Here is a 56,968-nt window from a genome sequence, read left to right as displayed (position 1 = left end):
TGGGCGCAGCGGGCACCGACACCGCCATTGAAACAGCCGACGTCGCGCTGATGGATGACGACCTTCGCAAGATCCCGCAGTTCATCCGCTTGAGCAGGCAGGCCGCTGCCATCCTCAAGCAGAACATCGTCGCCGCCTTGCTGATCAAGGCTGTGTTCCTGGTGGTCGCTATTGCAGGATCGGCTACCTTGTGGATGGCCGTGTTCGCGGACATGGGCGCGAGCCTGCTCGTGGTGTTCAACGGACTGCGGCTGCTCAAGAGCCGGGAGAAACGCGGCTAGGCATGGCGGCCGTGCGATGCCGGCTCGCCTTGTACCCGGCAGCCGCCCCCCATGGGGGAGGGGCCATTCTTGCGACCGTTATCCTGATCTTATGGTTTTACGACATAGTTGGCTGGTTGAAGGGTGCGCTCCACCAATTCGATCAGGATGTGAATCACCTTGATGTGGAGTTCCTGCACCCGGTCGGCATAGCGTCCCGCACTCGTGCAGATGCAGACATCGGAACTTTCCGCGAGCGCCGCGCCGGGACGCCCGGTCAAGCCAATCACCTTCATGCCCTTCGCACGGGCGGCTTGCGCGGCGAGGATCACGGACCGGCTGCTGCCGCTCGTGCTGATCGCAAACAGGACGTCGCCGGCGGCGCCATTGCCCTCGACGAAGCGAGCGAACACCTGCTCGTAACCATAGTCGTTGGCGACGCAGCTGATGTAGCTTGGGTCGCTGATGGCTACCGCTGCCATGGCAGGGCGGTCCTCGCGGAACCGCCCCGACAGCTCTTCCGCCAAGTGCATGGCATCGCACATAGAGCCGCCGTTACCGCACGAGATAACGCGGTGCCCGCTTCCCAATGCGTCGACGAGCAGGTTTGCACCGGCCTGGATATTGCCCAGCTGGGCATCGTCGCTGATGAGGCGATCAAGTGCATCGCGCGCTTCAACAAGATTGTTCCTGATATGGTCGATCATCGCTTTTCTCCCTCATGTTCATCGTGACCGGCATGGTCGTGGGATGCAGCCGGGCCGAAGCTGTGTTCCTCGACAGCCTGCTCGCACGGCGTTGTCTCGATCTGAATGGTGCAGTGGTGGATATCGTACTTGCTCGCGATGAGCTGGCGTATGCTGGTCAGGAGCGCTTGCGCGTCAGTGACGTCTTCACGTTGCACGACGTGTGCCGTCAAACTGGCCTTGCCGCTTGTGATCGACCAGACGTGCAGGTCGTGCACGCTGTCCACGCCCGGTATGCGCGTGATCGCGTCCTTGACTTCAGCAATGCCGAGACCCTCGGGGACGCCTTCGAGCAGCACGTTCATGCTTGCCTTGAGCAGCGTCCAGGTGCGGGGAAGCACCCATAAGCCGATGGCAACGGCGATCGCCGAGTCGACCCAACTCCAACCGGTATAGCGGATGACGAGGGCGCCGATGATGACGCCGATCGAACCGAGCATGTCGCTCCATACCTCGAGGTATGCGCCCTTGACGTTCAGGCTGCTGTCCTTGCCGCTCGATAGCAGCTTCATGCTGATGAGATTGACGACCAGGCCAAAGGCAGCAACCAGGAGCATCGTTCCTGACTGGATTTCCGGCGGGTTGTTCAGACGCTGGTACGCCTCATACAGGATGTAGATGGCCACCAGGAACAGCAGTATGGCATTGAAAGCCGCGGCCAGGATCTCGAAGCGGTAGTATCCGAAGGTTCGTTCGCTGTCGGCCGGCCGCTTGCCGATGCGGATCGCCGCAAGCGAGATCGCCAGCGCCGCGGTGTCGGTGAACATGTGCGCCGCATCCGAAATCAGCGCAAGACTGTTAGTGAGAATACCTCCGATGATTTCGGCTACAAGAAAAGTCGTCGTGAGAATGAGCGCTATCCAGAGCGGACGCTCATTCTGACCCGGCTGCGCTGCATGAGAATGTCCTGAACCCATCGTGCTCCCCTCACGTTGTGATGATCGTGTTGCTGCCTTCTCCTACTTTTTCTTGCCATTTTCCTTTGCACGCTTCCGAGGTTTCGGCCCGGGGCGCTTGTAACGGTCTCTGTACTTCAGCCAGCCGAGAAAAACCATAATCACCCCGACCAATGCAAGGCCGATAATGCCGAAAACTTCAAAGAGGTTTTCGTGCAATGGCTCTGGTGCCTGTTGTGGCAGTCTCATGTCACCTCCATTCGATGTTGTCCTTCACTTGCTTGCTTCCAGCCATTCAATCCAGCGTCTGGCCGAGATTGATCACGGTGCGCACACACAGGACCAGTACAGCTGCAAGTCCGGCGAGCGCGTCCAACCTTCCTGCAGCGATGCCCAAATCGCAAAAAGCGACGCCGAGCGCGAGTGCGGTCGGTACCGCGGAAAGAATTGCATCGACTCTGCTGGGGGCCTCGCCGGCGCTAGCCCGCCCACATGCCAATCCAGCCGTCGTGGCAATGGCGACCGATCCAGGCAGGGCAAACGCAGCAACGGCCACGGCATCGAAAGATTCTCCGTGAAAGATGCCATGCGTCCCCAGCGCGATCACGACCAAGACCATGACAACGCAACACATGCATAGAGCGATCTGCAGGACCGAGAACGCGACCTCGGTTTTGGGTCTCGTTTGCATCGTCAGCTTTTCGATCGATAACAGCCGGAACGCAATCGTTGCGGCGTGATGCGTAGCGGCTGCCACCAGGATAACGCTTTCAACAATGATTCCTCCCGCCGCGCAACTGGCGAAGGCCGCTCCATGCGCAGCGAGGTCCAGCCTGACAAGCCGGCGCCCGACCGGGAAACGCCGACCCGGATTGTCTCGACCCATATCGTCCTCTCTGAGTTGGGCCGCAAACGGCAGCTGCGGCCCATACGCTTACTGGACGACCACTTTCGCCGGCTTTACCGGTTCGTCATCAGGATCCTTGCGATGCGCGAGCCGATAGAGCAGGGGAAGAACGAGCAGCGTCAGTGCGGTCGAGGACAGGATCCCGCCGATGACGACGGTTGCCAGCGGCCGCTGGACTTCGGCGCCCGTCCCGGTCGCTATCGCCATTGGCACGAAGCCCAGCGATGCGACCAGGGCAGTCATCAGGACCGGCCGCAGTCGTGTGAGCGCGCCATGCGTGATTGCCGTGTCCAGGTCCATTCCCTCTTCACGCAAGGTCCGGATATAGGAAATCATCACGAGGCCGTTCAGGACGGCCACGCCGGACAAGGCGATGAATCCCACTGCCGCGGAAATCGACAGCGGAATTCCCCGCAGGGCCAGGGCGATGACGCCGCCGGTGAGCGCGAACGGGATGCCGGTAAAGACGAGCAAGCCATCCTTCACGTTGCCGAACATCGCGAATAGCAAGGTGAACACGATGAAGAGGGCAAGCGGCACGACGATCTGCAGGCGCTGGGTCGCCGACTCTAGCTGCTGGAAGGTGCCGCCCCAGCTGGTCCAATACCCCGGTGGGACCTTGACCTTGCCTGCGATGGCAGCCTGCGCTTCAGGAACGAAGGTGCCGATATCCCGGCCTCGCACGTTCGCACTCACGACGATGCGCCGCTTGCCGTTCTCCCGGCTGATCTGGTTGGGCCCTGGCGTGAAGTTCAAGGTGGCGACTTCGGCGAGGGGAATGTAGGTCGTTGCGCTACCTTCCTTGGCTGGCAGGGGAATTGGCAGCTGCCGCAATGCGTCCAGGTCGGTGCGCATCGCTTCGGGCAGGCGAACCACGATGTCAAAGCGGCGGTCACCCTCGAACATGGTGCCGGCTTCGCGCCCACCAGTGGCGATTGCCAGTGCTTCCTGCACGTCGCCGATGTTCAGGCCGTACCTGGCCGTCTTTTCGCGGTCGATATCGACGGTCAGCATCGGCAGGCCGCCGGTCTGCTCCACCTTGACCTCAGCCGCACCAGGCACCCGTTGGAGGACCTCGGCAATTTCCTTGCCAGTGGTTTCCAGCACGGCCATGTCGTCACCGAAGACCTTCACGGCGACGTCGCTGCGTACACCCGAAATGAGCTCGTTGAACCGCAGCTGAATCGGCTGCGAAAGTTCATATGCATTGCCGGCATACTTTTCCGCTTCCTCCTCGATCGCCTCGATCAGCTCGGCACGGGTCTTCCTTGGTGCCGGCCACGCGGACTCGGGCTTGAGCATGATGTAACCGTCCGAGATGTTGGGTGGCATCGGATCCGAAGCAATCTCGGCGGTACCGGTGCGGGCGAATACGCGATCGATCTCCGGGAACTTCGCCTTCAGGCCGGCCTCGAGCTTCTGCTGCATCTCCACCGACTGGCTCAGGCTCGTGGCAGGGATGCGAATCGCCTGCAGCGCGAGGTCGCCTTCGTTCAGGTTCGGGATAAATTCGCTGCCCAGCCGTGTGGCCAGCAGTCCCGACAGGAGCACCAGCACGACGGCGCTGGTAATCACTAAGGCGCCGTTACGGAGGACCTTTTCGAGGGCCGGTGCATAGGCTCGCTTGGCCGCAACCATGATGCGGTTTTCCTTTTCCGTGACGCGCTTGCCGATGAACAGGGCGACGGCTGCGGGAATGAAGGTGATCGACAGGATCATCGCCCCGAGCAGCGCGACGACAACGGCAAAAGCCATGGGATGGAACATCTTGCCTTCGACGCCTGAAAGAGCAAAGATCGGCAGGTACACCACCATGATGATGAGCTGGCCGAACAGCAGAGGGCGACGCGCTTCTTTTGCAGCCGCGAACACCTCGTGGAAGCGTTCGGTAAGGGTCAACTGGCGCCGGTGGTGTTCCTGCGCGTGCGCGAGGCGCCGTACGCAGTTCTCGACAATGACGACCGCGCCGTCGATGATGATGCCGAAGTCGAGCGCACCAAGACTCATCAGGTTCGCGCTAACCCGGTAAGTCACCATCCCGGTAAAGGTGAAGAGCATCGAGAGCGGGATGACCAGGGCCGTAATAATTGCAGCGCGGATATTGCCGAGGAAGAGGAACAGGATCACGATCACGAGAACCGCGCCCTCGAGCAGGTTCTTCTTGACCGTATTGATCGCCTTGTCCACCAGTGTCGTGCGGTCGTACACGGGAATCGCCACTACGCCCTTCGGCAGCGAACGGTTCACCTCGACCATCTTGCTGGCCACTGCCTGGGAGACGGCCCGGCTGTTTTCGCCGATGAGCATGAAGACCGTTCCCAGCACGACTTCGCGGCCGTTCTCCGTTGCCGCCCCGGTACGCAGCTCGCGTCCGACGTCGACCGTCGCGACGTCACGCACGCGGATGGGAACGCCGTCGACGTTGCTGAGGATGGTGTTGCGGATGTCGTCCAGTGTGCGCACCTGGCCGGGCGCCCGGACGAGGAACTGCTCGCCGCGGCGCTCGATGTATCCCATGCCGACGTTGCTGTTGTTGCGGTCAATCGCATTGACGACGTCCGACAAGGACAGCCTATAGGAACTGAGTTTTGCCGGATCCGGGGCAATCAGGTATTCCTTTGCGAAGCCGCCGATCGAATTGATCTCGGTGACCCCGGGAACCTGGCGCAGCTGCGGCTTGATGATCCAGTCCTGGATCTCGCGCAGGTCGGTGGGCGTGTAGGGCGTGCCGTCAGGCTTTTTGGCCCCTGGCTCGCTTTCGACCGTCCATAGGTAGATTTCACCCAGGCCCGTCGAGATCGGCCCCATCATGGGCGTCACGCCGGGAGGCAGGTTTTCCCTGGCTTCCTGGATCCTCTGGTTGACGAGCTGGCGTGCGAAATAGATGTCGGTGCTGTCCTTGAAGATGACGGTCACCTGCGACAGGCCATAGCGCGACAGCGAGCGGGTCTCTTCGAGTCCAGGCAGGCCGGCCATCACGGTCTCGATGGGAAAGGTGACACGCTGTTCGACTTCGAGCGGCGAATAGCCGGCCGCCGAGGTGTTGATCTGCACCTGGACGTTGGTGATGTCGGGTACCGCGTCGATGGGCAGCTTCTGGTAGTTGTAGATGCCGACGGCGGCCATCGCAATGACGGCCAGCATGACTAGCCATCGGTGTTCGATGGCAAAGCGAATGATGCGTTCAAACATGTCCGGATCCTCGCTCAGTGTTCATGCTCGGCACTGCCCTTGCCCTGCTGGGCCTTCACGACGAAGCTACCGGTCGTGACATAGGGTGCGCCCGAGGCCAGGCCGGAGACGATCTCCGTCAGCTTTCCGTCGCTGACGCCGGTGGTCACCGGCTGGGCCTGGAACCCCTTGGCGGTTTTGACGAACACGACGTTCTTGCCTTCCAGTGTCTGCAGGGCGTCGGAAGCAACGGCAACCGCAGCGTCCTTCTGCCCACTGACCACGGAAACGTTGACGAACAGGCCGGGGCGCCATGCGAGTCCCGGATTGTCGATCACGACCCGTGCGCTTGCGGTCCGGGTCTCTTCGCCGAGAAGGTTGCCCACGTAACTGACCTTGCCTGCTACGGACGGGCCACCGGCTGCCGACCTGACTGTGACCGCTTGGCCGACGCGGACCGAGGCCAGGTCTTTCGGCGCGACCGCGATGTTCACCCACACGGTCGACAGATCCGAGACGAGGAAGACGTTCGCGTCCTCCTTCACTGCTTCACCCTGGGCGAGGTGTTTTTCGACGACGACACCGGTAAACGGAGCTCGCAGGACAAAGCGGTTGACCGCGCCGGCCGATACGTCCGCGCCGAGTGCGGTCAGTTTCGAGCGAGCCGCCTGCGACTCGATCTCGGCTTCGCGATAGGCCTGTTGGGCCTGGAGGTAATCCTGCTCAGCGGAGACCTTTTGTTCCCACAGCTTCTTTTCGCGCTCGTAGGTGATGCGCGCCAGCTCGAGCCTCTTGCCGGCAGCGAGCGCGGCACTGCGCAGGTCCGCCAGTTCGGCGCTGGCGATGACGGCCAGGGGTTGTCCCTTTTTCACATCCTGGCCAAGCGAGGCGGCAACCGATTCGATCACGCCCGCAACGCGCGGCACGACGTGTGCCGTCCGGTCTTCGTTGAAGCGCACCTCGCCGGGGAGGACAAGTTCGGTGCGAATGGCTGCCGGACCGGCCGTTGCAGTGGCGATGCCGGCGGTCTGGATCTGCTGCGGGCTCATTTCGATGAGGCCGGGCTCTTCGGCATGACCTTCTTCCTTCTCGTCGCCGTGTTCGGCCTTCGTCTCGGCGGTTTCCTCCGCGTGCTCGCCGCCTTCCGGTGCCGGAGTGCTATCGCTTTTCCAGAACACGATCAGCAGGGCCAGTACGATGCCGACTGCGATCACAGCCGCGATGGAAAGCGCCGATTTTTTGTCGATATTGAACTTCATGGGGTAATCCTGTTGGTATTGGTGGCGCCGGTGCCAGCGTCGGCAAATCGGCCAAGCTCCGCGCTGAATCGGTAGCTGTCGTAGAGTGCCTGTACGTACTGCGCGCGGCTTTGCAGCAGAGTGCGCTGGGCATCGAGAACATCCAGGAAGTTGAACTTGCCAGCCTCGAAACCGATGACGGCGGCATCGAAAACACGTTGCGCTTCCGGCAGAATTTCCTGCCGCATGGTGCGCACTTGGTCCCTCGCCAGCTGGGCGCGCTGATAGGTACTGGTCAAGGTCTGGTCGAGCCTCAGCTGCTGCGCATCGCTTTCGGCGCGCGCCTTGTCCGCACGGGCGAGCGAAGCTTGCAGATTGCCCTGGTTCCGGTTGAACAAGGGGAGCGGGAGCGAGACGCCGAGCACGGTTTGCGTTCGCCCCATCTCCTCATCCTTCTGGCGGCCGACGACAAGGGTGACGTCGGGCATGCGCTGCGCGCGGTCGACCGACACCTGCGCCTCTTCGCGCTCGACCTGCAGGCGTGCGCGCTGCAGCTGCGGCGAGCCCGCCAGGCGTGTTCGCAAGTCTTCAAGGGAAGGAACAGCCGCGAGCTCGTCTACTGGCTCGACCAGGGCCAGAGTTCCCGGCTGTGCCTGGCCCCAATACGCCGTCAGCAAGCCGCGCGCGATAAGCAGTTCGCCGTCGGCCTGGGAAAGGTCGAGGCGTGCAGTCGACTCGGCTACCTTTGCACGCGACAGTTCGACAGGCGAGACACGCCCGGCGGCAACACGCTTCTCAGCCGCCGCCCTTGCTTTTGACGCAATGTCGAGCGAGGTTTGCGCAAGGCGTACCTGTTCCTGGGCGCCCAGCGCGTTGAAATAGGCGGCAGTGACGTCAGCGCGTAGTTCGGCCCGAGCCACGCTTGCGGCCGCAAGTGCAAGCCGGCTGTCGCGCTCGGCGAGCTCCACGCGGGCGCGCCGCTTGCCGCCAAGCTCGACCAGCTGGCTCAGCTCGAAGGTACGGGTTCTCGTACCGCGCTGCGTTCCCTCGGTCGTGTAGGAGATTGTGGGATTTGGCAGTAATCCCGCCTGGCGGCGCCCGGCGCCGGCGATGACGATGTCCAGGGCGCTGGCGCGCAGGCTCGGGTTGGCGGCCATGGCCATGTCGACCGCCTTTTCGAGGGTCAATAGCGTGCCGGCGGCGGGTACGGTGGGAACAGCGGCCGCGCGCCCGACTGGCGGATCGCCAGCCAGTTGTGCGGCCGCAGGGAGCGCCCATGCCAATAGCACGAGCGACCCAACAACAATACGTTTGGGGTGCATGAATAAACTCCGAAAACAATAGGCGAAGGATATTCAGCGACGATCCGCATCAGGAGTGCCGTGACGACACTCCTGAGAGACATTAAGACTGACTAGTTACGAGTCGCCGCCGAATCAGACGACGGCAACCCATTGGGGCCGCTCGGGCGGGGCCACATCGATAGAGGAGAGGCGAAGCAGGGGGGAGATGGGTGCAATGCGCAGAGGTTCGGAAACCGCGGCCATGACAGGCAGCGCCTCGAACGTCAGGGGCGTGTGGGTACAGGAAGTGCAGTGCGAATGCAGCGTCCCTGTTTTCGACTTGGATGGCTGGTCGAGCGAACTGAAAGCCTCTTGAGCAGGCTCGTCGTGCGACGCATGGTGGCCAAGATGCTGTGCAGCGCGGCCGGTTTCGTGCTCGCAATACTCTGCCACGACGCTCCAGCTAAGCTGAAGCATCATGATTGTAAGCACAAGGTAAATAAACCGGCGGGTCATAGGAAAAGTATAGCATGGCCTCATGCAATGGACTGCGCTCTTGTCATTCTTCAGTCCTGCCGCCTTTGTCGAATCTCGGACCCTGTACGTGTTTTCTCTTCAATATGGTCCATAGGCGTTCCGATGTCGATTGCAATGTGTTCAAAGGCCTTGTCGCCAATGAGGGTTGTCACGTGCGACTTGATCGACATGACTTTGTCTGGAAACGCTTTCTGCGAGACGATGACGTGGGTTGTCAGTACGTGCTTCTCGCCGTCGATCGACCAACTGTGGGTATCGTGTACATCGATGACCTCGGGAATAGCCCTCACCGCAGTTTCGAAGGCAGGAAGGTCAAAGGTGGACGGAGTCCGCTGCAGAAAAACTTCGAAGAACTTCCGGAGATTGCGGAAAACGTTCCACAACACGAAGAGCGAAATACAGATCGATAGGGCCGGGTCGATCCAGGGGAGGTCCCAGACTGCCATCACCGCTGCGCCGATCAGCACCGCAATCCAGCCGAGGGTGTCCTCCAGCAGGTGCCAACTGACGACTTTCTCGGTCAGCGACTCCCCCTTGCGAACACGCAGAACCGCTGCGCCATTGAAGATGACGCCAACCACCGCCAGAACGATCATACCCGTCGCGTTGACTTCCTCCGGATCGAGAAGGCGCTGCGCTGCGTTCCACAGGATAAAGCCGATGCCGGCAATCAATACGATAGCGGTGATCAGGCCGCCAAGCAGTGAGTATCGAGCGTAGCCGTAGGTGTCTTTCGGGGTGCTGCCGTGCTTTGAAAGACGATCGAAGTACCAGGCGAGTCCGAGCGAGATCGAGTCACCGAGGTCATGCACGGCATCGCTGAGAATGGCCACGCTATTCGTCCACAGTCCGCCGGCGAATTCGATCAGCGTAAACGTAAAGTTCAGTAGAAATGCAACCTTGAGGTTGCCGCTGCCGTTGTGGACGTTGTGGCGGTGCTGGTCTCCCATCCATCATTCCTCATCGGTAAATGCCAGTCGAATGGCTTATCAGACTCTTTAAAGTACTGTTGAGCATCCTACAGTTATGCGAATAAAAACGACGCCCGTAAGAGGAGGCTAGTCAAACTGTCTGCGATCGGCGGCCTCCTGCCAAGCGCCCGAAGATCGGAAGGTTGGTGTTCGCGGCCTTTTCGAATCGTAATGCGAAGCACGCCTTCATGGACGTCCGGCGCCTTGAAGCTAGGTCACTTCGTTCTGACGCTTACCTATACGCCGCTCTTGTAGTAGCCGCCAGGCGGCAGGGATCACAAACAGCGAAAGTAGCGGTGCGGTGACCATTCCGCCAATCATCGGTGCATCGATGCGCTGCAAGATTTTGGAGCCGGCCGCGCTTCCGAGATATTCGAACTGCCCCGACCAGCCGATGGCATAAGCTGGCGGCAGCGAGACGTTGTCGCGGACACGCTCCGGCATCGCACGAACCGCAGTGAGCAGGCCAACACCGCGGGCATCGACGTATACCCAACCTGACAGGCGCGCTTCCTCGCTTCGGATCGTTAGGGAACTGTCCATCACGACGACCGTCGTCACGTCGCCAAGACGAATCTGCGGGCCCAGCGGTGACGATCGGCAGCTAGCGCAGGACCTGGAATGAGTCGCGGTGGTCCTGCGGGTAGCGCAAGCTGATCGGGAAGCGCCGGCGCCCGTCGACGACTTCGCGCGCGTTGTCGCCACCGATCGCCGGACACCACTGTCTGGATGTCGGCCACGCTCATCCCATAGCGCGAAGCGCGCAGCCGGTCTATGCTGGCGCCGATATGAATTGGGTCGTGGGTTCGAAGGTCGCAAGTAGCAGCAATTCGACGGGATCACCCGCATAACGGCAGAGTCAACTTCGGGATCCGCGCCGCAGATCCCGAAAAAGGTACTTTAGTGGGCGTGAGTGCCTACGGAAGTTCCTTGACCACTGGTCGGCTGCATCATCCTGCGGCACTCGTCCGCACAGCGGCGGCAGGCGGCGGCGCAATCTTGGCAATGCTGGATCTGGTGGCTTGCGCATTCCTGGGCGCAGGCGTCGCAAATGTCGGCGCACAGCTGGCATAGCTGATGAGCATGCTCGGTTGCGCGGCTCATCAGCTGCGCGGCAAGACGGCAGATTGCCGCGCACTCGTCATCGAGCATAATGCAGCGCGCCATCATCCTGGGATCCGTCTCCCGCAGGCACGCCGCGGCGCAGGTATCGCACGCCTCGGCGCATTCGTAACACGCCTTGATACACGACTGGAATTGACTTTGCACCATGATATTCTCCTTGAATGTACTCAGGGTTATGGGAGCCTCTTTGGGAACCCCGTCACGCTCTGCTGGCGAGTCAATCAGGTCAGGACGACAGCTCGTTGTGCCATTTCTCGGTTCTATTTACGCCACTTTCCAAAAGCGTTTGAACAAAACCCAAAACTGACACGTGACGCGTCTTCCTGAAGATGTAGTGCGCAAGATCATATTCAATCAACCTCAGCGCAATGGCATGTCGGAGGCTAGGAATGCCTTGGCCTGCCACCGCACTGAACAGCTCGGATACGAGCATGAACGCTCGCGTCCGCCTTATTTGACGGATGAGATGACGTAGTCCGACCCTTGCTGGGTGAACTCCACCTCAACTTTTTTGCCGACTACCAGCTTGTCAAGCAATGACTTGTCCTTAACGCCGAAGCTCATCGTCATTGGTGGCCACTTAAGCGTTTTCACCTGGTCATGTGCAAGCGTCACTTTGTCGTTTGCTCGATCGACCCCCTTCACTACAGCTGAGGTTTTGTGTACCACTCCATTCTTGGATGCACCTTGGGCTTTGCTATCGGCCGCTTTCTCCTTCATCATGTCCTTGCATGCCGACATATTCATACCCTTCATGTCCTTCATGTCCTTCATATCCATACAGGCTTGTTTCATGCCCATCCCCTTCATATCGGCAGCTTGACCGAAGGCCGCGCCGGAACTGGCCAATGCAGCGAGAAGGGACAGGGGGGCAAAACGTTTCATGAGATTTCTCCTCAAAGTGGGTAAAGTAATTTTCGTCCGTGAGCAGACGACATCCCAAATATCTTCTTCATGATCGTCTCCTTTAATGATTGAGTAATCCACGGAGACCTGGTCGACTCGTGCTATCCCGTCGTTGTAACTCATGTATTTTCATAGATGGCCTCCTTGGCTCCGGATTGACGGACGTTCTCTTGTTGTACCTCCCGACGGCGCATCAACATGTAGACCACTGGCACCACAAACATCGACAGCAATGGCGCGGACAACATCCCACCGACCATTGGCGCTGCAATACGCTGCATGATTTCCGAACCCGTGCCATGGGCGATCATGATCGGCACTAAACCGGCAATGATGACCGCGACGGTCATTGCCTTTGGCCTCACACGTTGAACCGCGCCCTCGCGAATAGCGTCTAACAGATCAGCTTCCGACGCCTTTCCTGCCGCCAGGCGGGCTTCCCAGGCATGTTTCAGGTAGAGCAGCATGATCACCCCGAATTCTGCCGCAACGCCTGCAAGTGCAATGAAGCCCACCGCGCTGGCGACCGAAATGTGGTGCCCAAGTATCCAGAGCAACCAGATACCGCCGGCCAGTGCGAACGGCAAGGTCGCCATGATGAGGATGGCCTCGTCAAAGCGCTTAAATGTCATGTAGAGAAGGATGAAGATTACCAATAGCGTTGCCGGCACCACGAACTTGAGCTTCGCACTGGCGCGTTCCAGGTATTCGAACTGACCTGACCAGGAAATCGAATACCCCGGTTGCAGCTTGACCTCCTTCGCGACAACCTGCTGCATGTCGCGCACCACCGAATTCATGTCGCGTCCTCGAATGTCGACGTACACCCAACCGGACAGGCGCGCGTTTTCACTCCTGAGCATGGGTGGGCCGTCATTGATGCGGATCTCTGCCACATCACCCAGGCGAATCTGTGCCCCGCGCGGCGTCAGGACGGGCAATTGCCGCAGGTTTTCGATGGAATCCCGGACCTCGCGCGGATAGCGGACGTTGATCGGGAAGCGCTGCAGGCCTTCCACGGTCTCACCAATGTTGTCACCGCCAATTGCCGCCGAGACGACGCTCTGCACATCGGCGATATTCAGGCCGTACCGGGCTGCCTGGTCGCGGCTGATGTTGACGTCGATATAGCGTCCTCCATTGAGACGTTCAGCCAATGCCGATGACACGCCCGGAACCTTCTTGACGATCCTTTCGATTTCACTGGCAACGCGATCGATTTCCTGCAGGCTGCTACCGGCCACCTTGACGCCGACCGGACTCTTTATGCCCGTAGCCAGCATGTCGATGCGGTTCCGGATCGGCGGTACCCAGATATTGGAAAGTCCAGGCACCTTGACTACGCTGTCCAGTTCCTCCACCAGCTTGTCCGTGGTCATTCCTGAGCGCCATTGATCCCTGGGCTTGAATTGAATCGTGGTCTCGAACATCTCCAGGGGCGCAGGGTCGGTTGCCGTCTCGGCCCGCCCTGCTTTGCCAAACACGCTTTGCACTTCGGGTACGGTTTTGATCAAGCGGTCAGTCTGCTGGAGCAGCTGCGACACTTTGCCTGCCGACAGTCCTGGCAGCGCCGAAGGCATGTACAGGAGGTCGCCTTCATCAAGAGGCGGCATGAATTCCCCGCCGAGCCGCGTCATCGGCCACACGGTCACAAGGGCAATCGCAGCGGCCGCGATCAGCGTCGCCTTGGGGAAGCGCAGCACCCCATCGAGCAAGGGGCGGTACACGGCAATCAAGAAGCGATTCAGTGGGTTCTTGTGCTCCTCGGGAATGCGTCCGCGGATCAGGTAGCCCATCAGTACCGGGATCAAGGTCACAGCCAGCCCTGCCGCCGCTGCCATTGAGTAGGTCTTCGTGAACGCAAGCGGCGAGAACAGGCGGCCTTCTTGCGCCTCCAGCGTGAACACTGGAATAAACGACAGCACGATGATCAACAGCGAGAAGAACAGCGCCGGCCCGACTTCGGCCGCTGCATCTCCAATGACCCGCCAGCGATCTTCTCCTTCCAGCTTCGTCCCCGGATGAGCGTGGTTCCACACTTCGATATGCTTGTGCGCGTTCTCGATCATGACCACGGCGGCGTCCACCATCGCGCCCACCGCAATCGCGATACCGCCGAGCGACATGATGTTCGCGTTTACCCCCTGGTAGTGCATGACGATGAAGGCGATTAAGATACCGATCGGCAGTGTGACAATCGCAACTAGCGCCGAGCGCAAATGGAACAGGAAGATTGCGCACACAATTGCAACGACGACGAATTCCTCGACCAGCTTGTCGCGCAGATTGTCTACCGCCCGTCTGATCAGGTGCGATCGGTCGTAGGTCGGAACGATCTCAACTCCAGGGGGCAGACTTGGCTTGAGAGCCGCCAGTTTCGCTTTCACCGCATCGATAGTCTCCAGCGCATTTTTCCCTGAGCGCATGACGATGACGCCACCTGCAACCTCGCCTTCGCCGTTGAGCTCGGAGATGCCGCGTCGCATTTCCGGACCCAGCTGGATTCGCGCGACGTCACCCAGCAGGACGGGAACACCGGCCTCCGAAGTCATCAGGGGAATCTTGCGGAAGTCGTCGAGCGACTGCAGGTAACCGCTCGCACGTACCATGTATTCGGCTTCGCCCAGCTCGAGCACTGAACCGCCGGCCTCCTGGTTGGCCTTCTGCACCGCGTCGATGACCATGCCATGCGCAATGTTGTAGCCGCGAAGCTTCGCGGGATCGAGTACGATCTGATATTGCCGCACCATGCCGCCCAGGCTTGCGACTTCCGACACATTGGCGACCGTCTTGAGCTCGTACTTGAGGAACCAGTCCTGAAACGCGCGCAATTGCGACAGGTCCATCCTGCCACTGCGGTCGACGAGTGCGTATTCGTAGACCCAACCAACTCCCGTAGCGTCGGGGCCGAGCGAGGTCTTCGCCTGCGGCGGCAAGCGCGACTGCACCTGATTCAAGTATTCCAGTACACGCGAGCGCGCCCAATACGGGTCGGTGCCGTCCTCGAACAGGATGTAGACGAAGGAATCGCCAAAGAAGGAATAGCCGCGTACCGTTTTCGCGCCCGGCACCGACAGCATTGTCGTAGTGAGCGGATAGGTGACCTGGTTCTCGACTAGTTGAGGCGCCTGGCCCGGGTAGGATGTGCGGATGATCACCTGCACGTCGGATAAATCAGGCAGGGCGTCGAGCGGAGTACGCTGCAACGCGTAGATGCCCCACGCCGTGATCCCCACTGTTGCCAGAAGTACCAGGAAGCGATTCAGGATCGACCAGCGAATGAGTTTGGCGATCATTTCTTTGCGTCTCCCATAGCGGCAGGAGTGTGGGCGCCATGCTTGATAGCGGCGGCGCCCATGTCACCCATGCCCTGCATCGACGGTCCAGCAGGGGAAATGCTGGTGATCTGGAACGAGCCGTCCTTGGTTTGCTGGAACTCGAAGTTCACCGTATCGCCGATTGCCAGATTTTTCGGTGCGCCCGCCACCGGCACCTTGAATCCCATCGTCATTGCCGGCCATTGCATGCTTGGGATCGGATCGTGCGAAAGCGTAATTTCATCCTTGTCGATATCCTCGACTTTGCCTTGAGCGCGATGCGTCGTCGGGCCAGCGGTTTGCTGATTGCCTTCGGTTGGCACGGGGCCGCTTAGCCGGTTCGTGGTACCTCTCAGGCTGGCTTCCGAATCGATCAGGAACTGACCCGAGACAATGATTTTTTGCCCAAGGTCGAGACCTTTGAGAATTTGAGTCTGGCCATTGCTCTCGCGGCCGGTTTGGACGTCGACAGGGCTGAATTTGCCCTGACCTTGAGCGACCATCACAACACTGCGTGTACCTGTCTGGATCACCGCTTCCGTCGGGACCATCAAGGTTTCCGCGCTGGCTGCCGGCGTGAAGCTTACGGTCGCGAACATACCCGGCACCAGGCGTTGCTGTGGATTGGCGAGTTCGACACGCGCCGTCAATGTGCGTGTAGTCGCTTCAACTTCAGGCAAGATTGCGCTGACCTTGCCATGTAAGACAGTGCCTGGCAGCGCGGGGGTACGGGCTTCGACTCTGGTGCCAGGACGTACTTCAGCCGCCGCCGCTTCGGGCACCTCGGCGTTGACCCAGATTGTACTGAGCCCATTGATTCGGAACATCGGAGCGCCGGAGGCGAAGGTCATCCCTTCACGAACTGCGAGCTCTGCAACGACACCACTGATGGGCGCGCTGATGGTTACCCGAGGCTGCACCTTGCCGCTGGATTCGACACCTCGGATCTGCGCGTCCGTCATCCCGGCGAGGCGCATACGCTGCCGCGCGCCCTCCACCAGGCCGTCCGTCCCTGGACCTTTCATCTGCTTGGCCGTCAGATATTCTTCCTGCACTGCGACCCAGTCAGGCACATACAAAGCCGCCAGGGGCTGCCCCTTTTTCACCTGGTCGAGGGGTGCGCGCACGAAGAGCTGCTCGACGTAGCCGTTACTGCGCGCCTGCACGACGGCGACGTCACGCTCGTTGTAAGCCACGTTGCCGACAGCCTCCACGCTGGAGGCAAGCCTGCCCTTCGTGACTTCGGCGGTACGGATACCCAGGTTCTGTTCCACTCGTGGGCTGATGCTGACACTGCCCTCATCGCCAGCCTCGTCGGCATACACAGGAACGAGTTGCATATCCATGAACGGCGACTTGCCCGGCTTGTCGAATTTCTGGCCCGGGACCATCGGGTCATGCCAATAAAGCACCTTGCGTCCAGTAGCTTGATCTGCACCTGCTTCTTGGGCGGAGGGCGCCGATTGTGGAGCAGGGGACATCCCCATCCCGCGATTCATACCAAACTTGTAGAGGCCGTACCCGGCGGCGCTCAGTGCCGCAGCCACTAGCAGTACAGTTGTTAATTTTCTAGCATTCATTTAAAAATCCTTGTTCGCCCTGCTTCTCAATGGCTGGGTATGGCCGTATTGCGGAAAAAGAAAATTAAGTTGCGCCCACAGGCGATCGGTTTCCTGCCCGAGCTGTAAAGCCTGCAAGCGCACATCGATTTCACTGCGCCGCGCCACGAGGACGTCTGCCAGCGTGGCCTTGCCGCCACGGTAAGAGGCAAGCGACGCTTCTGTCCTGGAGCGAGCAAAAGGGATCAGTTCTTGCTCGTAGCGGATCTGTCGCTGCCTGTTTGTATGCCACTCGTTCAACATGGCCCGCACTTCAGCGACATGGGCGCGCAGCGCGTCCTCGCGTTCCGCCCTTGCTTGTTCGACCTGGGCCAGCTTCGACGACAGTTCGCGGTCCTGGCGGTTTTTCCGGTCCCACTGCAGGGGCACCGAAAGGCCGACCGATGCCATGTCCGAATACCCTGGACCGCGTTTTTGGACTGCGACCTCGATGCTCCAGTCCGCCTTCTTGTTCGCCTTTGCAAGCTGCGCTTCTGTCGTTGCGATGTCTTCCTGTTTGGCAAGCACGGCAAGTTCCGGATGGTGTCCGAGTTGGGCCTCGAGTGTAGCCTCGTCGAGGCGGATGGAGTCGACTGCCGGCTTGTCGCCGAGCGGCAACTGAGCCGCGTCGCCAATCCATCGGGCCAACACGATGTTGGCATTGCCGATGCGGCGCCTGATATCGCTTGCCTTGTCTTCCAGGAAAGCGAATGCGCTTCGTGAGTTGAAGATGTCTGCCTGGTTGCCCCGGCCGGCCCGATACGCCGACTCCGCCGCCTGGATCTCGAGCTTCGCCTGATCTAGCTGTTCGGCTATTGCGGTCGACATTGCTTCGGCGTAGTAACGGTCCAGCCAGGCCAGTGCGGTCTCGCGTTCGATTGTCGCGGTCGTGGCAGATTTTTCCGCCACCGACTTTTCCGCTTCGCGTTCAAATCGTTGCGCACGCAGGCGACGTTTGTCGGTACGCGTCAGCTCTTGCATCACGCCGATGCGTCGCATCGTCATGAAGTCGCGCGTCATGCTGAAGCGATCTTGTCCATTGATCGGTAGATTGTCGACACCGAGCTTCAGGACCGCATCGGGGAGCTGACCGGCAGCGACTGACATCTCCCGTGCAGACTGGACAGCATGGTCCTTCGCCGCCAACAATCGGGATCGCTCGACTGCCTGCTGCTGGGCTTCAACCAGCGACAGTACCCGTTCGCTGGCAACGGTGGCGTTGGTAACGACGACCGATACTGTGAATACAACAAAGAGGACTGCTCGGAGAGGCCGAACAGCCGGACGAGGCGCGGGGTGGCGCGCTTTGATATCTCGGGAAAGCATGAAACCTCCAGAATGCATTGAGTAACATCGCTCGCGCCGACGCGTAGCGATGAGGAATCAAGCAGACTGAAGGATCAAATTCGGAAGCAGCAGTTGCGAATGGCTATAGGCGGAGCCGTCGCGCGCGCGAGGAAAGCAGGAGCTGACCTGCCGAGAAAGCGCTCGAATGAAATTACTTCCAGGTTTATCGGAAGACCGTAGCCGACAGCAACGAAAGCTGCCAAAGGTGGCGTCGCAGGCTTGTCGAGCGATTGCTTAGCTGTCTGGTGGGACGCATGGCACAGATTCGGCTGTTCCTTATCCATGTCTTCGCATGGGACCATATCGGCTGGCATTGTCTGCACAGACGAGGTCATCTGACGGTCATGCCCCAGACCCAGCGCTGGGCACGCATAAGCCGACACAGCGAGTTGCATAAACAATATGCTGAACAGCACTATTGTCGCGGCAATTAGTCGAGATGTGCGTGGAAGTCTCATGGTCAGTTCGAAGTCTAGGCTCGCCCTATGTCTTTGTCAATTGAATGGGCCTTCATGGAAACGCCGTATCTGCCCCAGGCATGCAGGGTGTGACGAGGAATTATTGATCGTGTCTTGTCGGAAGGAGCAAACTCAAGAACTCGAAGACATACCTGCCGGATTTCTGGGCCGAGGCGGTGAAGCTGCTGGAGCAAGGATTGTTCAGGAGGAAGCGGCCCAGCGGATCGGGATCCCGAAAGGGACGCTGGCGAACTGGGTGAGTGCGGCGAAGAGCCGCGCGGGCAGCGCCACGGAATTGTGTGCACGCTATGCCGGGAGCATGCTACATTGACCATATGCGCGCCAGGCTTCGAACATTTTTCTTGTGCCTACTCATCGTCTCCCTCCCTTTGCAGAGCATTGCGGGAGTGGCGAGGTTCGAGTGCGGCATGGCGCATCATCCCTTGGCCGCCCACGCTGACCATGCCGCTGGCATGCCGATGGAGGCGACGGTGGCCGGTGAGGGACAAGATGGCGGGCACGATCATGCCGCCGCGCCGGCGCAGAGAGTCGCAGCGCAGGATGAAGACTGCGACGATGACGGCGCGCACGCGCGATCCGGCTGCGGCACCTGTGCAAATTGCTCCATCGGCGCCTATGCGCCACCGCCTGTAATGGCCGTGACTGCGGTCGAGGAAGCGGTCAGCACTGCCCTGCAATTTTCCTTGCCTTCGTTCCCCGGGCATATTCCTGCCCGGATCGAACGCCCCCCACGCACTGCCGCGTCAATCGCGGCGTAATCCTTCACGGCTAACGCCGGCGATGCGTTCCTGATTTGCGGAAGACCGGCCCGTGCCTGCGCTCGCGCCTGCGCGAATGAGTCAACCTGACCGGGCACGCGTTCAAACAAATCAGATCAAACAATCGAGTCGTGCCCTGTTGGCTATCCGCCGCGGGGCAGGTGTGTCCGCGTCCCTGGTTACCGGCATGGGGAACGTTTGGGCCGAATCGAGCAGATTACTGTGTACTGTGCCAGAAGTCGCATGTCGAATCGGAGAACCTTATGAAACGTTCAGTAGTTACTCACGGCTGCGCAAGCAGCTGGCGCCGCCGCTTCCTGCAAGGGATCGGCGCAGCGATAGGCCTCGCGGGCTTCAGCCCTGGCGCGTTGTTTGCCGCGCAGGACAGGCGCCATCTTCGCGGTACCAGTTTCGATCTCGAGATCGGACCGATGCGCGTCAACTTCACCGGAGCGGACCGCATCGCCATTGCGGTCAATGGCCAGGTGCCGGCGCCCACCCTCTACTGGAACGAGGGCGATACCGTCACGATTCGGGTGACCAACCGGTTGTCGGCAGTCAGTTCGATTCATTGGCACGGCATCCTTCTCCCCGCCGACATGGATGGGGTGCCGGGTCTGAGTTTCGCCGGGATCCAGCCAGGGCAGACATTTACCTACCGGTTTGAGGTCAAGCAGAGCGGTACGTACTGGTACCACAGCCATTCTGGACTTCAGGAGCAGCTCGGCTTGTACGGCCCGATCGTCGTACTCCCGAAAGCCGGCGAGTGGGTCGAGGCCGAGCGCGACTATGTCGTGATGCTGTCGGACTGGACGGACGAGAAGCCGGAGCGGGTGCTGGCCAACCTGAAGAAGATGAGCGACTTCTTCAACAACAAACAGCCCACCTTCGGCGAGTTCATCCGGGACGTGCGGAGCATGGGATTCGCTGCGGCCGTGGACAAGCGCAAGATGTGGAACCAGATGCGCATGATGCCGACCGACTTCAGCGATGTGACGGCCAGCCGGAATATCAGCGGGGCACTGCGTTACCTCATCAACGGCTCCACAGCAGAGATGAACTGGACCGGCCTGTTCCGCGTCGGCGAACGAGTGCGCCTGCGCTTCATCAACGGCGCCGCGACGACCATCTTCGACGTGCGCATCCCGGGTTTGAAAATGATCGTCGTCTCCGCGGACGGACAGGAAGTCGAACCTGTCACTGTGGATGAATTCCGGATTTCGGTCGCCGAAACCTATGATGTCATCGTCGAGCCACGAGACGACATGGCGTACACCATCTTTGCACAGTCGATCGGCCGCTCGGGCTTCGTCCGCGCCACGCTGGCACCACGGCCGGGAATGCAGGCTCCAGTGCCCGAGATGGACGAGGCCCAGTGGCTCAGCATGACCGACATGATGGGTGCGATGGCCATGTCAGGCATGCATGGTTCGGGGGCCGCGGGCGGCCATGCGATGGGTGGGCATGCGCAGATGCCAGCGGCCGGCGCGCCGGCAGCGGGCCATCCGCCGAAGGTGACGCATGCGCGCACCGAATACGGGCCGGGCGTCGACATGCACGTCGATATGCCGCGCACCAACCTCGACGACCCTGGCGTCAACCTGCGCGACAACGGCCGGCGCGTCCTGACTTATGCCGATCTGCGCACGATCGGCGGGCCGGTCGATCCACGGGAACCGAGCCGCGAGATCGAGCTTCACCTGACCGGAAACATGGAACGCTTCATGTGGTCGTTCGATGGCCAGAAATTCTCGGAATCCTTGCCGATCCGCTTCCGGTTCGGGGAGCGGCTGCGCATCGTGCTCGTGAACGACACGATGATGAACCATCCGATCCACTTGCATGGCATGTGGAGCGAGCTGGAGTCTCCCGACGGGAAATTCCAGGTTCGTAAGCACACGATCAATGTACAGCCGGCGCAAAGGATCACCTACCGGGTCACGGCCGATGCGCCCGGCCATTGGGCTTACCACTGCCATCTGTTGTACCACATGGAAGCCGGGATGTTCAGGGAGGTGGTCGTATCATGAAAAACCCATCGATCAAGCCTGCGCCTTGCGCGCTCGTGCTGGCGTGCCTGGTTGCGGCGCACGCTGCAGCACAGACGGCAGCTCCAACCCAGCCGCCCCAGTCTACCGGCAGTCACGACATGTCGACCATGGACCACTCGAAGATGGGACACGGGACACCCGCGCCGGCCAGCAAGAAGTCGCCGCAGCAGACACCGCCCAATCCGGCTGCGTCGAATGCTGCTGGCCATGCCGTGCATGCGAACACTCCAGTCGCAGCGCAGAAGGCCCCGCCAGCGCAGGCGGCGGAACACCAGGGTCACGCTACCGGCCATACGGGTCACGCAGCACAAGCAGCAACTCCCGCGAAGCCGCAGGCCCAGCCGGCAACCAGGGCCATGCCCGGCATGGATCATGCAGCCATGCGACACGGCGCAGTTCCCGCAGCAGGAAGCGGTGGCCAGGAACGCGCGGCAGGCCCGGAGGGCGTCATGGCAGGTCATGCCATGCGAATGGGACCCATGCAGGGAGGCGACCCTCCGCCGGACTCCCGGGATCCGAACGCCTATAACGAGGGGACTCGCCACGCCAACTTCGGCAACCACGAAATGAACGACAACGCTCCGTTCGGGAAGGTACTGGTCGACAAGCTCGAAGCAGCCAGGGGCGATGGCGAACACGGTCAGAACCTCGAAGCCGAGGCGTGGTATGGCAATGACTACAACAAGGCCTGGCTCAAGGTAGAGGGAGAGCGCCGGGGCGGCTCGCTCGATTCGTCCCGCACCGAGCTACTGTGGGACCGGGCATTCGCACCGTTCTGGAGTACCCAGTTGGGTGTGCGGCACGACAGCGGTGAGGGTGGCGGAAGGAACTGGCTTGCCGTCGGGGTGCAGGGGTTGGCCCCTTACTGGTTCGAGACCGAGGCCACCGCGTACTGGCGGCCCGGAAGCGGCCTCGCCGCGCGCCTGAATGTGAAGTACGAAATCCTGTTCACGCCCCGTTTGATCCTCGAGCCCGAGCTGGGCGCGAACCTGTACAGCCGCGCGGATCCCGAGCGGGCCACTGGGAAAGGCCTATCCGACATCAACATGGGCCTGCGGCTGCGCTACGAAATCACGCGCAAGTTCGCGCCATACATCGGCGTCACCTGGAACCGCCAGTTCGGCGGAACCGCTGATTACACGCGACAGCGTGGCGGCGACCGGAGCGAAGTCCAGGCGGTGGTGGGAGTGCGCCTTTGGTTTTGATTGACCCGCGGCGCGGCATCGTTCTGCGGCGCGCAAAAGTTTTGTCCTGATAGAGACCGAGACCAACCGTTTTTAGGAGATCACCATGAACCAGCAACACGAAACCTGTATCGAGGCCTGCAATGACTGTGCGGATGCGTGCGACATGTGTGCCGCCGCCTGCCTGCAGGAGGAGGACGTAAAGATGATGGCCCGCTGCATCGCACTCGACATCGATTGCGCTCAGCTCTGCCGGGTCGCTGCCGCCATGATGGTACGGGGCAGCGAAGCGGCCAAGCTCGTCTGCGAGGCATGCGCCGCGCTGTGTGACATGTGTGCCGAAGAGTGCGGAAAGCATCAGATGCAGCATTGCCAGGAGTGCGCTGCGGCCTGCCGCCGGTGTGCCGAAGAGTGCCGCCGGATGCTTGCAGCATGATCGTGACCTGAGCAGGGACAGGCGGCAGGGCAGGACACCTAACTCCCTCCGCCACCAAGTAAGCTCATGCCGGCGCGAATTTGCGCCGGCGCATTCGCTCATTCTGAAATTTTATTCGGAAAGTTGTTGTAAAAATGCGTGTTTATTGCTTATCGGCAGAAAGCGCGCTACATTAAAAATGCTGCGCAATTGTATATACAAGAAGTAATCGATTGCTTCACCCACCATATGCCGCGACCGAAGCTGTAAGCGTTGCGGTCTTATTGCTCTTACAAAAATAGCCCCGGAGGGTAAATGGTTCACAAATTCGTCCCAAGAACGACAGCCGCGCTCGCAATGCTGGTCCTGCAGCAAGGCGCCCATGCACAGCAACCCGCTACCACCGAGAACACCCAGGCGACCGGGATGGAACGGGTCCAGATCACGGGCAGCCGGATCAATCTGCGACAGGAGCAGCTGTCCGGTGTCGGCCCGGTGACCGTGATCGACGCGGAAACCATCCAGCGCTCGGGCGCGATCTCGGTCGAGACGCTGCTACAGCGTATGCCGTCTTCCGCGGGCACCGCGGGGAGCCAGACCAGTGCCTATTGGACCAGTAACGGTTATGGTACCACTCAGGTCAACCTGCGCGGCCTCGGCATCGACCGCACCCTGGTCCTCCTGAACGGACGCCGCGTCGTGTCGGGAGGGACGGGCGCCAACAGCTCGGTCGACCTGAACATGATCCCGGTCGCGATGATCGAGCGGATCGAGGTGCTGAAGGACGGCGCATCCGCGATCTATGGCGCGGACGCTGTCGCCGGCGTCGTCAACATCATCACCAAGAAGGCAATCGACGGTGCCGAGGCCTCTGTCCGGTACGGCAAGACGGAGCGCGGCGACGGCGACGAGAAGTCCGCTGATCTCGTATGGGGTACGCGGAGCGAGCGCGGATCGCTGATGGCGTCGTTGAACTACTCCGAGAGCGGCGCTGTCAACCTGGCGTCGCGTGCGCCTTGTTCACTATTCGAAGAGAATGGCGAACTGGTCTGCTCCGGCAGCTCGTCCACCATCGGCGGCCGTGCCCGCCTCGCGGATGGTCGCCGCGTCAACTTCAACCAGGATCCGAACGGGAATCCACGTGGATTCGAAACCTACAGCGCGGCCAAGCACGCCTACAACAGCAATCCGTTCCTGAACGCGGTCAACCCGATCAAGCGTGTCGGCGTCAGTGCCTTCGGCAATATGCGCCTGACCGATCGGGTGGACATGTTCAGCGAGCTCATGTTCACGAACCGCAAATCGAAGCAGCTGGCGACGCCCGGCGCGATCGGGGTCTACCGTCCGATCGAGATCGCCGCGAACCATCCGACCAACCCGACGGGTCAGAACTTGACCCTAGAGCGGCGCAGGGTGGCCGAGGTGGGGCCACGCTACTTTTTCCAAGAAACGAACACCTTCCGCATCGTCGCCGGCCTCAAAGGCGCGCTTGGAGACAAGTGGGATTGGTCGGCGTCCCTCAACTGGGGCCGCAACACAGGCGTGGATGGGATGACGAACATCATCAACCTGGACCGTGTCGATGCGACCCTGAACGCTGCGACCTGCGGCAGGACACCGACCGCCGCTCCCTGCGGCAATTACCTTGGTTACGGCAACCTGAGCCCGGCGGTGCTGGAGTACATCCACTTCACGACGCGCGACCATGGCGGAAACGACCAGAAGAGCTTCAATGCCAGCATCAGCGGCGAGCTGTTCTCGATGCCGGCAGGTCCGGTGGGATTTGCTTCCGGCTTCGAATACCGGCGTGAGAAAGGCTGGCGGGACCCGGACAGCCTGATCGTGTCGGGCGCGGCAAATACACCTGCCATGGACCCGATTGCCGGCCAGTACAGCGCGCGTGAAGTGTTTGCCGAACTGTCCGTTCCCTTGCTGGCCAAGCTGCCGCTGGTGCAGTCGCTGACCATGAATGCGGCGGCCCGCTATTCCGACTACAGCCTGTTCGGTTCCCAGGGAACCTATAAGCTGGGCCTGGACTGGCAGGTGATGCCGGCGCTGAAAATGCGCGCGAACAGGTCGACGGCCTTCCGGGTGCCGAACGTGCCGGAACTGTTCGGCGGTGTTTCCGAGGGCAACCTGACGACGACCGACCCATGCAACAACTGGAACACGCTCGATCCGAACTCCGCGGTCTACAAGAACTGCCAGGCGTCCGGCGTACCTGCCGGCTACAGGCAGTTCGGCCCGTCGATCCTGACGACCGGCGGCGGCAACCAGAACCTGAAGCCGGAAGAGGCGGATACCTTCACGGTCGGGATGGTGTGGACGCCGTCCAGGGCGCTGACCCTGACCCTCGACTATTTCAACATCGAGATCGACAACGCCATCGAGACGGTCCCGGGATCGACCAAACTGTCGGTGTGCTATAACTCGCCAGGACTGTCCCACATCTTCTGCCGGCCTTCGAGTTTCACCCGCGATCCGCGCACAGGCGAGATCAACTTCCTGTCGTCCCAGCCGGAGAACGCGGCGCAGCAGAAGGTTGCTGGCCTGGACTTCGGCGCCATGTATGATTTCAGCCTCTTCGGCTGGGCCTCGTCCGTCACGGCCGACGTCTCGCGCCTCAACCGCTACGACGTGACGCCATTCCCTGGCGGCGAGGTCATCGAGTACGCCGGCAAGATCACGGGTGGACGAGGAAGCTACGCCAAGTGGCGGTCGACGGCATCCCTGACGGCGTCCAACGGGCCGTGGTCGGGTTCCTATACGGTCCAGTATATCGGCAAGGCGGACGACATTAACGCCGCACCGGAGGACATCGGCTCGCACGCACCGAGCATCTCGTATCACAACGCTAGCGTGAAGTACGCATTCAACAAAGCGATGGCACTCTCGTTCGGGGTCGACAACCTGTTCGACAAGCGTGCCCCGTATATCCAGAGCTGGACGGACGGGAACACCGATACGATGACCTACGACCTGCTGGGTCGCCGCTGGCACGTTCGCCTGGGCTACAAGTTCTAGCCATTCAATGATGCCGGGCGGTCCGCGAGCATGTATGCTTCGCTCCGGTCCGCCCAACTGACCGGGTAACTTTACTATTACAACAACTATGCAATTAGCTTTCTGGGTGCGACGCGCCCACAAATGGATCGGGCTTGTCATCGGCGTGCAGGCGCTGCTCTGGATGATCAGTGGTCTCTACATGGTCGTCGTCCCGCTGGAGGTGATCCACGGCGACCACCTTGCCCACGTCCCGACTGAGAGGCTCAACCCGTCAGCCACCCGTATCAGCCAGGCTCGCCTGCACGAGGCCTACCCAGGCCTCACCGCCGTTCGCATGAAAAGCCTGCTTGGCAAGGAAGTCTACGAGATCAAGCATGGCAAACAAGCAAGCCTCGTGGACGCCGCCAGTGGCAAGAAGATCAGCCCGCTCGATCGCGACCAGATCGTTGCCCTCGCGGATGCGGCCTACGCGGGGGAGGGCAGCATCAAGGGCGTCGAATGGGTGACGAAGGCGCCGCAGGAAGTCGGTTCACGGCCTGTACCGCTGTGGGCCGTCCATTACGACGAGCCAGGCCAGACGACGCTGTACTTTTCCCCGCATACCGGGGACCTGGTGGCCAGAAGGCATGAGCTCTGGAGGTGGTTCGATTTCCTGTGGATGTTCCACATCATGGACTACGAGGAGCGTGAGAACGTGAACAACACGCTGCTGCGCACGGCCTCGATTACCGGCCTGCTGTTTGCCCTCATCGGAGCATGGCTGCTCTTCTACAGCTTCAACCGGAGGAAGCAGGCATGAGCCATTGGATGAGACGATTGCACAAGTGGGTCGGGGTGATCCTGGCGATCCAGTTCCTGCTGTGGATGTCGAGTGGGGTTGTCATGAGCCTGCTCGACGCGAACAAGGTTCAGGGACGCGAATTCCGCATCAAGCCGCCGGCGCCGCCGGCATGGCCGCGCGACGTGCTCAGTACGGACGCCGTGCTTGCGGCCAGCCGCGACAAGGTCATGGCGATTACTTCCGGCTGGCTGCTCGACCGGCCGGTATATCGGCTGCAGAACGACAAGCGCAGCTGGCTCGTCAGCGCCGCAGACGGGAAGGCCGTGGCGGTGGACGCCAGCTTGGCAAGGGAGATTGCCCGTGCATCCTACTCCGGAAGCGGCAAGGCCGGCACGCCCCGCCTGCTGAACTTCACGCTGGAGGCCCGCGCCCACAAGGAGCCCGTCTGGCGCGTCGACTTCGACGATGCGGACGAGACCTCGGTCTATGTCTCCAGCCGGTCGGGAGCCGTGCTCGAACACAGGAACAGTACCTGGCGCCTGTTTGACCTGTTCTGGATGCTTCACATCATGGACTACGGCGAGCGGACCAACTTCAACAATCCCTTGCTCGTCTCCAGTGCAATCGGCGGATTGTGGATGGCACTGACGGGTGTCTGGCTGCTGTTCGTCAGCGTCCGACTTGCGGAATTCGTCCCGAGCCGCTGGCGCCGGCGCCGTACCGTGAATCTGGTCGACGGCAGCGGCACGACGCAGCGCTCGGTCGAGGCGGTGCAGGGCGATACCGTACTCCAGGCGCTTTGCCGCTCGGGCCTGCAGCTGCCGTCGAACTGCGGTGGCGGCCAAAGCTGCGGCCTGTGCGAAGTGAGATGCGTTGGCCAGGCGCCCGAACCTACGAGCGCAGACCGTGCGCTGCTGTCGCCCCGGAAGCTCGAGGCGGGATACAGGTTGGCCTGCAACCTTCCCGTGAAGCGCAGCCTCGATGTCGATATCGGAAATGCCCTGGCAATGCCGGCCGAGCGGATTGGAATAGTCACCAGCGTGAGACCGGTTACGCCCTTCCTGCGAGAGATCACCTTAAGCCCCCAAGGCCGTGTCGATTGCCGTCCAGGTGCCTACGTACAGATTCATGTTCCTCCGTATGAGCGGGACGCCAGCCAAGTGGAAGTCCCGGAGCATCATCAGGACGACTGGCGCGCGATCGGTACGCTGGCTAGTCTCGCAAATGATACGCCAGTACGCAGGTCGTACTCGGTATCGGTGCCGGTCGAATGCGCAGGCTGGCAACTGACTTTTCTGGTTCGCTTCATGCCTGGAGAACGGCCGGGCAGGGGATCAGGCTACATGTACACCCTGAAGGTGGGCGACGAAGTTCGCTTCAGCGGCCCCTTCGGCGATTTCGCACTGAAGCCGGGATCGCGCGAGAAAGTATTCATCGGTGGCGGCGCCGGGATGGCGCCCTTGCGCGCCATGATCCATGAGCTCCTGACAAAGGGGGAGACCGAACCACTGCACTTCTGGTACGGGGCGCGCAGCCGGCGCGATGCGCCGTATGTGGACGAAATGCAGGCGTTCGCAGCGAAACACCCGAATTTCGAATGGCACCTGGTGCTGTCCGAGGAAAAGGCAGGGGACGGGGCGCCAGCGGGACTGGTACACGAAGCCGCGCTGGAGAGTTTGCGCACGCACCCGGACATCGCATCGCTCGAGTTCTACGTGTGCGGTCCCCCGGCCATGCTGACGGCGACACAGGCAATGCTGCGCGGCCTTGGTGTAAAGGAAGAAAACGTTGCCTTTGACGATTTCAAGATCTGATCGTAGGCTTGGTATGTAACGGCCAAGTCCTCCGTCGAGCAGAGCCGCGGGTCTCTTACGCGGCTCTGTCAACATGCCATGCCATCACTATAACCAGCTACAGGATGCATTTCGGCGACAGCCCAGCTTAACCACAGCAGGGGCGCTCAAGCTGGATAGGCGGGCACTTCACTGTGCCGTAAGAGCAAAAAACGCAGCAGTCTCCGGCCTTTGGGCGCAGCACGGTGGCGCAGCCCTCGCATGCATAGTAAAACTGACAAGCGTCAGTCGGCATGATTTCCTGTTTGCTGTGTCCGCAATGCGGACAGGTCAGGACCGACTCGAGGATTGCATCGCTCATTGCACTTTCCTGGCCGTCGAAGGGAAGCCTGCGTCGGTCGTCGCCTTGGTCAGTATTGTTACGCTAGCCTTGTCGGAGTCGAGTTGCACAGTGGCCGTCTTGCGCTCGTAATCGATTTTTACGTCAATCACGCCCGGAACTCGCTGTAACGCTTTTTTAACGGTGATTGGGCAAGTCGCACAGCTCATGTTCTGCACGTCGAGGGTCAGGGTTTGCGACGTACCGGCGATGGCTGGACTGGCAAGCAATATCCCGGCGATAGCGATGTTAAAGAAGTGCATCGAAGAATCCTTTCAGTAGAAGAGCGCGGCGTACAAGGGGAAGGTCAGTAGCAGTATGACTGGCAAGGAAATGAGCCAAAACAGAATGCGTTGGTTCCTCAAGACATGGTCATCGGAACAGGCGTCATCAGGGGGGCACGCGGGCCGGCGCAGATACAAGTTATGGAATGCAGTACCGAGGAACAGTACCGTAAGCGCGGTGAGATAGGGGCTGTAGGGCTCCAGCGCGATAAGCCGGGATGCCCAACCGCCGCCGACGCCCAGCAATAGCAGGACGAGCGGGCCCGCACAACAAGCCGATGCTCCCAGCGCAGCCAGCACACCCGCGACTAGCGGTCCTTTCGTTCCCATCTTCATGTTTATCCTGATCGGTTTAAGACAGAGATAGGATAAACTCCGTATATAGATACGGAGTCAAGCGCATGCCTGAGAAAATGACCATCAGCCGCTTGGCTGACGCCGCCGGTGTGAACGTCGAGACCGTTCGCTTCTATCAACGAAGTGGATTGATCGATGAGCCGGAACGGCCAAGTTCCGGCTACCGCACCTATGGCAACGAAGATGTACGCCGAATTCGCTTCATCAAGCGCGCACAGCTTCTGGGCTTTACGCTTGAGGAAATTTCGAGCCTGCTCAAGCTGGAAGGTTCGGGGACATGTTCGAGCACGCGCGCTTTGGCGGCGAAAAAGCTCGCCATGGTAGAGGCCAAGATAGGCGACCTTCTGGCGATGAAGTCAGCACTCGCCGGAATGGTTGCGCGCTGCGACAGTGGGGCTCCGGATACAAGCTGTCCAGTCATTCAGGCATTGATCGACGACTGACTGTGCGGCAGGCCACTGAATATAAAACCAGAGTCAGTGCTGCGATAACTCCGTATATCACCGCGTAATGGCAGCGAAATGAAGCTTCATTCTCGGCGATAGCAGACCTACCCAAATGCACTTCAGACGATGATGCCGATCGCTCGTCTTCATTCTAAAAATCTTGTACTACTGCTTTGAACTGTAGAAGCCGTTCGTGATTGACACAATAGCAAACCCGTTGCACATCCGATGACCCTTCGATCAAGCCCGCATCCTTCAGGATCGAGACGTGCTTGGAGATTGTCGATGGCGCCAAAGGCAGCACGTCCGCCAGGCTGCCGAAATAGCACTCGCCGTAATCGATAAGATGCCTGAGCAACTGCACTCGCGCGGGGTGTGACAGTGCCTTGCACATGCGTGCGAGGTCATCGACATCAATTTCTTTTCCCGGGGTGTTGCGGGCGTCCGGGGAGCAGCAGGATTTAGACATGGAAACGCTCATTCGTTATTCGGCGAACGCAGCTTAGTGGTCAGGCTGTGTTCTTGTCAAAGGCTTTCGCGATCGATGGCGAGCTGCCGATACTCACGGCACGCAGGTAGAAGACGAGGGAGGCGATGGAAACGGCCAGAAGCACGATGAGCAGCATTGTGGTCCCACCCTCCGGGCGCAGTAATGCTGCAGCTGCGAGCGGCCCTGCAGCCTTCGATAGTAGCGATGGCCCTGCCAACGCACCGGAGATCGCCCCGTAATGCTGGCGGCCAAACAAGGCTTGCGGGATCGAGCCGCGTACGATCGTCAGGATGCCATTGCTCACGCCGTACAGCATGCAGAACAGGGCAACAATCCATGCATTGGCTCCAAACAATACGAGCACGAGCAGCGCAGCAGGCAGCATTGCGAAGGTCAAAATTCCTACTATTTGCAGAGACGTATTGCGGCCGAGCGTCATCTCCCCGATACGTCCGGCTACTTGCATTGGACCGATCAGCGAGGCCAACAAGACAGCCGTGGACAGTGACAGTCCCAGGCGCTCGAGCAGTGGGATCAGGTGCACCGACATCGCCGAAAAGACGAACGTGTTAGCCGAAATGGCCAATGCCAGCGTCCAGAACGCGGGGTGACGCAATGCATGTTTCAAAGTGTGCCCCTGGTCTTCGGCACTGAGATGATGTCGAGGCTGCCGCACAGGGGCCGCGCCAAGCCATAAGTGCAAAGGCATGCAGAGAGGCAGCTGCATGACAGCGAAGCACGAATTGGTATCACGCCAGCCAAAGACCGTATCCAGCTTGGCGGTGAGCGGCCAGAGCAGCGTACTGGCAAAGCCGCCAAACAGCGTCAGGGTCGAAATCGCTTGCCTTGAGCCGGTCTCGTACTTGCGGTTAATCGTTGCGAAAGCTGCCTCGTACAGTGTGAGGGCCATCGCGATGTCGATCAGCGTCCACGCGATGTACAAGGAAACGACACCGCCAGCACGGCTTAGTACGGCCAGGCCAATGGCGCAAACAAACGAACCTAGGGCCATTACGTAGCGGCCCCCTTAGCGGTCGAGCAGGATGCCGGCAGGGGGCGCCGCCAGGCCAGCCGCAAGAAGATTCCAGGAGAAAGCGCCGAAGACGAGCTCAGGCGAGAGGCCAAGCTCAGGCTGCACACCGGCGGCCAGGATCGTAAAGGCGTAGTACAGCGTTCCCCAGGAGACGATTTGGGTAATCGCCAGTATGCCGATGGTTTTCGAAGGCTGGGACATGGAATGTTCCGATTGGGCGCTGCCGGCATCTGCCGGCAGCGGGTTCAGTCAGCTCAAGCGCAGCAGGTGGATTCGGCTGGCTTGCTGCAGCCGCAGGCGCCGGTCGGCGACGGCGCGGGAACGCAGCAGGCAGCGGCTGCTGCCGGCGCAACATTGCAGCACGAGCCCGTCGGCTCAGGTGCTGCCTCGTATGCCAGCCGCGTGTTGCACACTCCGGTTTCCGGCAAGTCCAGCTGGACGTCATCCGCCGCAGCCATGTCTCCTACCAGGGCTGCTGCCACCGAGCGAACCTGCTCGTAGCCCGTCGCCAAAAGGAAGTTGGGGGCGCGGCCATAGCTCTTGGCACCGACGGCGTAATAACCAGATTCCGGATGTGCCAGTTCCCGGTGACCGTGTGGACGCACGGTACCGCAGCTATGCTCGTTCGGATCGATCAGCGGTGCCAGCGCATCCGTGCTCTCAAGCCACGGATCATGACGGACCCGAAGCTCCCGCGTGAGTGCGAGATCGGGCCGTGCGCCGGCAGCACAAATGATCCGGTCGATTCCCTCGATGACCGGGGCCGGACCGTCGATCGGCTCGGCGGTCACGGCGATCTTGCCATCGGTCTCGGCCAGCTCCAGGATCCGGAAGTTCTGCCGCATCTCGAGGCCGCCCGAATCGCGTAATGCCTTCAAACGCAGCCCAAGCTGCCCACGCGCCTTGAGAGCGTCGGCTTCACCGCCGCCAAAAAACCGTGCCAGCTGGCTGCCGCGCGTCACCCACACGATACGCGTGTCCGGATGTTCCTGGGTAAGCTGGGCGAGGGCGAGCAAGGTGCCTGCTGCAGAATGGCCCGCTCCCACTACCATGACCTTTTTCCCGGCGTAGGTTTCGCGGGCTGAACCAAGAACGTCCGGCATGCCATAGTCGATCCGGTCGGACAGCGCCTGTTCGCCGAGCGCTGGGATGCCGTCCGCACCCAGAGGATTTTGGTGTGACCAGGTACCGGTAGCATCGATCACGGCACTGGCCAAGAACTGGCACGAGCCATCCGGCGTGTTAGCACGAATGAGGAATGGCGCGCTTTCACGCCCCTTTGTCTTGACCTTGTCGAACCCCGGGCGCGTGATGGCCGTGACGCGGTAGCCGAGCAGCAGATTCGAGTTCACCTCGCGAATCGAAGCCAGTGGGGCAAGATAATGGTCGACCAGTTCGCCAGCGGTCGGCAATTCTTCGCCTGCCGGCTCACTCCATCCTTGTCCAAGCAGAAGGCGGCGGGCAGCCTTGTCGATGTTGTACTGCCACGGCGAGAACAAGCGAACGTGGCGATAAGTCGCAAGGTTCGCACCGATGGCAGCACCTGCTTCGAAGATCAGGGGCGTTAGACCGCGTTCGATCAGATGGGCCGCTGCGGCGAGCCCGACTGGACCTGCGCCGAGCACTGCGACTGGCAAGTTTTGTGCGTTCTCATTTTTCATGTTTGCTCTCCTTAAGTGGCTTGACTGTAGTCGACCCGCATGGAAACTATTCGTTATTCGACAAAATACGAATTGCGTGCCGCTTGAAGACGCATGCAGACGTGCTGTTTGTCAGCACCGCGCGAGGCTGGCAATAGCCGTTATTCGCCATTCGACGAATAAAGAATATATCGGTGTCATCAAACGGTCAAGAAACTTCGATATATTTCGAATAGTCGTATGAACAACCCGTCTGCCTGGAGGCCGCGATGACTGACCACGAAACATTCAATGTGCTTTTCCTTTGTACCGGTAACTCGTCGCGCAGCATCATCGCCGAGGCCATCCTTAATGCGATCGGCGCCGGCCGCTTCAGTGCTTACAGCGCAGGGAGCCATCCGACCGGTTCTGTTCACCCGCTGGCAATGGAGGCGATCGAACATCTTCGTTTTCCGTATGCTGATCTGCGCAGCAAGAGCTGGAATGAATTCGCCGCTGCCGATGCACCCCACATGCACTTTGTAATTACGGTATGCGACAGGGCAGCTGGCGAGGTTTGCCCGCGCTGGCCCGGGCATCCAATCACGGCCCACTGGAGCTTCGAAGATCCCGCGACATTTGTAGGCAGTGCGCAGGAGCATCGGCAGCTGTTTAGCAAGGTGTGCCGTGAGATCAAGAACCGCTTGGATATCTTCGCGATGCTGCCTTTCGCGAAACTTTCACGCATGGCCATCGAGGAAGAGCTGAGCGCCATTGCCCGCCCAGATGCGAGCCTTGAAAACGCCTCGCGTTAACGGACAGACGATGGCAGGCAAGAGCTACAGCGTTCTCTTTCTTTGTACCGGCAACTCGTCGCGCAGCATCATGTCGGAAGCACTGTTGACTGTGCTGGGCAGGGGGCGCTTCATGGCATATTCCGCGGGAAGCCGCCCGGCAGGTGTCGTGAGTCCATTGGCAATCGAACAGATAAAACGGTTCGATTCCAGCTTCCCGGTAGCGGCGATGCACAGCAAGGGCTGGCTCGAATTCGGGCAGCCTGATGCGCCGCACATGGACTTCATCATCACCGTATGCGACAGCGCGGCCGGAGAGGTGTGCCCCCATTGGCCGGGACACCCGACGACGGCGCATTGGGGCTACCCGGACCCGGCGCAGGTTTCTGGTAACGACAGGGACAAGCAAGAAGCCTTCAGGCAGGTCTTCTTGCAGATCAAAAAGCGGGTCGAACAGTTCGTTTCGCTGCCCTTGGAGTGGCTGGAGGACGACTCGGTACGCCGCGAAGCCGTCCGGGCAATCGCCGAGAGGAAGCTGTAAGGCGCTGTTCCCGACCGTCACGCATATGACTCCTTGCTGTAATGGCTTCAATTCCAATATACTAGAAATATCAAATAGAAGGGTACATGTCATGGACACTAAACCGGCAATCGCTGCCCTGGCTGCACTAGCCCAGGAATCGCGGCTCGCCACATATCGCCTGCTGGTCCAGGCGGGCCCGGCCGGGCTGCCAGCGACCAGGATCGCCGAGGCGCTCAACGTGCCGCCGTCCTCGCTTTCTTTCCACCTCAAGGAACTGTCGCACGCTGGCCTGGTGGTTCCGCGCCAGGACGGGCGCTTCATTATCTACTCCGCGAATTTCGACACGATGAATGCCTTGCTGGGCTTCCTCACCGAGAACTGCTGCGGCGGCAATCCCTGTACGCCGGTCGGCAATGCCTCCTGCGACAGCGCTGACGCCGCTGCAACAAACTGATCTATTTTTTCTACGAAAGGCTTTCCGTGAACGTACTTTTCCTCTGCACTGGTAACTCCTGCCGCTCGCTCATCAGTGAAGCAGTCTTCAACCATATCGCCCCTGAAGGCCTGCATGCCATCAGTGCAGGCAGCCAGCCAATTGGCAAACTGAACGAAAAAGCGGTTGCACTGCTGGCAAGCAAAGGCATCTCCACGGAAGCTTATTACAGCAAATCGTGGAATGACCTGCCGGTTACGCCAGACGTCGTCGTCACCGTGTGTGCCAGTGCCGCTGGCGACACATGCCCGGTTTATCTCGGCCCCATTCTGCGCACGCACTGGGGCGTCGAAGACCCTGGCCACGTGGTCGGCACGGAAGAGGAAATCAACACCGCATTCGAAAAAGCCTACGCCACGCTGCGCGCACGGATCGAGGCCTTTCTTGCATTGCCGCTGGAAGAACTGAAGGGCGACCGGGAACTATTCAAGGCGGAGCTCGACCGAATCGGCCTTATCGGCGCCTGAACACGCCGGGTCTCATGATGGCCGGGCATGCCCCCGGCCTTTTTTCGTGGTGAACCACCACCGTCCAAAGGATTTTTGTGCTGATCGCTTTTCTCATCTTTCTGGCAACCTTGATCTTCGTTATCTGGCAACCGCGCGGCCTCGGCATCGGCTGGAGCGCGTCCGCCGGTGCGGTCGTAGCCCTACTTGCAGGGGTCATCCAGATCAGCGACATCCCTGTCGTCTGGAACATCGTCTGGAATGCCACTGGGGCCTTTGTGGCCGTCATCATCATCAGCCTGTTGCTGGACAAGGCCGGTTTCTTCGAATGGGCAGCCTTGCACGTGGCGCGCTGGGGCAAGGGCAATGGCCGGCGCCTGTTCGTCCTGCTCGTCCTGCTGGGTGCGGCAGTGGCCGCGCTGTTTGCCAATGACGGCGCCGCGCTGATCCTGACGCCTATCGTCATCGCCATGCTGGTTGCCCTGCGCTTCTCCGCACGCGCAACGCTTGCCTTCGTCATGGCTGCAGGCTTCATCGCCGATACCGCCAGCCTGCCGCTGGTGGTCTCGAACCTCGTCAACATCGTATCGGCCGACTACTTCGACATTACTTTTGCGCGCTACGCTGCGGTCATGGTGCCGGTCAACCTGGTGTCGGTCGCAGCCACGCTCGCCGCTCTGGTCTGGTTCTTCCGCAAGGACATCCCGGCCGACTATGACCTGGCCCAGCTCAAGCGTCCAGAAGAGGCGATCCATGACCGCGCCACCTTCGTTACGGGCTGGTGGGTGCTGACGATGCTGCTGGTTGGATTCTTCTGGCTGGACGATGTCGGCATCCCGATCAGCGCTGTCGCCGCGGTGGGAGCAGTGGTGTTGCTGGCCGTCGCCGCACGTGGCCACCGGATCTCGACGCGCGAAGTGCTGCGCGGTGCGCCATGGCAGGTGGTCGTGTTCTCGCTGGGTATGTACCTGGTGGTCTACGGACTGCGCAACGCTGGCCTCACCGATTACCTGACGGCGCTGCTGGACCGCTGCGCCGAATATGGCGTGTGGGGTGCGGCGCTCGGTACCGGCTTCATCACCGCTATCCTGTCGTCCATCATGAACAACATGCCGACCGTGCTCGTGGGCGCACTGGCGATCGATGCCACTGCCACTACCGGCGTGGTACGTGAAGCGATGGTGTATGCCAACGTGATCGGCGCTGACCTGGGACCGAAGATTACCCCGATCGGCAGCCTGGCGACGCTGCTGTGGCTGCACGTGCTGTCGGCGAAGAATATCCAGATTTCGTGGGGATACTACTTCCGCGTGGGTATTCTGCTGACGCTGCCGATCCTCTTCGTCACCCTGTGTGCGCTCGCCGTTCGCCTGAGCTGAAAAGGAGTCACCATGGACGTCACGATTTTCCATAACCCTGCATGCGGCACCTCGCGCAACACGCTCGGCCTGATCCGCAATGCGGGGATCGAACCGACCGTGATCGAGTACCTGAACAATCCGCCTGATCGTGTGACCTTGGCCGACCTGATCCAGCGCGCCGGGGTGACGGTGCGGGGCGCAGTTCGCGAGAAGGGTACGCCCTTCCTCGAGCTCGGCCTGGACAATCCGGCCATGACGGACGAGCAGCTGCTCGATGCGATGCTCGCCCATCCGATCCTGATCAATCGCCCGTTCGTCGTTACGCCGCTCGGCGTGCGGCTGTGCCGGCCGTCGGAAGCCGTGCTCGACATTTTTCCTGCCCAGCAGCAGGGCGCATTCACGAAAGAAGACGGCGAGCCAGTTGTGAACGCCGAAGGAAAGCGAATCAAATGAACAAGATCCCGAATCTCCCCAACATCAAGCCGGAGTTGCTGGACCAGCCGACGCTGGAGAAGCTCGCGCAGGTCGGCGACATGAGCCATCCGCCGCGCATTCTCATGCTGTATGGCTCCTTGCGCGAGCGCTCGTTCAGCCGCTTCCTCACCTACGAGGCCGCCCGGATCCTGGAACACTTCGGCGCCGAGGTGAAGATTTTCGATCCGATGGAACTGCCGATGGTGGGAAGCGTGCCTGAGACACATCCGAAGGTGGTCGAGCTGCGCGAGTTGTGCATGTGGTCGGAAGGCCAGCTGTGGTGCAGCCCCGAACGTCACGGTGCGATTACGGCCGTGATGAAAAACCAGATCGACTGGATTCCGCTGGAAATGGGGGCGGTACGCCCCAGCCAGGGACGTACCCTGGCGGTGATGCAGGTGTGCGGCGGGTCGCAGTCGTTCAATGTCGTGAATACCCTGCGCCTGCTGGGACGCTGGATGCGCATGTTCACGATCCCGAACCAGTCTTCGGTGCCGATGGCGTACAAGGAGTTCGACGACGAAGGACGCATGCGCCCATCGGCTTATTACGACCGCATCGTCGATGTGATGGAAGAGCTATTCAAGATCACGCTGTTGATGCGTGGCCGGACCGATTACCTGACCGACCGGTACAGCGAGCGAAACGAGCATGCGCAAAAGGCAATCGACCAGCAGATCAACAGACTTTGACCGGAGGATGGATGTCCGCCGCGCTGCATGCGGACATTCCGATCTGCTCGCAGGTACCATGTTCCTCGCACCGCGAGCTGTGTTTGCACAGCCCTGCGGTGATCACTTCGCTTTCTTGGAAGACCAGTGCACGTGAACGATGGACCAGGAATCGCCTTTTTTTTCAAGGACTGCCGTGCCGGTTCCAAAAACGTGCACCGGTTTTCCCCGAGACGTACCCGTGGTTTCGGATTCTTCCCACACGACAGCGGTATTCCCATCGATGCGCTCGGTCTGCTTCAGCACTTTCCGGGTCGAGTTCTTGGCAAATTCCATGTCGCCGCCTAGATGATGGCTGGCGTATTCATCTCGGGATCGCTCGACGTAGCCTGATTCGTAGATCGCAATCTCCGGGGAAAGCAGGCTGAGCGCCTTCGCCTTGTCGCCGCTGGTGAGGGCTTCATGGAAGGATGCGAGCGTCTCTTTCGGTGACGCCGCCTGGCTTGCCGAAGAAACCGCAATGAGGAGGGCGCTCAGGACGAGAGCCGGAATGGTTTTGCTTTTCATTATTATCCCTTGGACGAAGAAGTGCTCACGACGCCGTTGGCGGTGAGGTGGAACTCAGGACGGCAGCTGCGATGAGCACGGCCACCAGGATGACAGCTTCGAGCTGAAGGATCAGGGCGAACTTCCCATTGGCCCCGCCTTCCGGCTTCGGTTTGCGCAGTTGTGCCAGCAGCTTCGGCATCACGACGAACCGGTTCAGGCCACCCAGCGCGGCTGCGCACAGCACCAGTCCGACCTTGATGAGCAGGGTCGTTCCGTATGGATTGCCGAGGACGTTCTCGAAGCTTCCCAGCCCGCGCCAGGCGCTCAGGACACCCGTGATGAAGATGCCGACCAGGGCGACAGTGGCCGATGTCGACAGCGATGTGATGAAGCGGGCGCATTCGCCCCGGTTCTTCGACTCCCATTCAGGCGGGGAGCGCAGCGTGACCAGGCCGGCGACGATGACTTCGCCTACCCAAAGGCTGACTAGGACAAGATGGACCCAGTCGACCAGCACAGACCAGGTGAAATCACCTGCGGCGCCGGCGTGGCTCACCATACTGCGGGCATATAGCAGTACGCCGAGCGCCGCTGCACGGATGAGCGGCGCTGCAGCACTCGGCCGGACACCATTGCGTGTGCGAAGGGTGAAGGAGACGACCAGCAGCGCTGCTGCGCCGATCATCCAGGCGAGGCCGTAATGAGTGGCGGTGATAACGGACCGCACTGCAGGGAAGGCCTCGCTTACCGGTACCTCCGCCATCGATGCCGCTTCGAGCCACAGCACTGCGACATACGCCATCGCTGCCGCCGCGACGGCGAAGACCAAGACCTTGCGCAAGCGCGGGACCAGGCCGATTCCCCATGCCGACCGTGCGCTGCGCAGCCAGACATGGGCTGCGCTGGCGCCGACAAGGATGGCCAGCGACAGGTTCAGGACGACCGTGACGAAGCGTTGAGCCAGTGTGAGGTCGGACTCCATGTCACTTTACCCGAAAGTCGAACTGGCCTTTGACCTTGTGGCCGTCCCGGGTGACGGTGGACCATTGGACACGCCAGGCCCCGGAATGCAGGGTCGGAACCGTCGCCACCAACACCTTGGGATTGGCATCGTCCAGGGCGGTCTTGCTTGGCTCGACGACGGCACCTTTCTCGTCGATCAGTTTGACCTTGCTGAACGGCAGCTCAAGCTGCTCGCTGAACTGGAGGCGAACCTGCGAAGGCGCCGGACTCACAACTGCATTGGCCAGTGGCGCAGAAGACTCGAGTTTGGCGTGAGCGGATGCCGCGGAAGTGGCCACCAGTCCGAGAACTGCTACTGCCGCTGCAAAGAAGGATTTGGTTTTCATGCTATCTCCTGGAAGGCTCGAAAAACGCGATCAGGCGTATCGAGCCCTGGTTCGCGGATGCTGCTTACTTGGCAGCCTGGAGCTGGACGATCGTGACTGCACCGTTGACGCGGTCGGCTGCGAACTTGACCTTGTCGCCCGCCTTCACCTGGTCAAGCATGGCCGGATCCTTGACGCGGAACACCATCGTCATGGCGGACATGTTCAGGTTCTTCAGTTCGCCATGGCGCAGCGTGATCTTGCCTGCCTCCTTGTCGATCTTCTTGACTTCGCCTTCGGTGAGTTCGGCCGTCGCCGGTGCCGCATGGCCAGCATGTGCGTCATGAGCGCCATGGCCGCTGTGGGCGCCGTTCTGGGCGGCGGCAACGGAAGCTGCGGCGGCCAGGGTGATAGCAAGAGTCAGTTTCGAAAATGCGTTCATGTTCATTCCTTTCGTTGGTGAAGAAATAGCGTTCAGTTGTAGTGCTTGAATACTTTGGTGCTGCCGTTGACCTGTACCAGCAGGACGTCGAACGGATCCTTGCGCGGGCCTTCCATGCCCGGTGAGCCGAGCGGCATCGCCGGAACGGCCAGTCCTTTCGCTTTGGGCTTCTCGGCAAGCAGGCGCTTGATGTCGCTCGCCGGAATGTGGCCCTCGATGGCGTAGCCGCCCACCATTCCGGTATGGCAGGAGCCGAGTTCGTTCGGGATTCCACCGCGTTCGCGGTAGTCCGAAGGGTTGTCGACGTTGACCACCCTGGTCTTGAAGCCATTCGATTTCAGGTGCTCCACCCAGGCGGTGCAGCACCCGCACGAGGCGCTCTTGAAGACGTCGATGACCGGTGCGGCCGCCATTGCGAGCACCGGAGCGCACAAGGCGGCGGCGAGTGCTGTTTTGCTTGCTAGTCGTCGGATCATGAGTTCGTCCTTTCCCGTTACGATTAGTGATGGCCCTTGTGGCCCGTCGGCTTGCGCACGGTGACTTCCACATCGGGTGTCTTCTTCGCAGCCGGCATCGCCTGACCGCCGGCGCTCTGGCTGCGCACTGCTGCCGGGGCCTCGCCCTTCCATTCGTAGGCAACGGTGCCGGCCGGATGCTTGTACCAGCCCGGATCCTTGTAGTCGCCCGGCTTCTGGTCCTTGCGTACCTTCAGCACGGTGAACATGCCGCCCATCTCGACGCCGCCGAAAGGGCCCTGGCCGGTCATCATCGGCAGGGTATTTTCCGGGAGCGGCATCTCCATGTCGCCCATCGAGCCGCCTTTCTCGCCCATGACCATGTAATCGGGCACGAGCTTCGTGATCTTCTCGGCGACCCCACGGTGGTCGACGCCGATCAGGGTCGGGACGTCGTGGCCCATCGCATTCATGGTGTGGTGCGACTTGTGGCAGTGGAAGGCCCAGTCGCCAGGCTCGTCCGCGATGAACTCGATGGCGCGCATCTGGCCCACGGCGACGTCGGTGGTGACTTCTGGCCAACGCGACTCCGGCCGGGTCCAGCCGCCGTCGGTGCCGGTCACCTCGAATTCGTGCCCGTGCAGGTGGATCGGGTGGTTCGTCATCGTCAGGTTGCCGGCGCGGATGCGCACACGGTCGCCCTGGCGTACGTTCATCGTGTCGATGCCCGGGAAGGCGCGGCTGTTGAAGGTCCAGATGTTAAAGTCGAGCATCTCGTTGACGCGCGGCGTGTAGCTGCCCGGCTCGATGTCGTAGGCGTTCAGCAGGAACACGAAATCGCGGTCGACCTTGTGATGGGCCGGGTTCTTCGGGTGGGTGACCCAGAAGCCCATCATGCCCATCGCCATCTGCACCATCTCGTCGGCATGCGGGTGGTACATGAAGGTACCCGGGCGGCGAGCGACGAACTCGTAGACGAAGGTCTTACCCGGCTGGATGCCCGGCTGGTTCAGACCCGTGACGCCGTCCATGCCGTTCGGCAGGCGCTGGCCGTGCCAATGGATGCTGGTGTGCTCCGGCAGTTTGTTGGTGACGAAGATGCGCACCCGGTCGCCTTCCACCACCTCGATGGTCGGCCCCGGGCTCTGGCCGTTGTAGCCCCACAGGTTCGCCTTCATGCCAGGCGCGATCTCGCGCACCACCGGTTCGGCGATCAGGTGGAACTCCTTGACGCCGTTGTTCATGCGCCAGGGCAGCGACCAGCCGTTCAGGGTGACGACCGGATTGTACGGCCGGCCGTTCGGCGGCGGTGGCGGCGGCTGGGTGGCCGCGCTGGTCATGATCGGGGCTTCGGGGAGGGTGGCCGCGCCGGCGCGGCTCACCAGTCCGGCGCCGACCAGGGCGGCTGCGCCAGTGAAGAAATCTCGACGAGAACTCATTGCTGATTCATTCCTTGTTTAGTGTTCCGCCGCACCTTCGGCGGGCGCGGCGGTTGAAGCCATGGAGATCGACGAACCGCCGCTGCCGCTGATGGCGGCCTGCAGATCCGTTTCGGCGATCCAGAATTCGCGCTGCGCGTCGATGGCCGCATTCACGCCCGCGATCTGTGCGCGTGCGTCGGCCAGCAATTCGAACACGCTCATGAGCATGCCGTTGTAGCGAAGCAGGCTCTCTTCGGAGATTTTCTTCCGCAGTGGTACCAGCTCGTCCCGATGCTGCCTGGCGACGTCGTAGGTGGTCCGGTAGGCGGAGTACGCTTCGCGGACCTGCGAGCGGGCATTGATGGCGGTGTCGGCCGTGCGGTGCACCGATTGCATGTAGAGCGCCTCGGCCTTCGCCACACGTGCGCCTCCCCAGTCGAAGATCGGCAGGGCGAGTTCGATCTCGTATCCGTTTTCCCGGGGTGCGCCGGACTTGCTCGAGTTGACGTATCCCGCGTCGAGGACGTTGATGACGCCGGTTGCCTTCGTCAGGCCCAATGCGCGCGCAGTCGACTCGGTGCCGAGCTTTGCCAGGCGCACATCGAGGCGCTGCTGCATCGCGAGCGACTCGATATTGCCTGCCTCTCGCGGAACCGCCGGCAGCTCGGGCAGCTTGTCCGGAAGCTGGAATGCCGTGTTTTCTCCCCACACACCCATCAGCCGGGCAAGCTGCTCGCGCGCGGCCGTCGCACTGTGTCGTGCACGTGCCAGCTGGGTCGAGGCTTCGCTCGAGAATGCCTGTTCGCGCGCCTGGTCGAGGGCGCTCAGGTTCCCGACCTTTGCCATGCGCTGCGCCAGTTCGGCACTCGCGCCGGCCGCTTCACGCACTTGCGCCGCATAGTGCGCCGACTGCACTGCCGCGACGGCATTGAAGTAGGCCTTGCGCGTGTCTGCCGCGAGCCGGACCGCTTCGGTTGCCGCGACCAGCTTGGCACTCTCGAAGCGGCGCGACTCGATATCGCGACGGATCGGGATGGTCACGAGTCCGACGAGATCGAACATGACGCTGCGTTCGATCTCCGTCTCGCCGCCACCGGACATGCGGCTGAAGCTGAAGCCAGGGTTGGCCATGCGGCCCGCTTGCACCAGGTCGGCCTCGGCGACACCCAGTTCGGCGAGCGAGGCCCGCAGGCCGCGGTTGTTGAGCAGGGCGATGCGGACGGCGCTGTCGGCGGAAAGCGGCTGTTTCAGCAGCTGGTTCAGTTCGTCCTGGATGGCCGCGCCATCGGCATTTGTCTTGGGCAGGCGGACGTCCTGGCCGGTGCGTTCAGCGGTCAAGGATGAGACTGCGTCCAGGCCGCCGTCCTTGGAAATCGTGGCGCAACCGCTCAACGCGACGAGCATGGCGCCTGCCGCGACGGCGCGCAGTGTGGGAATAGAAAGCTTTGTTGTCATTATGTGTTCGGCTTAATGGTGTTTGCTGTGGTCGACAGGCACAGGATTGGCCGGTTTTCCAGGCGCCACGGGCGTTGTCGGAGCCGGCGCTGCACCATGACCGTTGTGGTTCTGCTCACTGGCAGGCGCACCATGTCCGGCGTGGCCCGGCACGCCGGCGACCGCATCGTTTGCGGCACGCCAGGATTTGTCAGGCGTCGTCTGGGCGTCTTGCGGACCCGGCGAAGGTCTGGCGATGACCGATTCGTATACGGTCGGCGGCACGGCCACAGTGGGGTCGGCAGGGTCTGCCGACGGACGGGATTGCTGGGCCTGCGCGTAGATCGGCAGGGCCAGCAGGGCGCCGACAACGGCGGCCAAAAGCTTGGAGGTCATGGTCAATCCTCGAAATCGGTGACAGGGCGTGCACAGGCACGCGCGAGTGCTCAAGAGCGATGACGACAGCGCTGGAGGACAGCGGGTCAGCTCTTCCTACGATTAAGCGGATTGGTGCCGGGGAGGGCGCTGGGGGCCGTCCTGGATGAAGCCTACGGCGAAGGCCGCAGGCGCGACGATAACGTCATTGGAGCCATCGAAAGCCGGGACCGCGAGATGGGTGGAGGGTGGCGCAACGGCGCCCAGGCAGAACGCGGAACAGGCGCTGCAGGTGGAGTGTGGCTTTTTTCCGGCCTTGGAGTCTGCCGAATCGGCATCGGCCAAGGTGTCATCCGGCTGGCTTGCATGCTCGCCGCCGTGATGGGCGTGCGCATCGGCCATGTGCTCGTGGGATTGTGAGCCAACATCGATCAGGTTCTGGCTGGACTGCGGGTGAACCGGTCCGCACGACATACGGCTAGCCGCAACCGCGTGCAGCGGAAGCACGGCCAACAGTAGCCAAACCAGAAATGTCTTGATCGAGCGGTTCATAGATGCCGTGAGTATAGCACGACAATTTTGGCCGGGCGCAGGCTTAAGGCTGACTAAACACAGGCGTGGAATAGCGGCGAAATGACGTGTCGAGGGGGCCGGGCATGGCCAACTTGCAGAGATGTACAGACAGGGTGCGTTAGCGCACAGCATGTGTCATCGGACTCCTTCCAGAATCCCACTGGACGTGCCGCGTTCGTTTGCCGGCGCCGCACACTGATCAATTAGTTCAAGGAGACGAGCATGAAGACAGTACAAACCCGTATCGCTCTCATGGCCGGTGCATGTGCACTTGTCTTTGGTGTGTCCGCAAATTCCTTTGCGCAGTCAGGGCAACATGCGCAACACGGCGCCGCGTCGGGCCAGGCGGGGCAGCACCATGACATGGCTGGTCACGAAATGATGCAGTCGATGGAGGCCATGCACCAGAAAATGTCGAGCATGCAGATGACCGGCGATCACGATCATGACTTCGCAATGATGATGCGTTCGCACCACCAGGCCGGCATCGACATGGCAAAGGCTCAGCTCAAGAATGGCAAGGATCCGCAGATGCAGGCAATGGCCAAGAAGGTCATTTCGGATCAGACCAAGGAAATCAAGAAGCTCGACCAGTGGCTGGCGAAGCACAAGGCGTCAAGCAAGTAAGCTGCTGCAGGCATGGCGCCGCGAGCATGCGCAGCGGCGCCGCAATGCTCGCTTCCTCACGCATTTCCATAGAAATGGTTTGCCGATCTGTATCGTACAACGGTACATCGAGGCTGATGCTACAGTTTTTGCATGACTGCCATCTTCCGCAAAATCGCCTGGTGTTTGCTGTGTCTGATGGTCGGGTACCATGGGTATGCGACCGCGGCTGTCACATGCCACAACTTGAAGGCGGAATTGCAGGTAGTGCAGTTCGATTCCCAGGCTGAGAAAGATGATTGCCCGGACATGCGCTCCGGCACGGCAGAAAGTAGCGACGGAAGCTGTTGCAAATCGAAGTCGCTCTGCTATTCGAACTTCGTCGTCCCCTACGCCCCGATTCCATCATTCGCGCCGCTGAGCGCACCTTCTAGTTCTCCCGAACGGTCGCATTCCTTGCCGACTGACTTTTCCAGTTTCATTCCTCCCGTCGTCGATCCGCCTCCGCGTTTTTAGCTCAGCAGGCCGTTCCATCCTTGTGTCTCGCCCTCGCGTCGCAGTTATCCAAGCGGTGCAGGGCCGCAAGGTGTTTCAGCTTAATTACGAAGCTGCAGGTCCGCGCGTATCCGCGCGGGCACGGTGGCGTTCGCATCAACAACTGAGCAATGAGGTAGAACATGAAAAGCAATAACGCATTGCCTAAGCCGGCTCTGCTGGCAGCGCTTCTATTGTCAGTCGTGATGCCAGCACGTGCTGACATCACTATCTTCACCAGCGAGGCGTCGTTCCTTTCGGCAGTGTCGGCGACCGGGACCGATCGCTTTGACGACCTTCCAGCCTCCGCACTGGAAGCCCAGCTCTCGCGTACCGCAGGTGCACACGGGTATCGGATCAATGCGGGGCCAGCAGGCGGCGGCTTTTTCCCAGTGATGAATGAAGGCGACGTCTATCTGGCGCCGACGCTTGCCGCGGATGTCGTGCGCTTCAACGCGTTTTCACCTGGGGTGTTCGGCTTTGGCGGCAGCTTCTTTGCGACCGATGCCTATGGCAGCTATGTACCCGGGCGCACGATCGAGCTCACGGCAATGGATGGATCAAGTATCGCGAGCTATACGCTCGATGGATCGTCGCCAACCTCGTTCCTCGGATTCCTGTCGACCGCGCCTTTGACCGAGGTCTCGCTGAGCACGATTGGCGAACAAGGAAATGTCTACTGGGCGACTTCGAACAATGTTGTCCTTGCAGTGCCGGAACCATCGTCATACGCGATGTTCCTAGTGGGGGCAGGAGTCGCAGCCTGCTCTTTACGGCGCCGGCGATGCGCTGCCTTCACGTCGTCCAAATGAGTTGTTCTCAATCATTCAAAGGAGCAAACATGGAAACCGCAACCAAGCAGATTACTAGTTCTTCCGGTGTCGGCAACATTCGTGTGCTCGGCCGTAGTCTCGCACTGGGCTTGAGCCTGCTCGTGCCCGGCATGGGCGTGGCGCATGCCGAGGGGCCAGGCAGGGGAGCGACCGCTCAGTTCGAAAAGAACTACCTCGTCTTTATTATTAATCACCATTACTCCGCCCTGCGGATGACGGAGCTGGCGGCCGGCACGGACCTGACCCGGGACGCGCAGGTCGTCGCTCCCCAGGAAGGGACATCGCCGACCCCTGGCTTCAATGCGACACCGCCCAAGGCGAGCGATGACGAGATCAAGTCGATGGCGCGCATGGGCAACCGGGAGCAGCGCGAAGAGATTGGCCGTGCCCAGCGCTTCCTGAGGGAGTGGTACGGCATCCAATATCAGCCGCAGCTCACGGCCGATGGAAGACGAATGATCGCCATGCTCGAGGCGACGCCGGCTGGGGCACAGTTCAACCAGGTCTTCCTGAGATCGTTCAGTAACCACCACCTGGGTGCGCTTGCACCGAGCCTGCACTGTACAGTGAAGAGCGACCTGAACCATGACGGTTTACGGCGTTACTGCGAAAACATCGTGGTCGTTCAGAAGAACGGAATCAACGATATGCGCGAGATGCTGTGCAAGCGCTACTCAGACTGTGGTTTTGTGCCGATGACAGGCGACAAACGGAAGGACAATGAGTTCTGACCGAGGAAAGGGTTGAAGCGGCTGCAAAGCCGTTTCAACCTGGATGGTGTGCACCCCAACCTGCGCTTCGTTCAGCGGAAAATTCGCTTGACCTTTCCATCATTGGAAGGTTTACAGTGGAATGGTCCACTTTCCGGAGGCGTCTTATGTATGAGTCCATTGGCCGCGAGGCCCACCGTTCCGCCGATCGCGTAACAGCAATGTCCAGCACAGGCCTGCACGATCCGGTGGAGTCGAAACAGGTAACGAGCGCGGTGTCCGGTTCGGAGACGGCGACAGCGACCTCGCGCTGTCTCTTCTGCCGATACCGAAGCCCAAGTGCCGGGAAGGAGTTGGCACATGCCTAGAATTACCGTACTGCCGCATCCGGATTGCGTACCATCCGGGGCGTCGATCGAAGCCACTCCCGGCACCAGCATTTGCGATGCGCTGCTCGAAAACGACATCGACATCGAGCATGCCTGCGGCAAGGTTGGTGCCTGCACGACATGTCACGTCATCGTACGGGAGGGTTTCCCATCTCTCGCGCAAGCCAGCGACAATGAGGAAGACATGCTTGACCGGGCTTGGGGCGTGGAGCACTTGTCCCGTCTGTCGTGCCAGGCGATTGTCGCGGAGGCGGATCTTACGGTCGAGATTCCACGGTATTCGCTGAATCACGCCAAGGAAAACGGATAGGCATAACAGGCCGCGCACCGCTTGCGACAAGTGGGCCGCGCGAGAACCTCAGTCGCTTTTTACTGGAGCTGCCATGAAAAATGAAATGCATGATCACGCCGGTCACCAGCATAAGAATCAGGAATGTCACCACTCGCATGAGCATCATGCCGGCAACGCCAACTCTGGCGAAGGTATGCCCGGTGGATCCCAGCATTATCCGTCCACTTCGTCGGATAAGCCCTATACCGATCCGGTATGCGGGATGAGCGTTGCAGACCGGCCGGATCGACGCATCGAGCACGAAGGAACTCCCTATCACTTCTGCAGCGTGAAATGCATGGACAAGTTTCGCGCCAACCCCACCAGCTATACAGAGAAAGCTGCCTCTGCCGCCATGCCGGAGGCGCCGCCGGGGACGATTTACACCTGCCCGATGCATCCGGAAATCCAGCAATCCACGCCAGGCAACTGCCCGATTTGCGGAATGTCGCTGGAGCCGATGCTGCCATCGCTGGAGGAGGAAGAGAATCCGGAGTTGGTGGACTTCCGCCGTCGCTTCCGGTGGACGCTGCCGCTGACCATCGTTGTCACCGTCCTGGCGATGGCAGGGCACCGGATCTTCAGCGGAGGGCTTGCATACCAGAGCTGGATTGAGCTCGCTCTCAGCACGCCTGTCGTCCTGTGGGCCGGCTGGCCCTTCTTCGTCCGTGGGGCGCAGTCGCTCAAGAATCGCAGTCCCAACATGTGGACCCTGATCAGTATCGGGGTCGCCGCAGCGTACGGCTACAGCGTGGTCGCGACTCTGTTTCCAGGCCTGTTTCCGCCGAGCTTTGCGATGCATGGCCGCATTGGCGTGTACTACGAGGCCGCCGCCGTCATCATTTCGCTGACCCTGCTCGGCCAGATCCTTGAGTTGCGCGCACGTTCGCAAACTTCGGCGGCGATCAAATCCTTGCTCGGCCTGACGCCGAAAACGGCCAGGCGGATTCGTGCGGACGGAACCGAAGAAGACGTCGAACTTTCGCACGTCCACATCGGCGACTCGCTGCGGGTCAGGCCTGGCGAGAAGGTACCGGTTGATGGGGTGGTCCTGGAGGGCGAAAGCGCAGTGGACGAAGCCATGCTCACCGGCGAACCGCTGCCGGTGACAAAGCGGCCGGGCGACAAGGTGATCGGCGCGACCATCAATACGAGCGGCAGTCTCGTCATCCGTTCCGAGCGCGTGGGGTCGCAGACCATGTTGTCGCAGATCGTGCAGATGGTCGCGCAGGCGCAGCGTTCGCGGGCGCCCATGCAGCGCCTGGCTGACGTGGTCGCCGGCTATTTTGTCACGGTCGTCGTCGTCGTCGCGCTCCTCACCCTGCTGGGGTGGGGCCTGTTCGGGCCGGAACCCAGCTGGGTCTATGGGTTCGTGAATGCCGTCGCGGTCCTGATCATCGCCTGTCCCTGTGCATTGGGACTGGCGACGCCGATGTCGATCATGGCCGCGACAGGCCGCGCGGCCACCCAGGGCGTGCTGTTCCGCGACGCTGCGGCAATCGAAGCAATGCGAAAGGTCGACACGATCATTGTCGACAAGACCGGTACGCTCACAGAAGGAAAGCCTGCGTTCGACCGCGCGATCGCCGCATCCGGATTCCAGGAAGAGGATGTGCTTCGGATCGCCGCCAGCATCGACCAGGGTAGCGAGCATCCGCTGGCACATGCCATCGTCGCTGAGGCACGCAGGCGGAATCTGCCGCTGCACAAGCCTGAGAACTTCGAATCGTCCAGCGGGATCGGTGTCCGCGGGACCGTGCAGGGTGAGTGGGTTGCATTGGGCAACACCGCGCTCATGGACATTGAGAAGGTTGACTGGACGCCGCTACAAAAGGCCGCGGAAGAGCTTCGACATGTCGGTGCAAGCGTGATGTACCTGGCACTACAAGGAAAGCTCGTGGGCCTGATCGCAGTGTCGGACCCCGTCAAGGAGACGACGCCGGAAGCCCTGGCAACCCTGCGCGACGCTGGCATGACCGTGGTGATGGCGACCGGCGATGGCGTCACCACGGCAAAGGCGGTCGCTGCAAAGCTCGGCATTTCGGACGTCTACGGCGAGGTCAAACCGCAGGACAAGCTGGCCCTGGTCGAACGGCTGCAGCAACAGGGCAAGATTGTCGCGATGGCCGGCGATGGCATCAACGATGCGCCGGCGCTGGCGAAGGCGGACGTCGGGATTGCGATGGGTACTGGTACCGACGTCGCGATCAACTCCGCTCACGTTACCCTCATCAAAGGCGACTTGCGTGCGATTGCGCGATCGCGACTCCTTTCGCTGGAGACTGTACGCAACATGAGGCAGAATCTCGGCTTTGCCTTTATTTACAACGCCATGGGAATTCCGCTAGCTGCAGGCCTTCTTTATCCCTTTACCGGGCAACTCCTTTCGCCGATGATCGCGGCGCTGGCCATGAGCTTAAGCTCGGTGTCGGTGATCGGCAATGCACTACGCTTGAGGGGAAGCACCGCATGAACTTCGTTGTTACCGACGAGATGGTCGGCCTGACGGTACTGGTCGGGGTCATCTTCGGCATCATCGCCGCCGGGTTCATTGCTTACGGCGAGATCCAGCGACGTCGTGGTCGCAAAGGCCGGGCGAAAGAAGCCAATACGCGCGGCAGAAGAAAGCCTGGCAGGGCTGGCAAGAGCAGGTAGGGCGCAATTTCGCACATTGGCCGGCTGCGGGCGGGCTCACAACGTGCTCTGGCGCATGAGGAGTATTCGCCCGGTCGCAAGGTCGCTGGAAGCTAGGCGCTAGCGCACAGTCAGGATCGACTTCCGGATACTTTCAGCACTAGACGGCATTGCGCCGCACTCAAGCGCTAACTTGTGGAACTCTTCCGCCGCCTCATGAGGAATAAGCCGAGCTGATCGCACAGCAGCACGTGCCGCTGGAGCCAGGTCATTGATGTCCCCAGCGGTCAAATATCCGGAGAACGACATGGTCTCCCTGAATTTCGCAACGATACTCGGGGGAAGGGCAGGACCATAAATGAAGTATTCGAGAAACTTCAGGAAATTCCCATGAGCATAGATTTCAGTGCCTGAGGTGCCGTTATTCTCGAAAACCTGCTGACGGGATTTCCCGCGCCCTCCTGGATTTCGCTCGGGATCGGTGAAGTATAAAAGCCGCACCTCGGGAATCGCTCCGCGTTCCAATAAAGACTCGGTCAGGCCAGCCATTGGCATAAGGGACGCGCGAAGCTCATCATGCGATGAATAGCGGAACCTGATTTGGTCCAAGAGCGCGGTCTCTCGCTCGGTCAGTTCGACGTCGGGTACTCGCAAATCAGAACCTCCTTACCAAGGTTAAAAAGCGACCAGCTCGACCGGCAGCGCATTATTGCTGACTACTAGTGTAGCAAAGACCAATTTGTATCGGTAGCTGAGCAAAGGGCCGCTGCTCCGGCAAGTTTGGTGCGCACTTTTTGAAAGCGGTGAGTATTGGTTAGTTTCTAGCGGGGAGTTCTTAGCTGAAAACCTCATATCGATCGCTCTGGCGAATGATTCGGCACCCCGCTGCTATCTAGTGTTGTCCGTAGGTAGCACTATCTGTCCTGGCTCCTGTCCCTAACTGCGGCTGAGCAATGTGCGTAAGGTTGCTTGGTGGATACTACTACCAGATAAGTCAGTTCAGCATGTCTTCCGGTTCGACTTCGGATGGCTCGACGGTACTAACTGTCGCCACCGTCTGGCCTGAGACTCGATACCTTGAAGTGCCCGAGACCCCGTGTCTCATGCAACTTGCGGCGCCACAGCATACAGGGGCATTGCCACACTAATAATCCTGCTTTCGTGCTTACGAACCGTAGAGCGAAGTTGGCAGTATTTCCTTAGTAGAAAAATAAACATAATCCCTTTCCCGTCAGTAAATGGACGGGAACCCCGTCAAGGGAAACAACATATGGCAGAGTTTGACACCGCGCGAATTGCCGACGTGGCCCAGTACCTCCTTTCGACGCAGAACAGGCCAATCCGGCTCATGCTGGATCATGCTGGGGACAAGCCGGATGGACAGCTGCTAGCCCAGAAAATCACCGGTCACGAAGCAATATGTGGCGGCTTCGAGTTTCGGATCCTGTGCCTCGCCGAGAGTGCATCCCTCGCTCTCAAGAACTTCATCGGGATGCCTGCGGAGCTGCAAATCGTCACAGACAGAGGGCAGTTGCGCCGCCTGTGCGGCATCGTTACCGGCGCCTTGTCAGGCCAGAGCGACGGTGGACTGGCAACCTATCAGCTGGTCATGCGCGACGCGCTGTCAGTGATGGAAAACCGCGTGAATACGCGAATATTCCGAAACATGAGCGAGCTGGACATCGTCGAGACCCTCATCGCGGAGTGGCGTTCCAACAATCCGCTTCTTGCGGCCACGTTCGACCTCGACATCCATGCGAGCCTATTGAACGGAAGGCTGCCGCAGCGCGAATTCACCATGCAGCACAACGAATCGGATGCAGTGTTCCTTCGGCGCCTGATGCAGCGCGCGGAATCGCCTGGTTCTTTCGCCCCGGGCTTCCCGAACGGGAGGTCGCCGCCGGCAGTCAACCAAAGAGTGCGATCGGACACACTCTTGTGCTCTTCGACGACCCAGCTTGCCTTCGCCAGAACGAAGCGGGGAGCGTGCGCTTCCACCGGGATGCCGCGACCGAAGAGCGTGACGCCATCACAGACTGGAGTGCCGAGCGCAATCTGCAGCCCGGCAGATTCTCTGTGTACAGCCCCGATTACAGGAGTCCCGCCGCGACGCCAATCACAACGGCGCAATCCCAGTCCCGGGCGGATCAGGGCGAGCTTGGCAACCGATTGGCGGCAGGCATCGAAGAGTACTATGTCGCGGCGCCACACCTGGGCGACACGGCGCTGGATTTGACCGCGCCAGGCGACGTCCAGATGGCGCGCTTCGAGTACGTCTCGAAGTCCTTTCACGGCGAAGGAGGTGTGCGTGATCTGGCTGTCGGTGAGTGGTTCTGTCTCGCGGGGCATCCGGAGATCGACATGCATCCGCAGAAAGAACGGGAATTTGTCATCACTGAGCAGCGAATAGTGGCTCACAACAACCTGCCGGTCGACATTAGCGCCCGAGTCGAGCGCCTGTTCAACCGGAATGGCTGGAAGCAGGCCGACGACGGCACTCCGGCAGCAGGCAGCGGGGAGCGATCCGGCTACAAGACGCGCTTTTCCTGCGTCCGGCGGGGAGTGCGCATCGTTCCGCCGCGTCGCGTCCTGAGGCGTCCTCAAATTCAAACCGCCATCGTGGTTGGCCCGCCCGGCGAGGACGTATGGTGCGACGACATGGGTCGGGTGAAGGTGCGCTTTCCAGCCGCAAGGCCGCAGGACCATACCCATGCAGGTGGCGCCGGCGCTTCCGGTTCCGACCGTGACTCGGCGTGGGTCCGCGTGGCCTCGAATTGGGCCGGCAACGGTCCCGGTAGCGGCACGCAATGCGGGGCCAGATTGTTGCCGCCGGTCGGCACCGAGGTACTGGTCGACTGGGCGGGGGGCGACCCGGACAAACCCATCATCGTTGGCCAGCTTTACAACGCCGTTGCGCCTCCCCCGGCGTTTCGGCACGAAGCTGCACTGCCCGCCACACGGTATCAATCGGGCCTGCGCAGCCGTGAAGTGCACGGCCACCGCGGAAACCAGTTACGGTTCGACGACACGCCACGAGAAATCAGCGCCCAGCTCGCGAGCGACCACGCGACGACTGAGCTGAATCTCGGTTTCCTCACCGAGTTGCGGCAGGACGGCCAGGCCGCACCGAGGGGCGAGGGGGCCGAGCTGCGCACCAGTGAAGCGATCGCCTTGCACGCTGCGCGTGGGATCTTCCTGAGCGCCTGGAAGCTGTTGGGCGCCGCAACTTCCAAGGGCGGCCAATTGGAACGGGGCGAGTTCCTCGGCATGATGCGCGAGTGCGGCGAGCTTTTCGCGTCTCTCGGGAGCTATGCGGCCGAACACAACGGCCTGCAGGCTGACGCCAAGGAACAGGACGAACTGCTGGCACGCTTCAAGAACTGGGAAGACAGCAGCAACACCGCGCCGAACGCGCCTGCGCCGCGCGAGCCGGTGATCGGCGTGACGTCGCCGGCGGGCATCGGCTTTGCCAGCTCCAAGGCGATCGTCAGCTACTCGGCGAGGAACATCGACACGGTCGCGCAGCAGCACCTGCAGCTTGCAGCTGGCCAGCGCTTCACCGCCAATGCGGGCAAGGGCATATCGCTCTTCGCACAGCACGGCGGGCTGAACGTAGTCGCCCATAACGGCAAGCTGGTCCTCCAGAGCCAGCACGACGACACCAGTATCAACTCGGGCAAGGATATGCAGCTGACTGCCAGCGACGGCGTGGTTACTGTCTCGGCGAAGGCACTGCATCTGGTCGTGGAAGACGGCTCCTTCATCCGGATGGGCGATGGTGTGTTTGTCATCGGCAGCAAGCATCCCATCCAGTTCCATGCACCGGACTACCTCTACGATGGACCGGAAACGATGACGCCTCTGCGTCCGACCTTCAACAGCGAAGGAGCGGACCAAAAGTTCGAGCTGCGCTACCCGCCTTCAACCCGGGTGGAAAACGGCGAGCCGGTCATGGGCGGAATCGTCCGGGACGCGAGCATGGATATATCGCTGAGTGACGGGTCGAGTATGAAGGCGCGTAGCGGCGCCGATGGCAAGTCCGAACTGATTGCGCGTGAAGCGATGCACCTGGCCGACATTGGTTTGCTGCGTGGCGGCGGCGACAAGTAGCCCTCCAGGAGAAGACATGGCGGAGAAGCCCTATCCGAAGATCGAGTATGTCGTCAAACGCGAGAGCGCTGTTCTCCAGTGCAGCCGCGTCAGGGATAAAGTGATTGAAGTACCGCGTGAACTACCGGGCAACATCATCCTTGTTCATGGCGTCAATGATGTCGGCATGGGCTACAGCGCGGCGGAGGAGGGCCTCTGCGCCGGACTGCAAGACCGACTGTTCCGCTACTTCAAGCCCGCCGAATACAGGCTCCCGACCAAGACGGACAAGGAGAAACTGGAACAAGATCCCGACGACGTATTCTTCAAGCGCAAACCGACACCGGACACCGATAGCCCAGTGATCCCGTCTTACTGGGGCTACAGGGAACTTCCCCTCGAGACAAGGACTGTCCACGGCCAGAAGACTGACCGCTACGGTACCCGTCTCGACAAGGACTTGTCCAAGGGAGGCGGCCCATTCGGCAACGCGACCGCGACCTTGCCGGACATGTGGAACCGCGGCGTCTACGCAGCCGGCGACCCGGTAGGCGACGCGCTCAGGCCAATCAAGACCGGCCCAGGGCGCATGTACATGGTACTGGCCGCAATGCGCCTTGCAGCCCTGATCAGCATGATCCGAAAGTTCGAGCCGAAGGACACGGTCAGCATCGTCGCACATAGTCAAGGTTGCCTGCTGAGCCTTCTCGCGCAAGCTCTTCTGATGGAGCGAGGCGAACGTACGGCCGACACCTTGATCCTGACCCACCCGCCCTACAGTCTGGAAGAAGAAATGAGCCTCATGATGAAGGGCTTGACCTTCTTCCGTGGCGGGAAGGATGCGGCGATGACTGAAGCCGACTATGAGGTGCTCGATGGTCGCCAAAGCATGCACGCCAGGCTGCAGACGCTTGTGAACATCGTGGCCGGCGTGGCGAAGTCGAAGGCGGGCGCTCCAGCCTTTTCGAAGATCAACGAGAGTGACAACGGTGGCATGGTTGCCGGTTGCTGGCAACCTGAAGGCGACCGCGACAACCGCGGGAAGGTGTACCTCTACTTCTGCCCCGAAGACATGACAGTCGCCCTGGATAACATGCGCGGCATCGGCTGGCAGGGGGTGCCCGACTATCTCCACACGGTCTCATTGAAGCCGCAGGTTCAATCCGGCTACGCGGTGAGCAAGGCCGGCTATCAGCCCCGGCATACAATCGTGACCCGCAGGCCTATGGAGGAACTTGGGACCAGCTTCTTTCAAAGGGTGTTTACTGCGAAGCATCGGCTTGATCCACACACCGGGAAAACCGTTCCGGTACTGATAGGACAGTCACCGCACGATTTTGCGTTATGCATCAGGGACGAAGACGGCCATGCACACGTCGCAGCGAGCGCGCGTAGTTTGCGCGAAAAGCTCCCAGTGGCCACGTGGCCAATCAACCAGACAGACAAACCTGAGGCGCAGAGGTGGGGTATACGCCGGATCAACGGCGAGCCGCTGCATCCACCGTACAAGGCCGACCTGCGGGGCAACCAGATAGCACCGGACATGATTCCGGCCAGCTCGCGTCTGGCCCAGGCTCCGTTGAACAAGAGGGGGCCGAGCGAGGAAGTCGATCCGATAACCGCCGCCATCGCCGTTACCGCGACCGGCGGCATGGACACCAACCTGGAAGAGCTGTCGCCCGCCGTGGCCGCTGCATGCGTTGATACCAAGCCTGGAAGGTTATCGAAGCTGGAGTGCCAACGGATGCAAGCAGTCTACAACGAAGCGAAGCATCCAAATGACGCTAGTCCGGATAACAGCTACACCATTCTCAGTGCCAGCCGCAGGAAGGACGGTACCGTGGTGGCATATGTGATGGAAAGTCCCAACGCCGCGCGCAAGCGTTGGCAGCACGAGCTGGGCGAGAAGTCATTCCATAGCGCGATTTACGACAGCCCGGCGAACCACCGCAATGTGACCGCTTATGACGTCGCAATCGGCAGTGGCAAGGCGTCCAGTCATCCGCAGTTCCATGCCTATCTGTGCGCCGTGGCGGACTGGCGGCTGAAGAAGCCAGCAAAGACAAAATATGACAAAGGCCGCATAGGAGTCCTCACCTGGGACAAGTTCATGGCGAAATATGGCG

The 56,968-nt window shown here is 60.8% G+C and carries 54 protein-coding genes and 3 pseudogenes (1 of these 57 cut by a window edge); 25 read left to right on the top strand and 32 right to left on the bottom strand.

The genetic code is table 11. From position 1 onward, the window contains the following. On the top strand, positions 1-281 hold the end of the coding sequence (locus NX780_RS21985) for a heavy metal translocating P-type ATPase (protein WP_258830022.1). 2,149 nt of this gene lie to the left of the window's left edge; the window shows 281 of its 2,430 coding nt (coding positions 2,150-2,430); the start codon falls outside the window, past its left edge; its stop codon occupies positions 279-281. 89 nt (positions 282-370) lie between these two features. On the opposite strand, the gene NX780_RS21980 is transcribed toward NX780_RS21985, so the two are convergent. From NX780_RS21980 to NX780_RS21910, 15 genes and pseudogenes are all read right to left on the bottom strand, one after another. Beyond that, a complete protein-coding gene (locus NX780_RS21980) occupies positions 371-967 on the bottom strand; it encodes an SIS domain-containing protein (protein ID WP_258830021.1) in 597 nt (198 codons plus the stop codon). Continuing rightward, entirely contained in the window at positions 964-1,923 is a 960-nt protein-coding gene (locus tag NX780_RS21975; protein ID WP_258830020.1) for a cation diffusion facilitator family transporter, read from the bottom strand. Before NX780_RS21975 ends, NX780_RS21980 begins: the two co-directional genes overlap by 4 nt. Positions 1,924-1,965: 42 nt before the next feature. Further along, positions 1,966-2,151, bottom strand: coding sequence for a hypothetical protein (locus NX780_RS21970; RefSeq protein ID WP_258830019.1), 186 nt, complete (start codon positions 2,149-2,151; stop codon positions 1,966-1,968). A 46-nt stretch (positions 2,152-2,197) separates the two neighbouring features. Continuing rightward, positions 2,198-2,788: a hypothetical protein gene (locus NX780_RS21965; protein WP_258830018.1), complete on the bottom strand. Its 591-nt coding sequence runs from the start codon at positions 2,786-2,788 to the stop codon at positions 2,198-2,200. A gap of 48 nt (positions 2,789-2,836) precedes the next feature. Further along, positions 2,837-6,001 carry a CusA/CzcA family heavy metal efflux RND transporter gene (locus NX780_RS21960; RefSeq protein ID WP_258830017.1) on the bottom strand — a complete coding sequence of 1,055 codons (3,165 nt, stop codon included), beginning with the start codon at positions 5,999-6,001 and terminating at the stop codon, positions 2,837-2,839. A gap of 14 nt (positions 6,002-6,015) precedes the next feature. Beyond that, on the bottom strand, positions 6,016-7,239 hold the full coding sequence (locus NX780_RS21955) for an efflux RND transporter periplasmic adaptor subunit (protein WP_258830016.1): 1,224 nt from the start codon (positions 7,237-7,239) through the stop codon (positions 6,016-6,018). Further along, complete coding sequence (locus NX780_RS21950; RefSeq protein WP_258830015.1) at positions 7,236-8,540, bottom strand: TolC family protein; 1,305 nt, start codon at positions 8,538-8,540, stop codon at positions 7,236-7,238. The genes NX780_RS21955 and NX780_RS21950 overlap by 4 nt, the downstream gene beginning before the upstream one ends. A 114-nt stretch (positions 8,541-8,654) precedes the next feature. Beyond that, positions 8,655-8,981: a cobalt-zinc-cadmium resistance protein gene (locus NX780_RS21945; protein WP_258830014.1), complete on the bottom strand. Its 327-nt coding sequence runs from the start codon at positions 8,979-8,981 to the stop codon at positions 8,655-8,657. Between the two features lie 86 nt (positions 8,982-9,067). After that, positions 9,068-9,988, bottom strand: a complete 921-nt coding sequence (locus tag NX780_RS21940; protein ID WP_258830013.1) for a cation diffusion facilitator family transporter — start codon at positions 9,986-9,988, stop codon at positions 9,068-9,070. Between the two features lie 231 nt (positions 9,989-10,219). Beyond that, positions 10,220-10,800, bottom strand: a pseudogene (locus tag NX780_RS21935) (efflux RND transporter permease subunit); the annotation flags it as partial. A 109-nt stretch (positions 10,801-10,909) separates the two neighbouring features. Further along, complete coding sequence (locus NX780_RS25390; RefSeq protein WP_258830012.1) at positions 10,910-11,281, bottom strand: four-helix bundle copper-binding protein; 372 nt, start codon at positions 11,279-11,281, stop codon at positions 10,910-10,912. Between the two features lie 303 nt (positions 11,282-11,584). After that, positions 11,585-12,163 carry a copper-binding protein gene (locus NX780_RS21925; protein ID WP_258830011.1) on the bottom strand — a complete coding sequence of 193 codons (579 nt, stop codon included), beginning with the start codon at positions 12,161-12,163 and terminating at the stop codon, positions 11,585-11,587. A gap of 50 nt (positions 12,164-12,213) precedes the next feature. Then, a pseudogene (locus tag NX780_RS21920) lies at positions 12,214-15,336 on the bottom strand (efflux RND transporter permease subunit); the annotation flags it as partial. Beyond that, positions 15,333-16,937 carry an efflux RND transporter periplasmic adaptor subunit gene (locus NX780_RS21915; RefSeq protein WP_258830009.1) on the bottom strand — a complete coding sequence of 535 codons (1,605 nt, stop codon included), beginning with the start codon at positions 16,935-16,937 and terminating at the stop codon, positions 15,333-15,335. The pseudogene NX780_RS21920 and the gene NX780_RS21915, both read right to left, overlap by 4 nt. Beyond that, on the bottom strand, positions 16,938-18,281 hold the full coding sequence (locus NX780_RS21910) for a TolC family protein (protein ID WP_258830008.1): 1,344 nt from the start codon (positions 18,279-18,281) through the stop codon (positions 16,938-16,940). Positions 18,282-19,188: 907 nt separating this feature from the next. On the opposite strand from NX780_RS21910, the gene NX780_RS21905 reads away from it, so the two are divergent. The 7 genes from NX780_RS21905 to NX780_RS21875 all read left to right on the top strand — a co-directional run bounded on the left by NX780_RS21905 (position 19,189) and on the right by NX780_RS21875 (position 28,790). Further along, positions 19,189-19,539 (top strand): hypothetical protein, encoded by a 351-nt coding sequence (locus NX780_RS21905; RefSeq protein ID WP_258830007.1) that lies wholly within the window; start codon positions 19,189-19,191, stop codon positions 19,537-19,539. A 263-nt stretch (positions 19,540-19,802) separates the two neighbouring features. Further along, positions 19,803-21,569, top strand: coding sequence for a copper resistance system multicopper oxidase (locus NX780_RS21900; protein ID WP_258830006.1), 1,767 nt, complete (start codon positions 19,803-19,805; stop codon positions 21,567-21,569). Continuing rightward, positions 21,566-22,795 carry a copper resistance protein B gene (locus NX780_RS21895; RefSeq protein ID WP_258830005.1) on the top strand — a complete coding sequence of 410 codons (1,230 nt, stop codon included), beginning with the start codon at positions 21,566-21,568 and terminating at the stop codon, positions 22,793-22,795. Before NX780_RS21900 ends, NX780_RS21895 begins: the two co-directional genes overlap by 4 nt. 85 nt (positions 22,796-22,880) lie before the next feature. Next, a complete protein-coding gene (locus tag NX780_RS21890) occupies positions 22,881-23,210 on the top strand; it encodes a four-helix bundle copper-binding protein (protein ID WP_258830004.1) in 330 nt (109 codons plus the stop codon). A 294-nt stretch (positions 23,211-23,504) separates the two neighbouring features. Then, the gene (locus NX780_RS21885) at positions 23,505-26,213 is read left to right on the top strand and encodes a TonB-dependent receptor (RefSeq protein WP_258830003.1); all 2,709 of its coding nucleotides are present in this window, start codon (positions 23,505-23,507) and stop codon (positions 26,211-26,213) included. 88 nt (positions 26,214-26,301) lie between these two features. Beyond that, a complete protein-coding gene (locus NX780_RS21880) occupies positions 26,302-26,994 on the top strand; it encodes a PepSY domain-containing protein (RefSeq protein ID WP_258830002.1) in 693 nt (230 codons plus the stop codon). Continuing rightward, positions 26,991-28,790, top strand: a complete 1,800-nt coding sequence (locus tag NX780_RS21875; protein ID WP_258830001.1) for a 2Fe-2S iron-sulfur cluster binding domain-containing protein — start codon at positions 26,991-26,993, stop codon at positions 28,788-28,790. Before NX780_RS21880 ends, NX780_RS21875 begins: the two co-directional genes overlap by 4 nt. A gap of 127 nt (positions 28,791-28,917) precedes the next feature. Here the strand turns inward: NX780_RS21875 and NX780_RS21870 are convergent, their stop codons facing one another. Genes NX780_RS21870 through NX780_RS21860 form a run of 3 tightly spaced genes read right to left on the bottom strand, consistent with a single transcriptional unit; the run spans position 28,918 to position 29,762 of the window. Continuing rightward, positions 28,918-29,130, bottom strand: coding sequence for a GDCCVxC domain-containing (seleno)protein (locus tag NX780_RS21870; protein WP_258830000.1), 213 nt, complete (start codon positions 29,128-29,130; stop codon positions 28,918-28,920). Continuing rightward, the gene (gene merP, locus NX780_RS21865) at positions 29,127-29,411 is read right to left on the bottom strand and encodes a mercury resistance system periplasmic binding protein MerP (RefSeq protein ID WP_258829999.1); all 285 of its coding nucleotides are present in this window, start codon (positions 29,409-29,411) and stop codon (positions 29,127-29,129) included. Before merP ends, NX780_RS21870 begins: the two co-directional genes overlap by 4 nt. Positions 29,412-29,423: 12 nt before the next feature. Beyond that, positions 29,424-29,762, bottom strand: coding sequence for a mercuric transporter MerT family protein (locus NX780_RS21860; protein ID WP_258830038.1), 339 nt, complete (start codon positions 29,760-29,762; stop codon positions 29,424-29,426). Between the two features lie 71 nt (positions 29,763-29,833). On the opposite strand from NX780_RS21860, the gene merR reads away from it, so the two are divergent. Then, the gene (gene merR / locus NX780_RS21855; RefSeq protein WP_258829998.1) at positions 29,834-30,232 is read left to right on the top strand and encodes a mercury resistance transcriptional regulator MerR; all 399 of its coding nucleotides are present in this window, start codon (positions 29,834-29,836) and stop codon (positions 30,230-30,232) included. 154 nt (positions 30,233-30,386) lie between these two features. Here the strand turns inward: merR and NX780_RS21850 are convergent, their stop codons facing one another. Genes NX780_RS21850 through NX780_RS21835 form a run of 4 tightly spaced genes read right to left on the bottom strand, consistent with a single transcriptional unit; the run spans position 30,387 to position 33,419 of the window. Then, the gene (locus tag NX780_RS21850) at positions 30,387-30,716 is read right to left on the bottom strand and encodes an ArsR/SmtB family transcription factor (RefSeq protein ID WP_258829997.1); all 330 of its coding nucleotides are present in this window, start codon (positions 30,714-30,716) and stop codon (positions 30,387-30,389) included. A gap of 28 nt (positions 30,717-30,744) precedes the next feature. Then, the gene (locus tag NX780_RS21845) at positions 30,745-31,737 is read right to left on the bottom strand and encodes an MFS transporter (RefSeq protein ID WP_258829996.1); all 993 of its coding nucleotides are present in this window, start codon (positions 31,735-31,737) and stop codon (positions 30,745-30,747) included. Between the two features lie 15 nt (positions 31,738-31,752). Beyond that, a complete protein-coding gene (locus NX780_RS21840; protein ID WP_258829995.1) occupies positions 31,753-31,959 on the bottom strand; it encodes a hypothetical protein in 207 nt (68 codons plus the stop codon). 53 nt (positions 31,960-32,012) lie between these two features. Then, positions 32,013-33,419 carry an NAD(P)-binding domain-containing protein gene (locus tag NX780_RS21835; protein ID WP_258829994.1) on the bottom strand — a complete coding sequence of 469 codons (1,407 nt, stop codon included), beginning with the start codon at positions 33,417-33,419 and terminating at the stop codon, positions 32,013-32,015. A gap of 248 nt (positions 33,420-33,667) precedes the next feature. Here NX780_RS21835 and NX780_RS21830 point away from each other — a divergent pair, with 248 nt between their 5' ends. The 7 genes from NX780_RS21830 (at position 33,668) to arsH (ending at position 38,160) form a co-directional block, all read left to right on the top strand. After that, the gene (locus tag NX780_RS21830) at positions 33,668-34,192 is read left to right on the top strand and encodes an arsenate reductase ArsC (protein ID WP_258829993.1); all 525 of its coding nucleotides are present in this window, start codon (positions 33,668-33,670) and stop codon (positions 34,190-34,192) included. Positions 34,193-34,202: 10 nt separating this feature from the next. Beyond that, complete coding sequence (locus NX780_RS21825) at positions 34,203-34,712, top strand: arsenate reductase ArsC (protein WP_258829992.1); 510 nt, start codon at positions 34,203-34,205, stop codon at positions 34,710-34,712. Between the two features lie 91 nt (positions 34,713-34,803). Then, complete coding sequence (locus NX780_RS21820) at positions 34,804-35,148, top strand: ArsR/SmtB family transcription factor (protein WP_258829991.1); 345 nt, start codon at positions 34,804-34,806, stop codon at positions 35,146-35,148. Positions 35,149-35,174: 26 nt separating this feature from the next. Further along, complete coding sequence (locus NX780_RS21815; protein ID WP_258829990.1) at positions 35,175-35,654, top strand: arsenate reductase ArsC; 480 nt, start codon at positions 35,175-35,177, stop codon at positions 35,652-35,654. 77 nt (positions 35,655-35,731) lie between these two features. Beyond that, positions 35,732-37,012: an arsenic transporter gene (locus tag NX780_RS21810; protein ID WP_258829989.1), complete on the top strand. Its 1,281-nt coding sequence runs from the start codon at positions 35,732-35,734 to the stop codon at positions 37,010-37,012. Between the two features lie 12 nt (positions 37,013-37,024). Next, positions 37,025-37,447: an arsenate reductase (glutaredoxin) gene (gene arsC / locus NX780_RS21805; protein WP_258829988.1), complete on the top strand. Its 423-nt coding sequence runs from the start codon at positions 37,025-37,027 to the stop codon at positions 37,445-37,447. Beyond that, a complete protein-coding gene (arsH, locus tag NX780_RS21800) occupies positions 37,444-38,160 on the top strand; it encodes an arsenical resistance protein ArsH (protein WP_258829987.1) in 717 nt (238 codons plus the stop codon). The genes arsC and arsH overlap by 4 nt, the downstream gene beginning before the upstream one ends. Positions 38,161-38,262: 102 nt before the next feature. Here arsH and NX780_RS21795 read toward each other — a convergent pair whose 3' ends face one another. From NX780_RS21795 to NX780_RS21755, 9 genes are all read right to left on the bottom strand, one after another. Further along, positions 38,263-38,706, bottom strand: coding sequence for a YybH family protein (locus NX780_RS21795; RefSeq protein WP_258829986.1), 444 nt, complete (start codon positions 38,704-38,706; stop codon positions 38,263-38,265). Positions 38,707-38,731: 25 nt separating this feature from the next. After that, positions 38,732-39,670, bottom strand: coding sequence for a CopD family protein (locus NX780_RS21790; RefSeq protein WP_258829985.1), 939 nt, complete (start codon positions 39,668-39,670; stop codon positions 38,732-38,734). A gap of 1 nt (position 39,671) precedes the next feature. Next, on the bottom strand, positions 39,672-40,037 hold the full coding sequence (gene copC / locus NX780_RS21785) for a copper homeostasis periplasmic binding protein CopC (RefSeq protein WP_258829984.1): 366 nt from the start codon (positions 40,035-40,037) through the stop codon (positions 39,672-39,674). Positions 40,038-40,101: 64 nt separating this feature from the next. Beyond that, on the bottom strand, positions 40,102-40,458 hold the full coding sequence (locus NX780_RS21780; RefSeq protein WP_258829983.1) for a copper-binding protein: 357 nt from the start codon (positions 40,456-40,458) through the stop codon (positions 40,102-40,104). Between the two features lie 32 nt (positions 40,459-40,490). Beyond that, a complete protein-coding gene (locus NX780_RS21775; RefSeq protein ID WP_258829982.1) occupies positions 40,491-40,934 on the bottom strand; it encodes a DUF411 domain-containing protein in 444 nt (147 codons plus the stop codon). A gap of 23 nt (positions 40,935-40,957) precedes the next feature. Then, entirely contained in the window at positions 40,958-42,352 is a 1,395-nt protein-coding gene (locus NX780_RS21770; protein WP_258829981.1) for a multicopper oxidase family protein, read from the bottom strand. 18 nt (positions 42,353-42,370) lie between these two features. Then, positions 42,371-43,789: a TolC family protein gene (locus tag NX780_RS21765; RefSeq protein WP_258829980.1), complete on the bottom strand. Its 1,419-nt coding sequence runs from the start codon at positions 43,787-43,789 to the stop codon at positions 42,371-42,373. Positions 43,790-43,801: 12 nt separating this feature from the next. After that, positions 43,802-44,164, bottom strand: coding sequence for a hypothetical protein (locus NX780_RS21760; protein ID WP_258829979.1), 363 nt, complete (start codon positions 44,162-44,164; stop codon positions 43,802-43,804). A 102-nt stretch (positions 44,165-44,266) separates the two neighbouring features. Next, a complete protein-coding gene (locus tag NX780_RS21755; RefSeq protein ID WP_258829978.1) occupies positions 44,267-44,695 on the bottom strand; it encodes a hypothetical protein in 429 nt (142 codons plus the stop codon). A gap of 243 nt (positions 44,696-44,938) precedes the next feature. On the opposite strand from NX780_RS21755, the gene NX780_RS21750 reads away from it, so the two are divergent. The 6 genes from NX780_RS21750 (at position 44,939) to NX780_RS21725 (ending at position 50,774) form a co-directional block, all read left to right on the top strand. Next, entirely contained in the window at positions 44,939-45,343 is a 405-nt protein-coding gene (locus NX780_RS21750) for a DUF305 domain-containing protein (RefSeq protein ID WP_258829977.1), read from the top strand. A 656-nt stretch (positions 45,344-45,999) separates the two neighbouring features. Then, positions 46,000-46,668 carry a PEP-CTERM sorting domain-containing protein gene (locus NX780_RS21745; protein WP_258829976.1) on the top strand — a complete coding sequence of 223 codons (669 nt, stop codon included), beginning with the start codon at positions 46,000-46,002 and terminating at the stop codon, positions 46,666-46,668. 29 nt (positions 46,669-46,697) lie between these two features. Then, positions 46,698-47,420, top strand: a complete 723-nt coding sequence (locus tag NX780_RS21740) for a DUF305 domain-containing protein (protein WP_258829975.1) — start codon at positions 46,698-46,700, stop codon at positions 47,418-47,420. Between the two features lie 339 nt (positions 47,421-47,759). Next, positions 47,760-48,098, top strand: a complete 339-nt coding sequence (fdx, locus tag NX780_RS21735; RefSeq protein ID WP_258829974.1) for an ISC system 2Fe-2S type ferredoxin — start codon at positions 47,760-47,762, stop codon at positions 48,096-48,098. 73 nt (positions 48,099-48,171) lie between these two features. Then, complete coding sequence (locus tag NX780_RS21730) at positions 48,172-50,592, top strand: heavy metal translocating P-type ATPase (RefSeq protein WP_370663638.1); 2,421 nt, start codon at positions 48,172-48,174, stop codon at positions 50,590-50,592. Continuing rightward, positions 50,589-50,774 carry a hypothetical protein gene (locus tag NX780_RS21725; RefSeq protein ID WP_258829973.1) on the top strand — a complete coding sequence of 62 codons (186 nt, stop codon included), beginning with the start codon at positions 50,589-50,591 and terminating at the stop codon, positions 50,772-50,774. Before NX780_RS21730 ends, NX780_RS21725 begins: the two co-directional genes overlap by 4 nt. 99 nt (positions 50,775-50,873) lie before the next feature. Here NX780_RS21725 and NX780_RS21720 read toward each other — a convergent pair whose 3' ends face one another. Then, positions 50,874-51,407, bottom strand: coding sequence for a hypothetical protein (locus tag NX780_RS21720; RefSeq protein WP_258829972.1), 534 nt, complete (start codon positions 51,405-51,407; stop codon positions 50,874-50,876). A gap of 616 nt (positions 51,408-52,023) precedes the next feature. On the opposite strand from NX780_RS21720, the pseudogene NX780_RS25270 reads away from it, so the two are divergent. The 3 genes and pseudogenes from NX780_RS25270 to NX780_RS21705 form a co-directional block, all read left to right on the top strand. Continuing rightward, positions 52,024-54,008 (top strand): annotated as a pseudogene (locus NX780_RS25270) (type VI secretion system Vgr family protein); the annotation flags it as partial. A 12-nt stretch (positions 54,009-54,020) separates the two neighbouring features. Beyond that, positions 54,021-54,863, top strand: a complete 843-nt coding sequence (locus NX780_RS25265) for a DUF2345 domain-containing protein (protein ID WP_307733017.1) — start codon at positions 54,021-54,023, stop codon at positions 54,861-54,863. 16 nt (positions 54,864-54,879) lie between these two features. Beyond that, positions 54,880-56,968 (top strand): T6SS effector phospholipase Tle3 domain-containing protein (locus NX780_RS21705; RefSeq protein WP_258829970.1); only part of this gene is annotated, 2,089 nt, incomplete at its 3' end.

This window comes from Massilia agri (genome assembly GCF_024753255.1).
GTDB classification, from domain to species: Bacteria; Pseudomonadota; Gammaproteobacteria; order Burkholderiales; family Burkholderiaceae_D; genus Telluria; species Telluria agri.
The sequence above is the reverse complement of the archived record's forward strand: the minus strand, read 5'-3'. Positions and strand labels throughout refer to the sequence as shown.

Bases quoted from the DNA above. Each gene is read 5' to 3' on its own strand.
- NX780_RS21980 (WP_258830021.1), bottom strand. From the start codon at position 967: ATGATCGACCATATCAGGAACAATCTTGTTGAAGCGCGCGATGCACTT.
- NX780_RS21790 (WP_258829985.1), bottom strand. From the start codon at position 39,670: ATGGAGTCCGACCTCACACTGGCTCAACGCTTCGTCACGGTCGTCCTG.
- NX780_RS21915 (WP_258830009.1), bottom strand. From the start codon at position 16,937: ATGAATGCTAGAAAATTAACAACTGTACTGCTAGTGGCTGCGGCACTG.
- NX780_RS21760 (WP_258829979.1), bottom strand. From the start codon at position 44,164: ATGACCTCCAAGCTTTTGGCCGCCGTTGTCGGCGCCCTGCTGGCCCTG.
- NX780_RS21775 (WP_258829982.1), bottom strand. From the start codon at position 40,934: ATGATCCGACGACTAGCAAGCAAAACAGCACTCGCCGCCGCCTTGTGC.
- NX780_RS25265 (WP_307733017.1), top strand. From the start codon at position 54,021: ATGATGCGCGAGTGCGGCGAGCTTTTCGCGTCTCTCGGGAGCTATGCG.
- NX780_RS21825 (WP_258829992.1), top strand. From the start codon at position 34,203: ATGGCAGGCAAGAGCTACAGCGTTCTCTTTCTTTGTACCGGCAACTCG.
- NX780_RS21905 (WP_258830007.1), top strand. From the start codon at position 19,189: ATGGCGCATCATCCCTTGGCCGCCCACGCTGACCATGCCGCTGGCATG.
- NX780_RS21740 (WP_258829975.1), top strand. From the start codon at position 46,698: ATGGAAACCGCAACCAAGCAGATTACTAGTTCTTCCGGTGTCGGCAAC.
- NX780_RS21770 (WP_258829981.1), bottom strand. From the start codon at position 42,352: ATGAGTTCTCGTCGAGATTTCTTCACTGGCGCAGCCGCCCTGGTCGGC.
- NX780_RS21755 (WP_258829978.1), bottom strand. From the start codon at position 44,695: ATGAACCGCTCGATCAAGACATTTCTGGTTTGGCTACTGTTGGCCGTG.
- NX780_RS21900 (WP_258830006.1), top strand. From the start codon at position 19,803: ATGAAACGTTCAGTAGTTACTCACGGCTGCGCAAGCAGCTGGCGCCGC.
- fdx (WP_258829974.1), top strand. From the start codon at position 47,760: ATGCCTAGAATTACCGTACTGCCGCATCCGGATTGCGTACCATCCGGG.
- merR (WP_258829998.1), top strand. From the start codon at position 29,834: ATGCCTGAGAAAATGACCATCAGCCGCTTGGCTGACGCCGCCGGTGTG.
- NX780_RS21975 (WP_258830020.1), bottom strand. From the start codon at position 1,923: ATGGGTTCAGGACATTCTCATGCAGCGCAGCCGGGTCAGAATGAGCGT.
- NX780_RS21850 (WP_258829997.1), bottom strand. From the start codon at position 30,716: ATGAGCGTTTCCATGTCTAAATCCTGCTGCTCCCCGGACGCCCGCAAC.
- NX780_RS21970 (WP_258830019.1), bottom strand. From the start codon at position 2,151: ATGAGACTGCCACAACAGGCACCAGAGCCATTGCACGAAAACCTCTTT.
- NX780_RS21750 (WP_258829977.1), top strand. From the start codon at position 44,939: ATGAAGACAGTACAAACCCGTATCGCTCTCATGGCCGGTGCATGTGCA.
- NX780_RS21940 (WP_258830013.1), bottom strand. From the start codon at position 9,988: ATGGGAGACCAGCACCGCCACAACGTCCACAACGGCAGCGGCAACCTC.
- NX780_RS21925 (WP_258830011.1), bottom strand. From the start codon at position 12,163: ATGAGTTACAACGACGGGATAGCACGAGTCGACCAGGTCTCCGTGGAT.
- NX780_RS21840 (WP_258829995.1), bottom strand. From the start codon at position 31,959: ATGTCCCAGCCTTCGAAAACCATCGGCATACTGGCGATTACCCAAATC.
- NX780_RS21780 (WP_258829983.1), bottom strand. From the start codon at position 40,458: ATGAACGCATTTTCGAAACTGACTCTTGCTATCACCCTGGCCGCCGCA.
- NX780_RS21725 (WP_258829973.1), top strand. From the start codon at position 50,589: ATGAACTTCGTTGTTACCGACGAGATGGTCGGCCTGACGGTACTGGTC.
- NX780_RS21895 (WP_258830005.1), top strand. From the start codon at position 21,566: ATGAAAAACCCATCGATCAAGCCTGCGCCTTGCGCGCTCGTGCTGGCG.
- NX780_RS21955 (WP_258830016.1), bottom strand. From the start codon at position 7,239: ATGAAGTTCAATATCGACAAAAAATCGGCGCTTTCCATCGCGGCTGTG.
- NX780_RS21965 (WP_258830018.1), bottom strand. From the start codon at position 2,788: ATGGGTCGAGACAATCCGGGTCGGCGTTTCCCGGTCGGGCGCCGGCTT.
- NX780_RS21765 (WP_258829980.1), bottom strand. From the start codon at position 43,789: ATGACAACAAAGCTTTCTATTCCCACACTGCGCGCCGTCGCGGCAGGC.
- NX780_RS21875 (WP_258830001.1), top strand. From the start codon at position 26,991: ATGAGCCATTGGATGAGACGATTGCACAAGTGGGTCGGGGTGATCCTG.
- merP (WP_258829999.1), bottom strand. From the start codon at position 29,411: ATGCACTTCTTTAACATCGCTATCGCCGGGATATTGCTTGCCAGTCCA.
- NX780_RS21845 (WP_258829996.1), bottom strand. From the start codon at position 31,737: ATGGCCCTAGGTTCGTTTGTTTGCGCCATTGGCCTGGCCGTACTAAGC.
- NX780_RS21870 (WP_258830000.1), bottom strand. From the start codon at position 29,130: ATGAGCGATGCAATCCTCGAGTCGGTCCTGACCTGTCCGCATTGCGGA.
- NX780_RS21795 (WP_258829986.1), bottom strand. From the start codon at position 38,706: ATGAAAAGCAAAACCATTCCGGCTCTCGTCCTGAGCGCCCTCCTCATT.
- NX780_RS21950 (WP_258830015.1), bottom strand. From the start codon at position 8,540: ATGCACCCCAAACGTATTGTTGTTGGGTCGCTCGTGCTATTGGCATGG.
- NX780_RS21890 (WP_258830004.1), top strand. From the start codon at position 22,881: ATGAACCAGCAACACGAAACCTGTATCGAGGCCTGCAATGACTGTGCG.
- NX780_RS21730 (WP_370663638.1), top strand. From the start codon at position 48,172: ATGAAAAATGAAATGCATGATCACGCCGGTCACCAGCATAAGAATCAG.
- NX780_RS25390 (WP_258830012.1), bottom strand. From the start codon at position 11,281: ATGGTGCAAAGTCAATTCCAGTCGTGTATCAAGGCGTGTTACGAATGC.
- NX780_RS21830 (WP_258829993.1), top strand. From the start codon at position 33,668: ATGACTGACCACGAAACATTCAATGTGCTTTTCCTTTGTACCGGTAAC.
- NX780_RS21885 (WP_258830003.1), top strand. From the start codon at position 23,505: ATGGTTCACAAATTCGTCCCAAGAACGACAGCCGCGCTCGCAATGCTG.
- copC (WP_258829984.1), bottom strand. From the start codon at position 40,037: ATGAAAACCAAATCCTTCTTTGCAGCGGCAGTAGCAGTTCTCGGACTG.
- NX780_RS21960 (WP_258830017.1), bottom strand. From the start codon at position 6,001: ATGTTTGAACGCATCATTCGCTTTGCCATCGAACACCGATGGCTAGTC.
- NX780_RS21860 (WP_258830038.1), bottom strand. From the start codon at position 29,762: ATGGGAACGAAAGGACCGCTAGTCGCGGGTGTGCTGGCTGCGCTGGGA.
- NX780_RS21945 (WP_258830014.1), bottom strand. From the start codon at position 8,981: ATGATGCTTCAGCTTAGCTGGAGCGTCGTGGCAGAGTATTGCGAGCAC.
- NX780_RS21745 (WP_258829976.1), top strand. From the start codon at position 46,000: ATGAAAAGCAATAACGCATTGCCTAAGCCGGCTCTGCTGGCAGCGCTT.
- NX780_RS21835 (WP_258829994.1), bottom strand. From the start codon at position 33,419: ATGAAAAATGAGAACGCACAAAACTTGCCAGTCGCAGTGCTCGGCGCA.
- NX780_RS21820 (WP_258829991.1), top strand. From the start codon at position 34,804: ATGGACACTAAACCGGCAATCGCTGCCCTGGCTGCACTAGCCCAGGAA.
- arsC (WP_258829988.1), top strand. From the start codon at position 37,025: ATGGACGTCACGATTTTCCATAACCCTGCATGCGGCACCTCGCGCAAC.
- NX780_RS21880 (WP_258830002.1), top strand. From the start codon at position 26,302: ATGCAATTAGCTTTCTGGGTGCGACGCGCCCACAAATGGATCGGGCTT.
- arsH (WP_258829987.1), top strand. From the start codon at position 37,444: ATGAACAAGATCCCGAATCTCCCCAACATCAAGCCGGAGTTGCTGGAC.
- NX780_RS21910 (WP_258830008.1), bottom strand. From the start codon at position 18,281: ATGCTTTCCCGAGATATCAAAGCGCGCCACCCCGCGCCTCGTCCGGCT.